Origin of the sequence: Allobosea sp. OAE752 (genome assembly GCF_050433265.1) — a bacterium.
GTDB lineage: Bacteria > Pseudomonadota > Alphaproteobacteria > Rhizobiales > Beijerinckiaceae > Allobosea > Allobosea spartocytisi.
On sequence record NZ_JBNPXO010000012.1, the window covers coordinates 1 to 56,061 of the forward strand.

Annotated in this window: 55 protein-coding genes and 1 pseudogene (1 of these 56 only partly in view); 27 read left to right on the top strand and 29 right to left on the bottom strand. The window is 62.4% G+C overall.

Annotated elements, in window-relative coordinates:
- The 4 genes from GGC47_RS23795 to GGC47_RS23810 all read right to left on the bottom strand — a co-directional run.
- A partial coding sequence (locus tag GGC47_RS23795) for a beta strand repeat-containing protein (RefSeq protein ID WP_429069195.1) occupies positions 1 to 2,666 on the bottom strand: 2,666 nt, incomplete at its 3' end.
- A gap of 92 nt (positions 2,667 to 2,758) precedes the next feature.
- Positions 2,759 to 3,019, bottom strand: a complete 261-nt coding sequence (locus GGC47_RS23800; RefSeq protein WP_429069490.1) for a DUF7696 family protein — start codon at positions 3,017 to 3,019, stop codon at positions 2,759 to 2,761.
- 900 nt (positions 3,020 to 3,919) lie between these two features.
- On the bottom strand, positions 3,920 to 4,207 hold the full coding sequence (locus GGC47_RS23805; protein ID WP_429069198.1) for a hypothetical protein: 288 nt from the start codon (positions 4,205 to 4,207) through the stop codon (positions 3,920 to 3,922).
- Between the two features lie 395 nt (positions 4,208 to 4,602).
- Positions 4,603 to 5,058 (bottom strand): Ros/MucR family transcriptional regulator, encoded by a 456-nt coding sequence (locus GGC47_RS23810; RefSeq protein ID WP_429069200.1) that lies wholly within the window; start codon positions 5,056 to 5,058, stop codon positions 4,603 to 4,605.
- Positions 5,059 to 5,121: 63 nt separating this feature from the next.
- On the opposite strand from GGC47_RS23810, the gene GGC47_RS23815 reads away from it, so the two are divergent.
- The gene (locus tag GGC47_RS23815) at positions 5,122 to 5,556 is read left to right on the top strand and encodes a hypothetical protein (protein ID WP_429069202.1); all 435 of its coding nucleotides are present in this window, start codon (positions 5,122 to 5,124) and stop codon (positions 5,554 to 5,556) included.
- Positions 5,557 to 6,145: 589 nt separating this feature from the next.
- Here GGC47_RS23815 and GGC47_RS23820 read toward each other — a convergent pair.
- On the bottom strand, positions 6,146 to 7,459 hold the full coding sequence (locus GGC47_RS23820; RefSeq protein ID WP_429069205.1) for an Nramp family divalent metal transporter: 1,314 nt from the start codon (positions 7,457 to 7,459) through the stop codon (positions 6,146 to 6,148).
- 286 nt (positions 7,460 to 7,745) lie between these two features.
- Between GGC47_RS23820 and GGC47_RS23825 the strand changes: the two genes are divergently transcribed.
- Positions 7,746 to 8,051, top strand: coding sequence for a DUF1236 domain-containing protein (locus GGC47_RS23825; protein ID WP_429069207.1), 306 nt, complete (start codon positions 7,746 to 7,748; stop codon positions 8,049 to 8,051).
- An 82-nt stretch (positions 8,052 to 8,133) separates the two neighbouring features.
- Here the strand turns inward: GGC47_RS23825 and GGC47_RS23830 are convergent, their stop codons facing one another.
- From GGC47_RS23830 to GGC47_RS23840, 3 genes are all read right to left on the bottom strand, one after another.
- Positions 8,134 to 10,383, bottom strand: coding sequence for an amylo-alpha-1,6-glucosidase (locus GGC47_RS23830; protein WP_429069210.1), 2,250 nt, complete (start codon positions 10,381 to 10,383; stop codon positions 8,134 to 8,136).
- A 63-nt stretch (positions 10,384 to 10,446) separates the two neighbouring features.
- Positions 10,447 to 11,499: a glycosyltransferase family 4 protein gene (locus GGC47_RS23835; RefSeq protein WP_429069213.1), complete on the bottom strand. Its 1,053-nt coding sequence runs from the start codon at positions 11,497 to 11,499 to the stop codon at positions 10,447 to 10,449.
- 75 nt (positions 11,500 to 11,574) lie between these two features.
- Positions 11,575 to 12,789: an MFS transporter gene (locus tag GGC47_RS23840; protein ID WP_429069216.1), complete on the bottom strand. Its 1,215-nt coding sequence runs from the start codon at positions 12,787 to 12,789 to the stop codon at positions 11,575 to 11,577.
- Between the two features lie 337 nt (positions 12,790 to 13,126).
- On the opposite strand from GGC47_RS23840, the gene GGC47_RS23845 reads away from it, so the two are divergent.
- The 4 genes from GGC47_RS23845 to GGC47_RS23860 all read left to right on the top strand — a co-directional run bounded on the left by GGC47_RS23845 (position 13,127) and on the right by GGC47_RS23860 (position 16,184).
- Positions 13,127 to 13,621, top strand: coding sequence for a YciE/YciF ferroxidase family protein (locus GGC47_RS23845; protein WP_038366149.1), 495 nt, complete (start codon positions 13,127 to 13,129; stop codon positions 13,619 to 13,621).
- 91 nt (positions 13,622 to 13,712) lie between these two features.
- Positions 13,713 to 14,255: a hypothetical protein gene (locus GGC47_RS23850; protein ID WP_429069220.1), complete on the top strand. Its 543-nt coding sequence runs from the start codon at positions 13,713 to 13,715 to the stop codon at positions 14,253 to 14,255.
- Positions 14,256 to 14,285: 30 nt separating this feature from the next.
- Positions 14,286 to 14,894 carry a cysteine hydrolase family protein gene (locus tag GGC47_RS23855; protein ID WP_429069222.1) on the top strand — a complete coding sequence of 203 codons (609 nt, stop codon included), beginning with the start codon at positions 14,286 to 14,288 and terminating at the stop codon, positions 14,892 to 14,894.
- A gap of 411 nt (positions 14,895 to 15,305) precedes the next feature.
- Positions 15,306 to 16,184, top strand: a complete 879-nt coding sequence (locus GGC47_RS23860) for an alpha/beta fold hydrolase (protein ID WP_429069225.1) — start codon at positions 15,306 to 15,308, stop codon at positions 16,182 to 16,184.
- Positions 16,185 to 16,435: 251 nt separating this feature from the next.
- Here the strand turns inward: GGC47_RS23860 and GGC47_RS23865 are convergent, their stop codons facing one another.
- The 3 genes from GGC47_RS23865 to GGC47_RS23875 all read right to left on the bottom strand — a co-directional run bounded on the left by GGC47_RS23865 (position 16,436) and on the right by GGC47_RS23875 (position 17,463).
- Positions 16,436 to 16,732 carry a SemiSWEET family sugar transporter gene (locus tag GGC47_RS23865; RefSeq protein WP_038366155.1) on the bottom strand — a complete coding sequence of 99 codons (297 nt, stop codon included), beginning with the start codon at positions 16,730 to 16,732 and terminating at the stop codon, positions 16,436 to 16,438.
- Complete coding sequence (locus GGC47_RS23870; protein ID WP_429069228.1) at positions 16,732 to 16,980, bottom strand: hypothetical protein; 249 nt, start codon at positions 16,978 to 16,980, stop codon at positions 16,732 to 16,734. The genes GGC47_RS23865 and GGC47_RS23870 overlap by 1 nt, the downstream gene beginning before the upstream one ends.
- 297 nt (positions 16,981 to 17,277) lie before the next feature.
- A complete protein-coding gene (locus GGC47_RS23875; protein ID WP_142021083.1) occupies positions 17,278 to 17,463 on the bottom strand; it encodes a hypothetical protein in 186 nt (61 codons plus the stop codon).
- 300 nt (positions 17,464 to 17,763) lie between these two features.
- Between GGC47_RS23875 and GGC47_RS23880 the strand changes: the two genes are divergently transcribed.
- From GGC47_RS23880 to xth, 3 genes are all read left to right on the top strand, one after another.
- Positions 17,764 to 18,288 (top strand): cupin domain-containing protein, encoded by a 525-nt coding sequence (locus GGC47_RS23880; RefSeq protein WP_429069230.1) that lies wholly within the window; start codon positions 17,764 to 17,766, stop codon positions 18,286 to 18,288.
- A gap of 169 nt (positions 18,289 to 18,457) precedes the next feature.
- A complete protein-coding gene (locus GGC47_RS23885; RefSeq protein WP_429069233.1) occupies positions 18,458 to 18,697 on the top strand; it encodes a DUF2171 domain-containing protein in 240 nt (79 codons plus the stop codon).
- Between the two features lie 272 nt (positions 18,698 to 18,969).
- Positions 18,970 to 19,746, top strand: a complete 777-nt coding sequence (gene xth, locus GGC47_RS23890) for an exodeoxyribonuclease III (protein ID WP_429069236.1) — start codon at positions 18,970 to 18,972, stop codon at positions 19,744 to 19,746.
- A 202-nt stretch (positions 19,747 to 19,948) separates the two neighbouring features.
- On the opposite strand, the pseudogene GGC47_RS23895 reads toward xth, so the two are convergent.
- Positions 19,949 to 20,059 (bottom strand): annotated as a pseudogene (locus GGC47_RS23895) (CsbD family protein); the annotation flags it as partial.
- Between the two features lie 37 nt (positions 20,060 to 20,096).
- On the opposite strand from GGC47_RS23895, the gene GGC47_RS23900 reads away from it, so the two are divergent.
- From GGC47_RS23900 to GGC47_RS23910, 3 genes are all read left to right on the top strand, one after another.
- Positions 20,097 to 20,372 carry a LysR substrate-binding domain-containing protein gene (locus GGC47_RS23900; protein WP_429069237.1) on the top strand — a complete coding sequence of 92 codons (276 nt, stop codon included), beginning with the start codon at positions 20,097 to 20,099 and terminating at the stop codon, positions 20,370 to 20,372.
- A 50-nt stretch (positions 20,373 to 20,422) separates the two neighbouring features.
- Positions 20,423 to 20,587 (top strand): type 2 periplasmic-binding domain-containing protein, encoded by a 165-nt coding sequence (locus GGC47_RS23905; RefSeq protein ID WP_162720192.1) that lies wholly within the window; start codon positions 20,423 to 20,425, stop codon positions 20,585 to 20,587.
- A gap of 560 nt (positions 20,588 to 21,147) precedes the next feature.
- Positions 21,148 to 21,480, top strand: a complete 333-nt coding sequence (locus tag GGC47_RS23910; protein ID WP_429069239.1) for a hypothetical protein — start codon at positions 21,148 to 21,150, stop codon at positions 21,478 to 21,480.
- A gap of 541 nt (positions 21,481 to 22,021) precedes the next feature.
- Here GGC47_RS23910 and GGC47_RS23915 read toward each other — a convergent pair.
- The 7 genes from GGC47_RS23915 to GGC47_RS23945 form a co-directional block, all read right to left on the bottom strand.
- Positions 22,022 to 22,363: a hypothetical protein gene (locus GGC47_RS23915; RefSeq protein WP_429069242.1), complete on the bottom strand. Its 342-nt coding sequence runs from the start codon at positions 22,361 to 22,363 to the stop codon at positions 22,022 to 22,024.
- A 300-nt stretch (positions 22,364 to 22,663) separates the two neighbouring features.
- On the bottom strand, positions 22,664 to 22,807 hold the full coding sequence (locus tag GGC47_RS23920; protein WP_429069244.1) for a thioredoxin domain-containing protein: 144 nt from the start codon (positions 22,805 to 22,807) through the stop codon (positions 22,664 to 22,666).
- Between the two features lie 202 nt (positions 22,808 to 23,009).
- The gene (locus GGC47_RS23925; RefSeq protein ID WP_038366169.1) at positions 23,010 to 23,792 is read right to left on the bottom strand and encodes an amino acid ABC transporter ATP-binding protein; all 783 of its coding nucleotides are present in this window, start codon (positions 23,790 to 23,792) and stop codon (positions 23,010 to 23,012) included.
- Positions 23,793 to 23,800: 8 nt separating this feature from the next.
- Positions 23,801 to 24,472 carry an amino acid ABC transporter permease gene (locus tag GGC47_RS23930; RefSeq protein WP_429069247.1) on the bottom strand — a complete coding sequence of 224 codons (672 nt, stop codon included), beginning with the start codon at positions 24,470 to 24,472 and terminating at the stop codon, positions 23,801 to 23,803.
- Between the two features lie 13 nt (positions 24,473 to 24,485).
- Positions 24,486 to 25,151, bottom strand: coding sequence for an amino acid ABC transporter permease (locus GGC47_RS23935; RefSeq protein ID WP_142021522.1), 666 nt, complete (start codon positions 25,149 to 25,151; stop codon positions 24,486 to 24,488).
- A gap of 74 nt (positions 25,152 to 25,225) precedes the next feature.
- Positions 25,226 to 26,155, bottom strand: coding sequence for a transporter substrate-binding domain-containing protein (locus tag GGC47_RS23940; protein WP_081925562.1), 930 nt, complete (start codon positions 26,153 to 26,155; stop codon positions 25,226 to 25,228).
- A 62-nt stretch (positions 26,156 to 26,217) separates the two neighbouring features.
- Positions 26,218 to 27,387, bottom strand: a complete 1,170-nt coding sequence (locus GGC47_RS23945; RefSeq protein WP_429069249.1) for a pyridoxal-phosphate dependent enzyme — start codon at positions 27,385 to 27,387, stop codon at positions 26,218 to 26,220.
- Positions 27,388 to 27,861: 474 nt separating this feature from the next.
- Between GGC47_RS23945 and GGC47_RS23950 the strand changes: the two genes are divergently transcribed.
- From GGC47_RS23950 to GGC47_RS23995, 10 genes are all read left to right on the top strand, one after another.
- The gene (locus GGC47_RS23950) at positions 27,862 to 28,746 is read left to right on the top strand and encodes a LysR family transcriptional regulator (RefSeq protein WP_429069251.1); all 885 of its coding nucleotides are present in this window, start codon (positions 27,862 to 27,864) and stop codon (positions 28,744 to 28,746) included.
- A 157-nt stretch (positions 28,747 to 28,903) separates the two neighbouring features.
- On the top strand, positions 28,904 to 29,710 hold the full coding sequence (locus GGC47_RS23955; protein ID WP_429069254.1) for a carbon-nitrogen hydrolase family protein: 807 nt from the start codon (positions 28,904 to 28,906) through the stop codon (positions 29,708 to 29,710).
- A gap of 16 nt (positions 29,711 to 29,726) precedes the next feature.
- Positions 29,727 to 30,395 carry an RraA family protein gene (locus GGC47_RS23960; RefSeq protein WP_429069257.1) on the top strand — a complete coding sequence of 223 codons (669 nt, stop codon included), beginning with the start codon at positions 29,727 to 29,729 and terminating at the stop codon, positions 30,393 to 30,395.
- A gap of 104 nt (positions 30,396 to 30,499) precedes the next feature.
- The gene (locus tag GGC47_RS23965; RefSeq protein ID WP_429069492.1) at positions 30,500 to 31,525 is read left to right on the top strand and encodes an ABC transporter substrate-binding protein; all 1,026 of its coding nucleotides are present in this window, start codon (positions 30,500 to 30,502) and stop codon (positions 31,523 to 31,525) included.
- Positions 31,526 to 31,545: 20 nt separating this feature from the next.
- Positions 31,546 to 32,610 (top strand): ABC transporter ATP-binding protein, encoded by a 1,065-nt coding sequence (locus tag GGC47_RS23970; protein ID WP_429069260.1) that lies wholly within the window; start codon positions 31,546 to 31,548, stop codon positions 32,608 to 32,610.
- A 14-nt stretch (positions 32,611 to 32,624) separates the two neighbouring features.
- On the top strand, positions 32,625 to 33,485 hold the full coding sequence (locus GGC47_RS23975) for an ABC transporter permease (RefSeq protein ID WP_429069494.1): 861 nt from the start codon (positions 32,625 to 32,627) through the stop codon (positions 33,483 to 33,485).
- A gap of 12 nt (positions 33,486 to 33,497) precedes the next feature.
- Positions 33,498 to 34,292, top strand: a complete 795-nt coding sequence (locus tag GGC47_RS23980; RefSeq protein WP_112764417.1) for an ABC transporter permease — start codon at positions 33,498 to 33,500, stop codon at positions 34,290 to 34,292.
- A gap of 94 nt (positions 34,293 to 34,386) precedes the next feature.
- Positions 34,387 to 36,435 (top strand): hydantoinase/oxoprolinase family protein, encoded by a 2,049-nt coding sequence (locus GGC47_RS23985; protein WP_429069262.1) that lies wholly within the window; start codon positions 34,387 to 34,389, stop codon positions 36,433 to 36,435.
- A 23-nt stretch (positions 36,436 to 36,458) separates the two neighbouring features.
- A complete protein-coding gene (locus GGC47_RS23990) occupies positions 36,459 to 38,159 on the top strand; it encodes a hydantoinase B/oxoprolinase family protein (protein WP_429069264.1) in 1,701 nt (566 codons plus the stop codon).
- The gene (locus tag GGC47_RS23995) at positions 38,156 to 39,181 is read left to right on the top strand and encodes an Ldh family oxidoreductase (RefSeq protein ID WP_429069267.1); all 1,026 of its coding nucleotides are present in this window, start codon (positions 38,156 to 38,158) and stop codon (positions 39,179 to 39,181) included. Before GGC47_RS23990 ends, GGC47_RS23995 begins: the two co-directional genes overlap by 4 nt.
- 90 nt (positions 39,182 to 39,271) lie before the next feature.
- On the opposite strand, the gene GGC47_RS24000 is transcribed toward GGC47_RS23995, so the two are convergent.
- Positions 39,272 to 39,403, bottom strand: a complete 132-nt coding sequence (locus GGC47_RS24000) for a hypothetical protein (protein ID WP_429069269.1) — start codon at positions 39,401 to 39,403, stop codon at positions 39,272 to 39,274.
- A gap of 62 nt (positions 39,404 to 39,465) precedes the next feature.
- Positions 39,466 to 39,687 (bottom strand): hypothetical protein, encoded by a 222-nt coding sequence (locus GGC47_RS24005; RefSeq protein WP_429069272.1) that lies wholly within the window; start codon positions 39,685 to 39,687, stop codon positions 39,466 to 39,468.
- 1,828 nt (positions 39,688 to 41,515) lie between these two features.
- On the opposite strand from GGC47_RS24005, the gene GGC47_RS24010 reads away from it, so the two are divergent.
- Positions 41,516 to 42,709 carry a GGDEF domain-containing protein gene (locus tag GGC47_RS24010; protein WP_429069274.1) on the top strand — a complete coding sequence of 398 codons (1,194 nt, stop codon included), beginning with the start codon at positions 41,516 to 41,518 and terminating at the stop codon, positions 42,707 to 42,709.
- A 642-nt stretch (positions 42,710 to 43,351) separates the two neighbouring features.
- Here the strand turns inward: GGC47_RS24010 and GGC47_RS24015 are convergent.
- Together GGC47_RS24015 and GGC47_RS24020 are read right to left on the bottom strand one after the other, a co-directional pair.
- Positions 43,352 to 43,843, bottom strand: a complete 492-nt coding sequence (locus GGC47_RS24015) for an AtaL-like protein (protein WP_429069276.1) — start codon at positions 43,841 to 43,843, stop codon at positions 43,352 to 43,354.
- Positions 43,844 to 43,878: 35 nt separating this feature from the next.
- Positions 43,879 to 44,742, bottom strand: coding sequence for an SDR family oxidoreductase (locus GGC47_RS24020; RefSeq protein WP_429069279.1), 864 nt, complete (start codon positions 44,740 to 44,742; stop codon positions 43,879 to 43,881).
- 102 nt (positions 44,743 to 44,844) lie between these two features.
- Here GGC47_RS24020 and GGC47_RS24025 point away from each other — a divergent pair, with 102 nt between their 5' ends.
- Positions 44,845 to 45,750, top strand: a complete 906-nt coding sequence (locus GGC47_RS24025; RefSeq protein ID WP_429069282.1) for a LysR family transcriptional regulator — start codon at positions 44,845 to 44,847, stop codon at positions 45,748 to 45,750.
- Positions 45,751 to 46,248: 498 nt separating this feature from the next.
- Here GGC47_RS24025 and GGC47_RS24030 read toward each other — a convergent pair whose 3' ends face one another.
- From GGC47_RS24030 to GGC47_RS24045, 4 genes are all read right to left on the bottom strand, one after another.
- Positions 46,249 to 48,081: a methyl-accepting chemotaxis protein gene (locus tag GGC47_RS24030; protein WP_429069284.1), complete on the bottom strand. Its 1,833-nt coding sequence runs from the start codon at positions 48,079 to 48,081 to the stop codon at positions 46,249 to 46,251.
- Positions 48,082 to 48,339: 258 nt separating this feature from the next.
- Positions 48,340 to 49,470, bottom strand: coding sequence for a hypothetical protein (locus GGC47_RS24035; RefSeq protein ID WP_429069286.1), 1,131 nt, complete (start codon positions 49,468 to 49,470; stop codon positions 48,340 to 48,342).
- Positions 49,436 to 50,296 (bottom strand): ABC transporter permease, encoded by an 861-nt coding sequence (locus GGC47_RS24040; protein WP_429069287.1) that lies wholly within the window; start codon positions 50,294 to 50,296, stop codon positions 49,436 to 49,438. The genes GGC47_RS24035 and GGC47_RS24040 overlap by 35 nt, the downstream gene beginning before the upstream one ends.
- Positions 50,297 to 50,298: 2 nt before the next feature.
- Positions 50,299 to 51,237, bottom strand: a complete 939-nt coding sequence (locus GGC47_RS24045) for an ABC transporter permease (protein WP_429069289.1) — start codon at positions 51,235 to 51,237, stop codon at positions 50,299 to 50,301.
- 101 nt (positions 51,238 to 51,338) lie between these two features.
- Here GGC47_RS24045 and GGC47_RS24050 point away from each other — a divergent pair, with 101 nt between their 5' ends.
- Positions 51,339 to 52,253, top strand: coding sequence for a LysR substrate-binding domain-containing protein (locus tag GGC47_RS24050; protein WP_142021120.1), 915 nt, complete (start codon positions 51,339 to 51,341; stop codon positions 52,251 to 52,253).
- Here the strand turns inward: GGC47_RS24050 and GGC47_RS24055 are convergent.
- Both GGC47_RS24055 and GGC47_RS24060 read right to left on the bottom strand, forming a co-directional pair.
- Positions 52,243 to 53,784 carry an ABC transporter substrate-binding protein gene (locus GGC47_RS24055; RefSeq protein ID WP_429069293.1) on the bottom strand — a complete coding sequence of 514 codons (1,542 nt, stop codon included), beginning with the start codon at positions 53,782 to 53,784 and terminating at the stop codon, positions 52,243 to 52,245. The two genes, GGC47_RS24050 and GGC47_RS24055, sit on opposite strands and share 11 nt — an antisense overlap.
- A 193-nt stretch (positions 53,785 to 53,977) precedes the next feature.
- Positions 53,978 to 54,934 carry an ABC transporter substrate-binding protein gene (locus GGC47_RS24060; RefSeq protein ID WP_429069295.1) on the bottom strand — a complete coding sequence of 319 codons (957 nt, stop codon included), beginning with the start codon at positions 54,932 to 54,934 and terminating at the stop codon, positions 53,978 to 53,980.
- A gap of 179 nt (positions 54,935 to 55,113) precedes the next feature.
- Here GGC47_RS24060 and GGC47_RS24065 point away from each other — a divergent pair, with 179 nt between their 5' ends.
- A complete protein-coding gene (locus GGC47_RS24065) occupies positions 55,114 to 55,788 on the top strand; it encodes an RraA family protein (RefSeq protein ID WP_429069297.1) in 675 nt (224 codons plus the stop codon).
- A gap of 6 nt (positions 55,789 to 55,794) precedes the next feature.
- Positions 55,795 to 56,061 carry the 5' portion of an amidohydrolase family protein gene (locus GGC47_RS24070; RefSeq protein WP_429069298.1) on the top strand. It continues 780 nt past the right edge of the window, so the window shows 267 of its 1,047 coding nt (coding positions 1-267); it begins with the start codon at positions 55,795 to 55,797; its stop codon lies off the right edge, out of view.

Below are 56,061 nucleotides of genomic sequence, written 5' to 3' on the forward strand. Positions count from 1 at the left end.
ACATACCCCGCGTCAGTATGGTTGAAGTTGAGCCGCCCCGTCCCCGGGCCGAATGCCAACGTCGCGGCATCGAGCATGCCCGCGCCGCTGGCGGCCTGGCCCTCCCCACTGCCGAGGTTGAGCACGCCGGTTGCTCCAGCCGAGCTCGCCAGGGTGAGCTGGCCGCCAACGGTCATCCGCGCGCCGTCCGCCAGCGTGACGATACCGCTGCCGCTGGTCGCGCCCACCACCTGATTACCGGTGACGGAAAAAGTAGAGCCGACACCGGAAATCAGAAGATTGGCGGTGCCGCCATTCAATAACGAGCCGATCGTTGAAGTCGCGGCGTTCACCGTGCCGCCATTGAGGATTGATACAGATGCGTTGGCCTGGAGGTTGAAGGCCCCGCTCATCGTCCAGCTCGATCCCGACCCCGAGATCAGGACCGACTTTGTGCCGGCACCGCTAGCGAATGATCCGACGGTCGAGCTAAGGCTCCGGACGGTGCCTCCATTGGCGACGTTCAGAACCGCGGAGATCGCCGGATTGACCGTGCCGACGTTCAGTCCACCAGCAATATCGAGGAGCGATCCAGCGCCGTCGACGTTGATGGTTCCAGCTTGTGACCCCACACCGCCAAGAGTAGCCGCTCCCGCCGTCCTGACCACGCCGCCGTTCAGCACGTTGACAGTAGCGTTGCTTCCGCCGTTGATCCCTACGGTCAGCCCACCAGCCGTCTGCAGGAGCGAGCCAGTGCCGCTAACCGTAGCCATTGCCGACGAATTCAGCCCGCCCACCTGAATGCCGCTCGTGCCCGTGATCTGGCCGCCGTTCAGGAGCTGGAGGGTGCCGGTGCCGCTCACGTTCGTGGCGCCAGTGTAATTGCTCATGCCGGTGAGAGTTTCGGTACCTGCCGAGACAGTCAGACCGCCAGCGCCGGTGATCGAACCCGCGAACGTGTCATTGGCATTCGTCAAGGTCAGCGTCTTGACGCCGAGAGCGACGGTGCCGCCGCCGGCAAGACTGCGGATGCTTGCGCTAGCCGGCGTCACGGCAGAGATGTCGAGCGTGCCGTCTGCGACGACCCTGGCGGAGTTCGCAACCGATGCAGCACCCGACAGGGCGAGTGTACCCTGGGCGATGGTGGTTTCGCCCGTATAGCTCTGATTCCCGGTCAGCACCCATCGGCCGATCCCGGTCTTGAGCAGCGAGGATGCGCCGCCGCTTTCGCCCAATACGGCGTTGAGCGTGTTGGCCGCGGTGCTGCTCCCCGCCAGAGCGAAAGTGCGTGGTCCTGCACCGCCCAGCGCGACCGCCGCCGTGCTGGTGAAGTTCACCGCTCCGGAGCCAGAGGCATCGAGGCCGCCGCCGTTCGTGGTCAGCGTGAATTGCCGGTCCGTATTCGCGCCGGCCCCGGTATACTGCAACCTGCCCCCGTCCAGAACGAGATTGGCGGCGGCGTTGCTGGACGCGCCGATGCCGCTCGCCACGCCACCATTTGCGAGGAGCTGCGTGCTGAGAAGCCCACCTGAAATTCTCGTGACACCGAGATAGGTGTTCGCGCCGGAGAGGACCTGCGTGCCGGTTCCCAACTTGGTGAAGGATGAGATGACATTCCCGATCTGCCCTGAATAGACGCCCGATCCGTTCGAGGCTCCGACCGCGAGCTTCGGTGGGCCACCTGCGAGATATGTCATACCCGCGCTCGATGAACCATTGAGCCCATCAATGGTCTGATCGCCGGTGTTGACGAACCGAAGCACGCCATTTCCAAGGATGTTCAGGGTCGTGGTCTTGGGCAGCACATTGGCTGCATTGGTTTGCAACATGGACCCGGAGCTGATCGTAACATTACCGATGAAATCATTACTGCTGTTATCAAAGGTAATTCTAGAACCCGTGAGGGTGATGTTGCCCGAACCCGTGATCTTTCCAATGAACGACGTCCGATCAGCGTTCCCGCCGATGATGGTGAGGTCGCGGTTCAGGGTGATTGTGCCGGAATAGATCGTTCCGTTGCTGCCCGGGTTGAAGGAGGTCGAACCGATCGAGACGATGCCGCTGCCTGAGCCGCTGACGATGATGTTGTTCTGGATAGTCTGTCCGGTGGAAAAATTGGGGAAGTTCGCCAGCAGCGAGACGTTGGACGCCCCGGTATTGACGTCGCCCAGCGTTACGGTTCCGGTGCCCAGCGCGCTGTTCCCGCCAAACACCAAACTTCCCTGCGAAACGATGGTGCCGCCCGTGTAAGCATTGGAGGCATTGCCAAGGGTAAGCGTCCCTGCTCCCGATTTCACGAGGACGGACGGGCCGGTTAGCAACGAATTGATTGTCGTTGAAACCCCAGCATTCGTAGTGACCACTGGCGCGATCCCGCTCAGCGCTAACGTGCCGCCGGTTATCGTGTAGCCGTTGGTGCTGAAAGTGATGCCACTTGCAGCAACCGTGCCGCTCGCGGTCACGGTACCTGCTGTCCCACCGAAAAGCGCCACAGCACCACTCGCCCATGGCACAGTCGTCGAGCCATTGAACCAATTCGCAGTCGCGTTGTCCCAGGTTCCGGAACCACCGGCGCCGCCTGGGCCGAAACGCAAAGCTTGCGCGTCTGAAGATGTGGATATTGTGGCCGATAGAAGCAGCGCCGGAATGGCCTGGAAAAACCAGCCGCACTGCCCTTCGCGAAGCATATCCCAGTCTCCAATCCAGCCCTCTGTTGCTGGCGTAACACTACACTTCCAGGCGATCAATTGCCGCAATATGGTAGGCTTCACCGCACAGGTTAATTCTTGGGCTGGAGCACCGCGTAGCGGTCGATCTGCGCGCGCAGTTGCGCGGGAGCGGCATCTCCGCGGATGTTTCCAATCGCATTCCATCCTTTACGCCATCGAGCGCCTCGTTGCGTCCCGCTAGCGGCATCTCCCAGGAAGCGCGCCTCGCACGCAAGCCGCCGTTCTTCGAAGTTCGTGTCGGGCTTCCGGCCGTCAAGAACGGAGAAGTACGTCGGGGCGGCTGACTGGGATGTGTGTCGGCATGGTTGAATGGTCGTTAGTCGTCACGTCGAGTTGGCATCTTCTCGGCGGTGTCGCGAAATAGCGGTCATCCTCGAACCGGATCGGCGCGCCGTCCCCGGCTTGATCCCAGCACTGCTCGGTTTAGAGCGCCTCCAACGGCGACAACGGAGAATAATTTTCACCACCTCGGAACCCGACATTCTCGCACCAGTTCAATGCGTGCGGCCGTCGCGGCACCCCTTCGACCGTCGCGGTGCAATCCTTGCCAGGGTGACCACCAGAAGCGAGCCGGCGTCATTCCCTCTCAGCCGGCTCGCTTCTTTCGCCTTCGATCGGAGCGAGCCGCGGATCTACCGATAGCTCGCGATCGGGGCCTTGGCTTCTCACTTGAAGGAGGGCGACATGTGCTTTCGCGCCGGCGTCTTGGTCCTTGCGCTTTGCTGTTCGGCACAGGCGCAAATTTCGCCGACCGGACCACCACAGAATGCACCGCCGGCAGAGACCATACAGCCCGCGCCGGCTCAGTCTGAGGATGAGGCGAGGCAAAAGCTGGCAGACAGCGGCTATCCCGATGTACGCGAGCTCGCACGTACCTCGGACGGTGGATGGACCGCCAAAGCGCTCGTGAATGGCCGCACCTCGACGGTTGATCTGAATCCCAAGGGCGAGGTTAGGAGCCGGGATTAATTTGGCGCCACCAGGACGGCCAGATTGTACGCCGACTTGGTTCGCTTTCGCTCATCCGATGCGGACATGGCTGGCTTCTGCGGGAAAAGCAGGAGGTTGACGCGGTATCGCTGCGCTTCGGGAGTTACTCCCGAGATAGTTGAAGCCACAGGCGTCGTCATTCGCAAGAACTTCGCTTGTGTCAGCGGTTCTAAACACCTCCGGCACTGTGGGTGGCTGGCGGGTCGGTGGTGACTCGTCTGTTAGACTTTCGGTGGCAAGCTTCCGCGATCAAAAACCGGCACGGATTCGGTCGGTCCCTCGGGGCTGTTGCCCACGGGAATATCCTCTGCTGCCTTCCGCACGGCCTCCTCGGCCTCGCTCAGGCCGTCTGGGGTATCGTTCGCATCGCTGCCTTCGTCGTGCACATTGGTACGGTCGCTCGTTCGCCTGCCGGTTTGCATCGAATCAGAAGCGAGCGGGCTTTCCGCTGGCGTGACCAAGCGCCGCTCATCTTCGAGCAATGTTGGATTCTCACGTGGCTTTTGCATGGCATTCTCCTTCATTGGAGGAAGCCATTGGGTTCGGGTTTGTTCCTTGACTGTTATTGCAAGGGTGAGGTGACGCCGCGACCATCTTATCGAATAGGGTAAGCGCCCTCGGGCTAGAGCCACTACATGACCTATTCGGCCTGATCTGATCCATGTCGATCTCGATACCTCAGCCTGGACTGCAGGTTCAGACCCGGTTGGTCATGAGCGGGCTGCTATTGCCATGTCTGGTCATTGCCTCTTCTGCCGAAGCAGCGGCGACGAAAAATTCCTAGCGATCAGTCGACGTCAGCGACGTCGCTTCGATCTGATAGCGTTTCGGGTACCGATACCGGTGGACTTAGCGCGCTTACCAAATCCGGCGCGACCTCGACCGTCGCGCCGGCTGAAATGCCTCAAGCTGACGCCTTGACCCGACCGCGCTTCGGAGTCGCAGGCTCCGGCGCCGTCTTTCGACGCTCATTGCCGAGGCCCATTTTCTTCGCAAGCTGCGAGCGAGCCTCGGCATAGTTCGGCGCGACCATAGGATAGTCGGGCGGAAGGTTCCATTTCGCACGATACTGATCGGGCGACATGTCAAAGGCGGTGCGCAGGTGCCGTTTTAAAGATTTGAAACGCTTGCCGTCCTCCAAGCATATCAAGAAGTCGGGGGTGATCGACTTCTTGATCGACACTGCCGGAGTGGCTTTTTCCTCGAGCACCGGCGCGGGAGCTTGGCCAAGTCCGGTCAGCGCAGCGTGCGTGCTAGCGATCAACGCCGGAAGCTCAGCCGTTGGCACGCTATTGTGCGCGACAAATGCCGAAACGATATGCGCGACCAGGTCGCCGAGCGCTCCGTTGTTTTCTGACAATTTCAATCTCCTCGGCCTCTGACGAGAGCTTACGATTCAACCCTTTTATTACAGAGTTTTTATTTGGCAACAAATCTAGAAGAACTTTCATTAATTCTCAACGTTCAGACGCAGAAATTCGACAACCAATCGCTAAAACGCGCGGTCCAACCCGATCTGCATCCAAATCGAAGATCGCGCGAGCCAGACGGAAAAACTCCGGCGCTGCCGACGATTCATTTGCTGCAGAGGAACGGCTTCCGACGCTCCGCGTTTACCGGCGATACAATTCGGGGAAGATCCGTGCCGGAATATCCACCACCGCCGCCTCGCCAAGCTGCCAAAGGCGCGCTTCTGATTGTCGTGACCATGGCCGCGATCATCGTTACGATCTTCATCGGCTTTAACATCTACCACGCCAAGACGCTGCGCGAGGAAAAGGCCGGCCAAATCGATCAGCGAGACGCCCCCAAAAGTCCGACGGATTTGCAGGCCCCACGAAATCCGCAGCGGCCCTAAAACAGGTCGCGCCTTTACGGCCATCGATCGCGCCGCTGGATTGCCTGTTCAAGCGCCGACGAGACGGCCATTCAGCAAGACATTGAGCGGGATATGCGGCCGAGCGGGCCATCAAAAGATGTCCTCGATCTCTGCCGGCTTTGCCCTCGTCCTGGCACGCATCATGAACTCGAGGTCAAGCGCGGGAAGAATGTCGCAACGCGTTCTGAACTGCCTCCCGGGCGCGCCACTCTCTACAGCCGAGATGGTCGCTTGACGCAGCTTCGTTCGATCCCCGACGCTCGTTTGGTTCAAGCCGATCTTGCGGCGCTGTCGGCGGATGGCGTCTGCGATTTGCTTAGACGTTCAGGCTGCTCCACGGCGCGCCCTCCGTGCCAGACGGCTTCTCACGCTTGGGCTGGCGACCGATACCATGTCGCTCTCTCGAAGATCGTCGGCGATCCCCGGATGGCCCTTCGAATGCAATTGCGGTCGCTGTCCTGCTCGTCAGGCTTTGGAACATATGGCCCTGGCGGCGTGGTTACATTTGAGAGCCAGCGCTGCCTGTGAGCGGGTAGCGATTGGCGGTGCGCGAAGTTGGCCTCGGCGCTCAGATCGCAGTGATCGCCATTCCGATGACCGCCAAGGCCATCGCCGCTGTGGCGATCCACCCGAGCACTTTCAAAGCCCGCCCGATCACGAACTGCTTCATGATCTTCGGATCGGCCGCCAGAAGCATCAGGATCACCATGATTGGCACGGCGACCACGCCGTTGATGATGGCGCTCCAGACCAGCGCCTTGATCGGGTCGACTGACGTGAAGTTCAAGGCGACGCCGATGGCCGTGGCGACCGAGACAGCCAGATAGAAAGCCTTCGCCTCTCGCGGCTTCCGGGACAGGCCGACGGGCCATTTGGCGGCTTCTCCGATCGCATAGGCCGCCGAACCCGCGAGAACCGGCACCGCCAGGATGCCCGTTCCGAGAATGCCGATCGCGAAGATCACTTTCGCGAAGGAGCCAGCGATCGGCTCCAAGGCCTTGGCCGCATCGACCGAACTCTGGATGTCCGTCAGTCCAGCCGAGTTCAAGGTCGAGGCCGTTGTCATCACGATCGCCAGCGCAATCAGGTTGGAGATCGCCATGCCGACCGCCGTGTCGAGCTGAATCCGTTTGCGCGCAGGCTTTGCCTGTTCGGGATGTTCGACGAGCGGCTCCTCCCGAGGCTTTTCCTTGAGATCCTCCGCCTCCTGCGAAGCTTGCCAGAAAAACAGATACGGACTGATGGTGGTCCCGAAAATGGCGACGACGATCGACAGATAGTCCGCGTCGAACGAAAGCCTGGGCAGCACGATGCTCGTCGCGACGGCCAGCCAGTCGACCTTCACGACGAACAGCGCTGCGACATAGGCCAAGAGGACCAGCGACAGCCATTTCAGCACTGCGACGTAGCGCTTGTATTCTAGCAGGACCTGCAAGCCGATGCAGATTGCGCCGAAGATCAGGACATAGATATGGGCGGGGCCTCCGGCCAACAGCTTCAGGGCGTCGCCCATCGCGCCGAGGTCGGCCCCAATATTGATGATGTTGGCCACCAGCAGAGGGATGGTCACAGCATAGGCCACCCATCTCGGGTAGCAACGCGCAATATTCCCGGCGAGGCCGCGTCCCGTCGTCCGGCCGACTCGGGCGCTGATGATCTGGATCGCCACCATCAAGGGGTATGTCAGGACGAGGGACCAGCTTGCGGCATAGCCGAACTGAGCCCCTGCCTGCGAATAGGTGGCAATACCGCTGGGATCGTCGTCGGACGCGCCCGTGACCAGCCCGGGGCCAAGCAGCTTAAGCAGCCGCGGCTTGCTGGGTTCGACAACCGGATCGCGCGCGGATCCGGGCTCGGATCGAGAGGGGGTGTCGACTACCAAGTTCTGCGTTCCCAGCGGCAGCTCCCGCCAGGCGAAGGTTGGCTCCGCAGTTGGACGGAATATGCCCTGGCAACCTGATCAACGATATTGCCAAGCTGGCGGTTCCTCGGAGGGGGCCATGCCGCGGCACGGCGGATTCGCAGATTCGATCGCGACCTTTCCAACGCGCAGCGCGGCGATCCGTGCGGGTGAATTCCCGACCTGGCCAAGCCCGTTACAGCGAGCCGGAACAAGTGAGACGCAGCGAGGTTAGCGGTCCAGCGGGGGACCAAAGGGGAGAACCTCAATGCGCACTCTTATCGCAACATCGCTCGCTGCATGCCTCGTCTGCTCAACGGCAATTGCACAGACGTCAATCACCACCACCATCACGACGGACCAGCAGAACAAAGTGAAGACCTACGTGATGAAGGAAAAGCCGGCTTCGGTGAAAGTGACTGAAACTGTCGCCGTCGGCGCGGCTCTGCCGTCATCGGTGACGTTGCATACGCTCCCGGCAGATGTCGGCGTCCAGTATCGCTACGCCATCGTCAACGACAAGACGGTCCTGGTGGAGCCGACCTCGCGCAAGATCATCCAAGTGATCGAGTGAGCCTGCCAAAGCGCCCGATCTCCTTTGAGGAGATCGGGCGCTTTGAAATCCTATCTGGCGTAATGTCCGGAACTGGCTGCGGCTATCTCGTTTTGATCATCGTGACCCGCGCGTTGCTTTCGTCCCAGCGCTTCAGGACGTTGAGCGTGATATCGCTTTGGTGGCGGTGTACGCGAAGGTCGAACTGGGAATCGCCCAAGGTCAGCTCGTGAATAATCACATCGTCGAGGAAAGACGGTAGGACAGGGTCGACGAGCTTGACCTCGTTTGCCGCCGCGGGAAGCTCTAAGCCGAGGCAGGCGCACAGCATCGCGAAGGGAGCTGCCGCGGCCCAGGCTTGAGGCGAGCAGGCCACGGGATAGGCCGTCGGCCCGCGGCGCGACTTTCGCAAAAAGCCGCAGAACAGCTCCGGCAAGCGCTGCTGTTCCTGATGGCTCGCGACGTTGAAGATGGCTTCGAATAGGCGCGAGGCCTCCAATTTGAAGCCGTAGGCACCCAAGCCGATGGCGATCAAGGCATTGTCGTGCGGCCAGACCGAGCCATTGTGATAGGACATCGGATTGTAGCGCACTTCCCCAGTATTCAGTGTCCGGATGCCCCAGCCGCTGAAGCTGCCTTCGCTCATGAGAGTTCGAGCAATCCGCTCGGCGCGCTCCGGGTACGCGATGCCGCCGAACAGAGCGTGTCCCGCATTCGAAGAACGAACTCGGCAGGGACGCTTGTCGCCATCGAGCGCCAGCGCATAGGAGCCGATCTCCTCGCACCAAAAGGCCCGGTCGAAGCGCTCACGTAACACCAGTGCCTGCTGCGTCAGCTCGTCGGCGCGCAAGTCGAAGCCTTGGGCGCGGGCCATGACGGCCCCCGCCCGTTTGGCGGCATAGGCATAAGCCTGGACCTCGACGAGCGCGATCGGGCCCCGCGCCAACGATCCATCCGCATGGGAAATCGAATCATGGCTGTCCTTCCAGCCCTGGTTGGCGAGCCCGTTTTGGGTCTCGCGAAAGTATTCGATGAAACCGTCTCCGTCGCGATCTCCATATGTGTCGCACCAAAGGAGCGCAGCCTCGATGTTCTCCCAGAGCTGCTGGATCGTCGCGAGATCGCCGGTACGGTCGAAATACTGGCCCGCGAGCATGACGAAAAGTGGCGTGGCGTCGACGGAGCCGTAGTAGAATCCGAACGGCACTTCCCCCAGATTGGCCATCTCGCCGCTTCGCCGTTCATGAAGGATCTTGCCGGGCTGCGCATCCGCAACCGGGTCGCTGCTTACGGCCTGCGCCCGCGCCAGATGCAGCAAGACCCCACGTGCCACCGCCGGATCGGCCCACAAGAGCATCATCGCCGTAATGATCCCGTCCCGTCCGAACATGGTGGAGAACCAGGGAATCCCGGCATAGGGGTAGAGCCCGTCGGCTCCGCGGGTCACGAGTGTATAGAGATCCGAGGTCGACCGGCTCATCAGGTCGGTAAAAAGGGCGTTCGACGACTTGACCTTGGATACGTTAGCCGTCAGCGCACGAAGGCCCCGGCGGGCATTCTGGTAGGCCTTGGCGAATTCCAGCGGCGGCGCCCCGGGCGCGGTACCGATGGGCAGGATATCGCCCCTTGAAGCCTCAACCAAATCGCAAGCGACAGTCAGGAGAAGCGAGGTCCGCTCGCCTGGTTCGAGGCGGAAACGGAACGAGGCCAGGCCATTCCTCAATTCGTATGGGTTGGGCTTGAAGCGCAGGACCGTTCTTCTAACCCTGTCGTCGAGGCCGCGATACGCGAAGCGGACCCCCTCCGACGCGATCTGCGTCTCCGTCTCGCCGCGCCGGGCGCGCTTCATACCGCGAACTTCAAAAAGATCTCGAAAATCCGCGCCGAAGGACAAGGACAGCGTGAACTCATGCGGGACCCGGTCAAAGTTGCGCAACCCGACCCGTTCGTAACAGACCGCGTTCCAAAGGAACTTCGTCCGCTCGATCGCGATGGCGTCCCGGGGAATGGCGGTTGATCCGTCACTCCGGATAATCTCAGGATTGGCGAGATCGACCGTCAAGGCGGTGTTGTCGTCCTGGATTACCGAGCCGAGGAGCAAGGGGCGCTTGTCCTCGAAGAACAGTTCCAGCCGAGAGAGATGCCGGGTGTCGTTGCAGAACAAGCCCTCGGAGGTGTCCGGCGTGATCCCGATGTCGCCGTGGCTATCGAGGACGGCAAAAGTGTCGCCGGATTTCAAGGTCCGCAGCGGACGCTCGACGAGCGAGGGATGCGCATCAAGGGCGTGATCGGACGAAGGCTCAGATCGTCCGGCAATTTCCGGCTGTCTTGAGGCAGCGATCTGCTCATGCATTCCAAGTTACTCCTCGTCGGAGGCCCGGCGGTTCGTTCACCCGATTGGCTCATGGCTCTGCGTCTATTCTGCGGCCTTGGTGTAACCTTGTGGCGAGGACAGAAGACGGTCGAACGCCTCGAGATAATCGCGGGCCATCCGCTCGGCGGTGAAATGCTGCTCGAAATGGGCCCTCACCTTTGAACGATCCATGGCGGCGCTGCGCTCGCAGGCTGAAACGGCCTCGGCAATCGATTCGACGATGATCCCGGACACTCCGTCTCTAACGATCTCCGGCACGGAGCCGTTGCGCCAAGCGATCACGGGAGTTCCCGCCGACATCGCTTCGATCATGACGAGGCCGAACGGCTCCGGCCAGTCGATCGGAAACAGGAGAGCCCGGGCGCCGCCGAGAAAACCGGCCTTCTGCGCCTCGTCGATTTCTCCAATGAACTCGATCAACGGATGATCAAGCAGCGGCTCGATTTGAGACCTAAAATATTCCTCGTCGACCGCATCGACCTTCGCCGCGATCCGCAGACGCATGCCGGCACGCTTGGCGATCTCGATCGCGCGGTCAGGTCGCTTCTCGGGCGTGATCCGTCCGAGAAAGGCAAGGTAGTCCCCTCCCCGCGCCTCGAACGGACACAGGCCCGGCCCCAGGCCGTGGTGGACCGTCGCCAGCCAGTTCGCGGTGGATGGCATGGGTGTTCGCTGTCCGTCCGAAATCGAGATCAGCGGCATCCGCGGGAAGGCCTGATAGACCGGCAGGAAATCGGGCAAGTCCAGGCGACCATGCAGCGTCGTTACGCATTTATGGGTCAGGTCCGAGAACATCGCATGCTGGAGCAGATCGAGATGAAAATGAATGACATCGAATGACTCCTGCCGTTCCCGGACCTTCGCGAGCATGGCGAGGTGGCTGGCCGTATGATCTCGGATGCCTGCCAGCCGCAAGCCCTGCGGTGCGCAGGCGACCAGTTCGGCCGAGGTCTGGGAATCGCCGGAGGCGAACAAGGTGACCCGATGTCCTTGCCGCACGAGTTCCTCGGTAAGCCACGACGCTACCCGTTCCGTGCCGCCATACAATCGCGGAGGAACTGACTCCGCCAGCGGCGCAATTTGCGCGATCCGCATCCCCTTGCTCTCCGGCCCATCCGACCCGCGAACGCGGGCGAGTTTTCAACGCCGGTCCGAGCCGAAAGTTCGGGATCAGAACTCTTCGACGTGGGATTCCGCACGTATACTCGAGACAGTCTCCGGCATGGCCATCAGGATGAGGAGGAGAGCGATCACGCCCACCCCGGCGAGCACGGCAAAGGCGAGGCTGTAACCACCCCAAACGACCAGGCTGCCTGCGAATGCATAGCTCGACGCTCCTCCAATCCCTTGAATGGTACCGAGCATTCCGCGCGCCATGTTGTAGCGACCGCTGCCCAGGACGGCGCCGTACAGAACGAGCGGCAAGAGCACATCGAACAGCCCGGCTCCGATTCCGTCGAGGAGCTGAAAGGCGATCATCCAATAGGGGTCGTCGACCACGGCGAACAGGATGCCGCGCAGCGGCAGGGCCGCGAACGCTAGGATAAGCAACGGCTTGCCGCCGATCCGATTGGCACGCATCACGAGGAAGGCCATCGGGATCGTCGCGAGCTGGGCGACGATGATGGCGGCCGACGTCACGGCGGACTCGAAGCCCTTTGCTTCGAGCGCTAGCTTCTGGCTAGCGAGAGCCAGCATCGGCGCATTGGCGAAATGGAACAGCGCCGTACCGATCGCCAGCACGGTAAAGGGGCGTTCGGCGAACAATTGCCGCCATGGATACGGCCGGCTATTTTCCGGGATGACTTCATCGAGGCCGCGAGCGCGCTGATGATCGAGGGCGCCGGCCGGGATTGAAAGAACGGCGATCATCGAGAGGCCGGCGAACAGCGGAAGCATGTAGAAGACACCACGTTGCCCGAAATGCGTGCCGACCACCGCGGCCAAAGCGGCAATGAACAGGTTGCCAAACCGGTCGAACGCGGCGTTGCGGCCGAGCTGCGCGGCGAGGTCGCGGGCGCCATAAAGCCCGAGCGTGATCGCCGCGGTCGTAGGTACGAAGACGGCCCCCAGAAGCGCCATACTGACATCCGCGACGAACACGACCGCTATCGTCGGATAGGTCGCAATGGCGGTTCCCAGAAGCGCAAGGAGCCAGGCCCCACCAATCATGAGACCGCGCTTGGCGCGCGTGGCGTCGATCAAGGCGCCGATCGGCGCATGAAAAGTAATACCGATAAGACCGCTGGCGGTGAGCAAGGCTCCGATCTTCGCTTGGTCCCAGCCGACCTCCGTGAGCAGGAAGACATTGACGTAGGGCCCCAGCCCGCCGCGCAGATCCGCCAGCAGGAAGTTCAGCCAATCGAGGCTTGCCCGATGCGACATTCGCTCCTCGCTTCGCGAGTGCCCACGCTCAGCAAGGCCGCAGCGAAACGGTGTTCCGCTGGAGCCTTTTCCTAGCGCCACAGCCAGTAATCGTGGTCGACGAGTCACGGTTCCGTGCGGCGGCGATCCGGATCCGGCGCCCCAAATCGCCATCCGCGCATCGCAATCGCCTGGGACTAACAGTGACCCGGGATGTTCGTTCGCTCATAGGGCGAGAGCTCCTCTGGCCAGCAACGCCGGCCTCCATCCTTCGGTCGCAAATATCGCCCCGCTGAAGACTGGAACCCAAGTCGGCCAGTGCGGTTAAGGGGTTTTCACATCCAGCCAGGAGGCTCCAATGGCCGCTGAACCCAAGAAGCTCGACGACCTCTTTCTCGATACGCTCAAGGACATCTATTATGCCGAGAAGCAGATCCTGAAGGCTTTGCCGAAGATGGCGCGCGCAGCCACTTCGCCGGAGGTCAAAAAGGCTTTCGAGACCCATCGAGACGAAACCGAAACCCATGTCGAGCGGCTCGCCGAGGTGTTCGAGCTTCTCGGGAAGGCGCCTCGCGGCAAGACTTGCGACGCTATCCTCGGCATCATCGACGAGGGAAAGAGCATCATCGAAGAGTTCGAGGGCAGTCCCGCGATCGATGCGGGTCTGGTCGCCGCCGCTCAGGCCGTCGAGCACTACGAAATCGCCCGCTACGGCACTCTCAAGACCTGGGCTAATGAGTTGGGCCTGAAGCAGGCCGTAACCCTCCTCGACCAGACGCTGAGCGAGGAAACCAAGACCGATCAGCTTCTGTCTAAGATCGGCATCTCCTCGGCGAACAAGAAGGCAGCCTGATGCCCCTTTGGTGCATCGCAACCGAAGGGCGCCCGCTTCCGGAGCATGCGGACCTTAGCGATCCCGCAATCTCCGGGAGCTTGCGAACGAGATGACGGCGACATTCGAAATCCGCCGCTCCGGCAGCGATTGGATTCTGACGAGCGGCGCGGCGGTGACCCACCTTCGCAAACCGGCGAGAGGGGTGGTCGAAGACGCCGTTACCAAGTGGCAGAGTGCGGAAGGAAACCCCATGCGCATAACGACAGCGGAAGCCTATACCGCAGCGACCGCGCGGATTCAGAGTCTGTCCGACGCCAAGGAGGGCAGTCCGCAGGCAGAGGAACTGGCAGAACTCATTGCAGCGGTGAGGCAGTGGGACGCTCGCAAATCCTCCCTGGGTCAGGGGGATGCGTCAGCGCCTGGAAATACCCAAACTGCGCAACGGCCAGGTCAGCCCGGCGCCGCAGACGAAACTCGGGCAGGTCCAAACCCGAGGTCTCTTCACCCGACGGGAGCGCATCCCCCGTTCGAACGCGGCGATACCGAGAGTTTCGCGGCGGAAAAGCATGTAGCGGACCCAGCAGAATCATCCGGAGATGGTCAGCCCGCCGGTCGACGCAGCGCAATGATCCGTTCGATCCGCAAGACCTGATCGCTGGAGATTTTCTTGAAGGGATGAGCAATGGCGGCCCATGGGCTGGTGCATGGCGAGCTCGGCGTGAACTGCATTCACCTTTGCGTCGACATGCAGCGACTTTTCGGGCCGGGTTACCCTTGGGCCTTCCCTTGGCTCCAGAAGGTTCTGCCGGCGGTCGAGGAATTATGCGGATCTCACCCGGAACAGACTCTCTTTACCCGCTTCATCCCGGCCGAGCGCGAGGGTGACGGGCGCGGCACATGGCAGCGCTATTATCGGAGATGGCCGGAGGTCACCTTGGAAAGGGCCGGCGTTGAAGCCGTCCGCCTCCTGCCCTCTCTTGAGCGGTTCGTTCCGCCCGCCCATGTGCTGGACAAGAGGGTTTACTCACCCTGGAGCGAAGGCCGCCTCGATCACTTCATCGCCGAGCGTGAAATCGATACGGTCATCGTCACCGGCGGCGAGACTGATGTCTGTGTTCTCGCGACCGTGCTTGGAGCCGTCGATCGAGGCCTACGGGTCGTACTGGTCATCGACGCCTTGTGCAGCTCATCTAACGCAACGCACGACGCACTGATGGAACTGTACCTTTCCCGCTTCAGTCAGCAAATCGAGGCCGCTTCCACCAGCGAGGTCCTGGCACAGTGGCGGTAGCGGGTGGCACACCGGCACCCGCGAACTGAGGCTGCTGTATTTCGTCGGTGTGGATCCCGAAGCTCTGGGAGATCCGCCGCGCTCGAAGATCCGCTTTCGGCGTTGCGACCTTCCAGCGAAGCGATCTGGTTTGCCTTGCCGTGATGAGGGAGCGCATCTGCCGGCCTTCGCCTTCGCCTTCGGCGCCGGGATCGGCGACGTCGTGGATGGCTGGGCCTGGGCGCCTAACGTAGTCGCCTTCGCGACGAATGTAAGGACAATGGGTTTTTCTGAAGGGAATGGTCCTCGAGGAGGCTTCCAACGCCGCGGACTGCCATTCGAACGGTGGAAGAACGGGTTCTGTTCCCGAAGGAACTGCGACCGAACAACGCTCTGGAATAATCGTTGTTACCTGACGCGGAGGGTCAGCGAATGTTCGAAGGATTCAAGCTCGCGGCAATCGAGCTGACGAGAGGAGCGATCCGGTTTCGCGTTGGCGGAAGCGGCCCACCGCTTCTGCTTCTCCACGGTCATCCCCGCACGCATACGACTTGGCACAGAGTCGCCACGCTCCTGCGGGAACGCCATACGGTGATCTGCCCAGACCTCCCCGGGTTCGGCGGCTCATATAAGCCTGCCGACCGGTCCGACCATGTAAACTCATCCAAGAGGGCGAAGGCACAAGCTCTGGTCGAGCTGATGAACCAGCTTGGGCACGACTCCTTTGGTGTCGCGGGACACGACAGAGGTTCGTATGTCGCGTTTCGGATGGCGATGGACCATCCCACACGGGTTCGTAGACTGGCGGTTTTGGACGGTGTTCCGATCCTGGAGGCCCTGGAGCGCTGCCGTTTGGAGTTCGCCCGGCGCTGGTGGCACTGGTTTTTTTATGCCCAGCCGGAGAAACCGGAACGCGCGATCGGGACCGACCCCCTAGCCTGGTATGGCGGCTCGCCGGCAGAAATGGGCGAGGAAAATTTTGCAGACTTCCTCGAAGCCATTTCTGATCCGATCACGGTCCACACGATGATTGAGGATTATCGGGCAGGTTTGACTATCGACGCAGACCATGATCGCGACGACCGTGCCAACGCCCGCAAGCTCGATTGCCCGGTCCTGGCGCTCTGGTCGGAGAGAGATGACCTGGTGCATCTCTATGGCGATGTGGTCGCGGTATGGCGCAGATGGGCCAATGACGTTCGCGGAGCCTCCATTCCCAGCGGGCATCATATGGCGGAGGAGGCCCCCGTCGAACTGGCCCGGGCGCTCGATGGTTTTTTTTACGACGCTGGAACTCGAGATTCTATTTGAAGAAGCACCTGGCAATCTCCACGAAACCACGGAAGCCTCTGGACCGCATGAGGTATATGGACCCGCTTGAGCCTTCGATGGAATTCGCGCCACCAAGGTCCATTATTCACGACGGGGAATGAGCGTTCATCATCCCGCACCCTATCAACGAGTTCCTTGGCTGGCATGTCGCCCGCGAGCAGGGTCCGGTCGGTATCGAGTGGGTGATGTCCGAGGCAGCTCATGGCGGAGATAGCGTAGCATGCCTGACCTTAGGAGGATGGATCGATTCGATCCGCCACGGCATCCTTCTTTCCCCGTGGTAGAAGCGTCATCACCAAGATGAAAGCGGAAAGAACAAAACAGATGCTATTCGTGACAATGAGAGGCCACTCACCCAGACCAAGTCCATATACGGTCCAGAGAGCGAAGCCCGTGACGGTGAAACTGTAGGTCACCGGAGAGATCGCCTGCGTATCGCGTGTTCTGACGATCCGCCAGGCCTGAGGCACGAAACTGATCGTCGAGCACACCGCCGCGAATGTGCCAGCAACCGCGATCCACTTCATCACAGTCGCCTATCGAGACAGGCGACGAGCATTTGCCCGCACCTTGCGCTGATACCCACGAACAATGCCTTCGGTGCCGTATCTGATGCGGCCTTCAAAACGGCCTGCTGGCTTGCCGCGGCTTTGTCGTTGACCATCCGAGCAGCCTCTCGTTTCGCGGCTGGACCACCCCTTGCGAGTTCGATCCCGCGCAGCCACACGACCTGCTGCGCCTCGAATGCAAGCATCGACATCTGCGGCTTAAACATCCGCAGCCTGTTTTCCGATAGGCTTGCGTGACGTTCTGCCATTTCGGCGGGGCCGAGACGTCGCGCCGCGCGCCGCACTCTTTGTGCCAGGCTTCGGTGAGATATCCCTTGCGCGCAAAGCCCGGGCTTCCAGATTAAGCCGATACAAGCCATAGCCCACCGCCCCGGCAAGCATGACCGGCGTGGGCAACCTGGTCGCCAGCAGCGTCAAGGGAACAGCAAATCTCTCGGGGATTTCGCCTCGCTCGACGTTCCGAGCAATCCAGGCTCCAGCCAGACTGGAAAACGCGGCCCGGATCATTTCGTTTCCTCCGCCGCACCCGGCGTGATCGGAACCTGCTCGGCAACAGGGTCACTCGCCGGAAAAGTATCCTTGAGCGCCCTATCCAGCTTCTGATCGGGTGTCAGTTCTCGCTCTTCCCTACGTTGCGTCTTTTGTTCCCGGCGAAGGCTCTCGACTGCGGGGTTGTGCTCGTTCTCCACGGATGTCTCCTTGACTCTTTGACTGAGTGGAGACTGAACGCTGTGGTCCCGCGCTCGTTCCAGTAAGAGCTCGGCAACAAGCGCCGACATTCGCACGGGGAGACATTTCGCCGTTAGGGCCATATTGGCGCGATACCCTTCTGGCTCTTTCCAAAGCCAACCGTCCAAAACGCGTTTCCTCACGGTCGACAGACGGTGGGGCGTGATCCTGGTATCCGCGGCTTTCCCCGATTCGGGCTCGCGACGCGGGAACGTCCAATGGTGCGCCGGAGTTCAGGAAGCTTCTCTGGAGAGGCTACCATGACCCGGGTGACAGTAACCGCCTTGCATTTCGAGCCGCGGGGCTTCGTTCCCAACAATCCCAGGTTGCCAGCCTTGATCTATGAAAGGGCGTTCGATCCTGCGGCGACCATTGATCTCACCACGTTCATGGAGAAGATTTTCCAAGAAAACGGATGGCCGCCTCAGTGGCGAGATGGGATTTACGAGTTCGACCACTACCACGCCCAGGGCCATGAGGTTCTTGGCATAGCAGCCGGGTCGGCCGAGCTCGTGCTCGGGGGAGAGGGCGGCCGCGAGATCAGGGTGGAAGCTGGCGACGTCTTGCTGCTGCCCGCAGGGACTGGGCATCGGCGCCTCAGGCAGTCCGATGATTTCCTCGTTGTCGGTGCGTATCCGCCCGGCCAGGCTGGAGACATCGTTCGCGAGGAACCATCGCCTGCAATGAAACAGAGGATCGCCCTATTGAGCTTTCCGCCCAAGGATCCAGTTTTGGGTGATGAGGGACCGATGCTCCGCTTCTGGGCGAACGCCAGCGTTCCTTGAGGCTCGCAAATATCGGACTTGTGCCTGCGGCTGGCGCCTGCAAGGCGCGCGAAATCGATGCGCGGTGCCGTGGCCTTCTGGCCATGTGAATCATGGCGACATCAGCCAATTGGAACCTCGGTGCCAGATTGCCCGTTGCCGACCGTGGCATTCGGAAGGAGAGCTAGCGATGATGTTCGTGGAGCAAATCAAGGAAGGCCAGCGCGTGATCGGATCCGATGGAGAGCATATCGGGACCGTCGACGCTCTGAGTGGCCAGCTCATCAAGCTCAAGAAGAATGATCCAGAGTCGGGCGGAGCCCATCATTACCTTGACCTCGCGCTCGTCGTTGACCTCCAGGACGATACGATCAAGCTGATCATCCCAGCGGCTGAGGCTAAGGAGAGATGGTCGGAGGCGACCGAGTAAATGGACTGACGCCAGCGACCATCGTCGCTGGCCCCACCCAGGCGAGCTTCGCGGCTCAGTCCGAGCGCCTCTGGAGGCAGAGTGATCCTATCGGTGATCGCGCGCCCGCTACGGCGAAATCGAGGGCTCCCGGTTTGGTTGGAAACGATCGAGGTGACTACTGGCGATCAGCAGGCCAGGTTCGCCGTTGTCGGCTTCTCGCTTTGGCGGCGCGTTGGCCCTGCTCGAGGACTTTTGACGGTTGGCGGTATCGCGTTTGAGGAGAGCCGTCATTGAAGATCGCGACTTACAATGTGAACGGCATAAATGGCCGGTTGTCCGTTCTTCTCCGGTGGCTCAAGCAAGACTGCCCCGACGTTGTGTGTCTACAAGAGCTGAAATGTTCAGCTGATCGTTTTCCGGAGCTCGAATTGCAGCAAGCCGGCTACGCGGCGGTTTGGCACGGTCAAAAGAGTTGGAATGGTGTCGCTATCCTCGCACGGGGCCGACCGCCGGTCCTCACCCGCCGGGGATTGCCGGGAGATCCTGATGACAGCCACAGCCGATACATCGAGGCGGCGGTCAATGGGGTACTGATCGGATGTCTCTATCTCCCCAACGGGAATCCGGTCCCGGGACCCAAGTTCGAATACAAGCTTCGCTGGTTTGACCGGTTGCTGAGCTATGCAGACGAACTGCTCTCGCACGACGTGCCGGTCGCACTCCTCGGCGATTTTAATGTCATGCCGACGGAGCTCGACGTTTATGCACCCGAGCGATGGCGAGATGATGCTCTCTTTCGTCCAGAGGTTAGGAAGGCCTATGCCGACCTGATTCATCAGGGTTGGACGGACACCGTTAGACACCTTCATCCGAGAGAGCGAATTTATACATTCTGGAAGTACTGGCGAAACTCATTCGAACGCGACGCGGGACTTCGCCTCGACCATATTCTGCTCAGCCCCACCCTTGCACTCCGATTGAAATCCGCGGGAGTTCGACGCGCTCCGCGAGGCTGGGACCACACCAGCGACCACGCGCCGGTTATGATCGAGCTTCTGCCGCCCTAGCCTGACTATGGCCAGCGTTCCCAACGCTTAACCGGTTCTAGCTTTCAAGACGATGGCCGGGCGCTTGAAGCATGCTCGCTGGCGGGCGCGCGAAGCTACTCTTGTCGGTGAAGGGTCAACGCATGAAAGCCCGGCCCGCGGAGGGGCCGGGCTTTCATGCGGCGAGCACACGCTGGGCAGCGACGGGCTCAGCCGTCGGTGATCACCAGGTCTGACGATTGTACCAGGTGTCGACGTCAGTCTTCACCTTGTCCTTCTCGATGCCGTAGCGCTCCTGGATCTTGCCTTCGAGCTGGTCGCGCTTGCCGGCGATGACGATCGAATATCCGCAGGCGCGCGTCGAACTGATCATGCGCGACGCACCGACGGAGCTTTCCGCGGGAACGGCCGATATCGGCCTGATCTTCTCCCCACGCGTCACCGACGACATCACGCTGACGCCCCTGGCCGGCGGCGAGATCATCGCGCTGGTGCGAGAGGACGATGCTATGGCGAAGCGGCGCGTCGTCAGCCTGCATGATCTGAAAGCACGGCGCATGATCTGCTTCGATCGCGAGAAGTCGCCGCTCGGCTGGCTGATTGCGCAGTGCTCGAGAGTGAGAGGCTCGAATATGCCCCGTTCATGACCGTTCCCTACAGCATTTCAGCCGCGCATCTTCTGGCGGAGCCCGGGAACATGACGCTGATCGACAGCCTGCTGACGCAAGCGCAGCGTTTCGACGGGCTGGCTCAGCTCTCCTTGGAACCGCAGATCCCCACCACGATCTGTCTCATGACCATGCGCAGCCGGCCGCTGTCGCGATTGGCAGCACGCTTTGTCGAGATCCTCCGCAAGCAGTGATCGTGACCGCAGCGCATTGCCCGAGCCAAACGTCAACGAACAGAACTTCTGAGGCGATAACTCGATGCACTGTGACTCAGTCGTGCCGCCCTTCTGAAAACGGGCTCTGACCGACGATTTTTAGCTCAACAGATTGATACCTCCGTGGAATTTTTGAGAACCGAGCCGCGCTTCCCAGCTTCGGAGAGCAGTTCTCCTTTGCAGCTCGACCGATCCGGATCGGTGACAGGACTAGTGCGTCGACGCGCGCCTGCCGCATGGCATAGTTATCTGAATTGCGGATTGCGCTTCCAGACGCATGACCCATATTGGGCGAGCGGTTTGTTGACCCCTCCAGTCTCCCTCCCGCTGGAGCCCGGTCCCACCGTTCCCCTCGAAGCTTTCGGCGCAGCGCCACGGCTTCTCCTTGGCCGGCTCCCTTTGGGACGCCGGCCTTTTTTTTGAACGATGCATGGGACATCTAGAGAAAGTGCCCTCCGCGTTTCGCGCATCGCAGCAGCGTGAACTTTGGCGCGACCAATTCGTTAGTCGATCGTCCGTCAGTGGGTAGGAGGCGTGGAATGACTACGGCATCGATCTTGCGACGCTGGGCATCTAAAATCCGCACCGGGGATCGCGCAGGCTATGTCGACTACGTCCGCTCGACTGGCGGAGACGACTACAGCGGTACGCCGGGCAATCTGGGATTCCAAATGCTTCTACGAGATCTCCCTGATGGCACGACAGAGATCGAGACGCTCAGCTGGTGGGATTCGATCGACGCGATAGTGGCCTTCGCCGGCGCAGATCATAACCGCGCCCGCTATTATCCCGAGGACGATCGCTTTCTGCTGGTCAAGCCGGAGTTTGTAACGCACTTCGAGGTCGTCCTCGACGCCCGCCATGGATGGTAGGCTCGCATACCCCGGTATTTTCGCCGGCAGGCGCTGGCGTCATCAACGTGTCGCCGAACGGATGGATGCTCACCGGGCCTATCAAAGAGGCAAAGCGCGAGCGCGGCAATCTAAACGCCGCTCGCGCACTCGTCGGTTCTGCCAAGGTTGCACTTGGCGAGCGTGGACCGGTCTGGTGGGAGGACGGCTCCCCAGACTTCAATCGCTATCACGTGAGGAAACACGCCCTATGCGGGTGGGCTTTGCAATTGAAGACGCCGGAAAGGCATGCGTACCGTGAAACCATCGGAACCTGACAAACAGGAGGGCGACGTGCAGCAATCTGCCGTCGCCATGACCACGCGGATTGGACGGAAAGGCGCTTTCAATGTCGATCTACCGCTCGACGTGACAATGCTAAACGAGCGCCTCTACGAGATTGGGCTATGGCTCATTGATCGTCATATCCCGCATCAGGCTCGCATTCTTTGGGAGCCCGACCACAGGCGGATCCGCATAAGCTTTACCGATGCGGATGATGCCGGGGCTTTCCGCACGCGCTTCAGCGCTCCTCTCCATTGCCGGCAGCAAGATCTGCCATCTCTTCCACCGGACTGGTAAGCGGCCTCGCGATGGAGACGGTCTGATCAATCCGGAGTCCCCGGGTTGATACTGCTCCGCTGAGCAGGCAAGTATTGACCTTAGGCCAGATTTCGTTGCTAAATTCCACGCCTTTCAGTTCGTTCTGTGGCTCAGTTTGCATGAAGAGTTCCTGGATCTTTTCGCCCCATACCCGAGCCGTCTGGCTGAGAACGCTTGTCGTCATCATATTGGGCGCGGCGATGATCTCGCCAGCCCTATTTTTGCGCTGAAAGCGGAATGGCCGGCACACATCGCGGCTCAAGCGTCGGTTCTCGCGATATCTGCACGTTGGGATAGCCGGCCTGGTTCGCGAACATTCCGGGGCTCGCGACGCGATAGTCGTCGAGCATATCGCCGGCACATACCATTGAAGGCGTTGGCGCTCCATGCGGTTGGTAATCCGCCCACACGATCGGCGGGCGGTACATCAAGATGAGATGTGCCGCGATCGCATCGAGCAGAGCATCGTCGGAAAGGCTCGGATCGCTGAGGCCGAGTTTGCGAGAAGCGTCCCCTCCTGGCGCAGGATTTCCCGGACGGTTCGCCCGGCCCGGTCAAGAAACTATTCCAGCAGCTTCAGCAGCGCCTGCGTAGGCGGCGTCTCCGGGCACTCGACGACGTGCGGCTCGACGCTCGCATCGCGGATAAGGTCCGGCGCGTTACGGGAAATCCCGCAGGCCGGGTTGTAATCGGTGACGACGTCCATCACGCCACCTTCGGACGGCCGCCGCGCTCGCACCTTCGAGCCCGCCAGTTCCCGGCACCTGCTGTGCCAACGGCCTCCGGTCCAGGCTGGCCAGGCCGTGATGAAATGTGCGCCGGTTGTTCCCAATAAACCGTACGGTCCATGACGCCTTTTTTTGACAGCACCAGAAAATCTTTCATCCGGCCATCGACTATTAGTGATGTCAGCGGCCGAATAACCCGTGAAAGCGCCCGAGGAAGCTGCGCAGGCGCTCGTTTTCCGGATGATCGAACACATCTTCAGGCCGCCCTTCCTGCGCGACGCGGCCTTGGTCAAGAAAGACCACGTGATGTGAGACCTCGCGCACGAACAGCATTTCGTGACTGACCAGCAACATGGTCATGCCTGCCTCCGCCAGTGCCTGCATGACACCGAGTACTTCGGCGACGAGTTCGGGGTCCAGCGCCGAGGTCACTTCGTCGAAGAGCAGAAGGCGGGGCTGCATCGCGACCGCCCGCGCAATAGCGACGCGCTGCTGCTGCCCTCCCGAGAGCTGATAGGGATAGTGGTCCTTGCGCTCGCCTAGGCCGACGCGGCCGAGCCAGTGGCTGGCGATGTCCGTCGCCTCCGCTTTTGGCTTGCCCTGCACCTTGACGAGGCCCAGCATCACGTTCTCGGCCGCCGTCAGATGGGGGAACAGGTTGAACTGCTGGAAGACCATCCCCATTCGGGCTCTTTGGGCGGAGATCTTCGTTTCGCTCAGGCGCTTGCGTGTCTCTCCGGCCAGCTTGTAGCCGATCGGATCGCCATCGAGCAGGATTTCGCCGCCATCGTGCTCTTCCAGCAGGTTGATGCATCGCAGGAAGGTCGTCTTGCCGGACCCAGAAGCCCCTATCAGCGAGACGACCTGGCCCTGCCGCATGGTGAGATCAATGCCTTTCAGCACCTCGACCTTGCCGAAGTGCTTGCGGACATTGGTGGCTTGAAGAAGAGGCGGTTCGCTCATGGCGGCCTTCAATAGCGTAGATAGGAGAAGCGGCGCTCAAGCATCCCGCCCAGCTGAGCGAGCGCGAAATTGATGACGAGATAGAGCGCCAGCGTGAGTAGATAGAAATCGACGATCATATAGTTGCGCGCCATCTGTTGCTGGGCGGCGAGAAGCAGCTCGATCACGCCGATGATAGAGAGGAGCGTTGTGCCCTTGACGATCTCCAGTGCGGTGTTCACCCAAGGCGGCAGTATCCTGCGAAAGGCCTGGGGCAGGATGACGTACGCGAGTCGCTGGCGGAATGTGAGGCCGATCGCCTTGGCCGCCTCCATCTGCCCAGCCGGCACCGATTGCACGGCACCGCGGAAGTTCTCGGCAACATGGGCGGTGGCGAAAGCGCCGAGCGCAACGACTCCTGCCCAGAATGCCGGCACATTGATGCCGAACAGCGCCAGGCCGTAATAGGTGAATAGGATCAGCACCAGCAGCGGGATGCCGCGCATCACGTCGACGTAAAGACGTGCCAGGCCGCTGAGCCACCACCAGCCATAGGACAGCGCGACCCCTACGGCGATGCCGCAGACCGTGGCCATCACGATGCTCAACATCGAGCTGGCGAGCGTCACGCCAAGGCCGACCAGCAGCGCCTCGCGCGCCGCCCAAGCCTCGAACCAGAAGGTGCCGGGGGTGAAGGTCATGCCCGCCGGCTCCTCAGCGAATGGCTGCGTAACGGCGCTCGACCAGGCGCAGCAAGGTGGCGATGACATAGGCCGTGACAAGATAGAGCCCGCTCGCCGTCAACCAAACCTCCATGACGCGAAAGGTGTTGGCATTGATCTGGCGGGCGGTGAAGGTCAGCTCCGGCACGGCGATGGCGGCGGCGAGCGAGGTGTCCTTGAACAGCGAAATCAGATTATTGCTGACGGCCGGCAGCGTGATCCTGAACATCACCGGCAGGACGACGTAGAGCTGACGCTGCAGCGGCCTTAGCCCGATGGCCTTCGCCGCCTCGACATATTGCTTCGGGATCGAGGCCAGGCCGGAGCGGAAGACCTCGCACATATAAGCCCCGGCATAGAGCGACAGCGACAGAACGAAGCTCTGGCTCTTGTCAAGCACGGTGATGTCGAATTCGGGCAGGCCGAAATAGAGGAAGAAGATAAGCAGCAGCAACGGGGTGCAGCGGATAAACTCGACATAGGCCCAAACAGGGTAGGACAGCCACTTGCGGGGCGACAGCCGGGCATAGGCCGCCAACAACCCGATGATAGATCCGATCGCCAGCGAGACGACGGCCAGCCCAAGCCCTAGAAGCAGCGCGTCGGTAAACTTGTCCCAGTTCCGCGTAATCACGGACCAGTCGAAATGATAATCGATCATGCCTGCGATCCGGGGACGACGTGGCGAAGCCGGTCAGGCCTCGCCGCCGGGAGACAGTGGATCCGGATGGATCAGGCGAATTCCTGCGGAAATCCCACTTTGGGAAGCGACAGTTCGATGCCAAACCACTTCTTGTACGAGGCGGCGAAGGTGTCGAAGTCGACGCCCATCATCGCCTCCTTGTAAACGGTGTTGACCCAATTCAGCCAAATCGGATCGCCAGGTTTCACGGCCGATGCATAGGAATTCGGCATCCAGCCGAACCCTGAATCGACGAAGCGGTCGGGCGCCTGCTGCATCAGCCAGCGGATAGCGGACTGATCCTGCATCGAGGCGTCGATGCGGCGGGCATTCAGCGCTTGCATGGCCGCATCGGGGCTGTCGAAGGCATCGACCTTGGCCTCGGGCAAGGCCTTGTGGATCCACTCCTCCAGAAAGACGTTTTGCATGCCGCCGATGGTCACCGCCTTGCCAGCCGCCTTGAGCTCGGCATAGCTTTTGTACTTGCCGCCCTTGGCGAGCATCAGCAGGCCGTTGCCCTCGCGGTAATAAGGAATGGTGAACTCGACCTGCTGGGCTCGACCGGGGGTCACGGTCATCCATTGCACGACGATGTCAACCTTGTCGGTGACGAGGCTTGGAATGCGGGCATCCGAACCCTGGATGACGAATTCGACCTTATCCGGATCGTCGAAAAGGCTCTTGGCGAGTAGCCGGGCGAGGTCGATATCCATGCCGGCGAGCTTGCCGCTCGCGTCCTGGAAATGCCAGGGCGGGTTGGTGCTGCCGGTTCCGACGATCAGCTTGCCGCGCTCCTTGATGGTGTACAGCTTGCTCTTGGCGACTGTCTGCGCTGCCACAGGCGTCGGCGCGAGCGCCGCGACACTGCTCGCCGCGAGACCGCCCAGAGCTGCACCAGCGAGGCCGAGTCCGAACAGGCTGCGCCGTTCGACCGTAAGATCGCCGTCTACTGCCGGTGCCTGGTCATCATGAGCGCCCATTGCCCTCTCCTCTGCCGTATCGTCAGCGACCGGCTCGGTCGCTGACGATACGGCAGCAAAATTCAGGCCAGGCCTCGAAGGACGCCCAGCCCGAGAGAGAGGCTCGTCTCCTCGCCCTGCTCGATCGCTGCTTCGCAGAGACGAGCCACCGCCGCTGTGTCTTCTGGATCAAAGACGCGATGCAGCCTGACGGGCATCTCTTGAAAGGCGCGTCCATCCTTGAAACCATGTCCCGTGATCAGGCAGACGATGCGCGATCCCGGGGCAAGGTGCCCCCCGCCCAGAAGCTGCGGAAGGGCGGCGACCGAGCTTGCGCCCGTCGGCTCGGCATAGACCCCCTCCAGCCTCGCCAGCCGAAACATGGCCTCACGCAGCTGCGCATCGCTGACCGCCAGCACCAGTCCCCCGCTTTCCTTCACGAGGCGCAGCGTATAGCTGCCGTCGCGCTCATAGCCGATCAGCGGATCGCTGATACCGGAGGCGATGGTCTCGGGCGTGCTCCACGCCGTGACGTGCTCTGCACCCGCCGCGAAAGCGCGAGCAATTGGTGCGCATCCTTCCGCCTGCACGGCAACGAGGTGCGTCGCGGCACCCGCTTCCTTGAGGCCCTGCCAAACACCTTTGACGAGGGGGCCGCTGCCTGTCGGAATCAAGACATGGCTCGGCGGGACGCCGTCGAGCTGGGCAAAGAGTTCGCGTCCGACAGCAGTGAGCCCAGCGACGGCATAAGGATTGATGAAGGTCGTGGTCAGGTTGACGAAGCCATGCCGCTCCGCCAGCGCGCGGGCAAGGTCATAGGAGCGGCTGTAATTCCCTTCAACGAGGAGCAGAACCGCGCCATGCGCCGCAATCTGCGTCACCTTGTTTGGCGGCGTATGCGCCGGGACGACCACGATCGCCGGCATGCCGGCTCGGGCGGCGTAGACCGCCGTCGCCGCTCCGGCATTTCCCGATGACGCGCAGACGACGCCGCGCACGCCCGTGGCGATGGCACGGCCGAGCGCGGCTGCGATCAACCGATCCTTGAAGGAGCCGCTTGGGTTACGGGTCTCGTCCTTCAGCCAGAGTTCGCCCTTGAAACCCGGCAGTGCTCTTTCCAGTCGCTCGGCGCGAATGAGCGGCGTCTGCCCCTCGCCGAAGGAAAAAGCTGGAACGCCGTCATTCCCGACCTGCTCCAGAATGCCGCCGCAGGCCTGGCATTCATATGCCCATCGCGGTGCGAGCTCAGCCATGCAATCGACACAGCGGAGCTTCATGGCGGTTCCTCCTCCAGGATATAGTCCAGACAACCGAAGCGAGAATGAAGAGCCAAGCCGAAACTGTCATCGCAGATTCCGCAATGGCGACACCTCAAAAAGGCGATTGCAACAAGTGAGCTCGTGCCCGGAACAAACCGGCGCGTTGCGCCATCCAGAAGCGGAAGTTGAATCCGTGCCAGGAAGCGGACGTTGGGCGCTGGCAACGGCAATGTCGGTTGGCGCCTCGATACCATCATTGCCGCGCTGATTAGCATCGTGCCGACCCGTGACCCAGACGACGCCTGCTGGGCCGTTTGCGTAATGTGATGAGGCTCTGAGCGCTCTCTTCGATCGGCCGTCAAGCGCGGAAGATGCTCTCGACGGATGGTACACACTTCACGGCCCTCCCCAAACAGCGCTAAGTCAGGCTCCCTCGCGCCTGGGCGCGCGTAGCTGACGTGGCATGGCGTGAACCTCAAATTCCTCGAAACCTTCGTCTGGGTCGCACGGCTGCGGAACTTCTCGGTCGCCGCCGAGAAGCTCTGCACCACGCAAGCTGCGGTCTCCAACCGCATCGCGACGCTGGAGCGGGAGCTCGGCGTGCGTCTGTTCGAGCGCGACCTGCGCAATGTCGGGCTGACGCCGCATGGCCAGCGAGCCTTGCCGCAGGCGGAGGCGATCATGCGCATGGTCGCAGAACTCGAACGCTCGATCGCCGATGCTGGCCAGGTCCGCGGGACGGTGCTGATCGGCACGGTCGATTCCGTCGTCTATGCTTGGCTGCCGCGCCTGATCGAGCGGGTCAAGGAGACCTATCCGAACGTCGCGATCGACCTCAACGTCGACACCAGCCTGAATCTCTCTCGCCAGATCCAGGAAGGGCAGATCGATCTCGGCCTGATCATGGGGCCGGTGGTCGCGCCGCATATCCGCAACATCGAGCTGTGCGTCTTTGACTGTCTCTGGATCGGCTCGCCCAAACTGCCGCTGAAGCCCGGCCGGCTCGCCATCGGCGACCTCACCGCCTATCCGATCTTCGCCTATTCGAAGGGCTCGCAGCCACACCATTCGGTGCTGCGTGCGATCGAGCTTTCTGGGATCGACACCGAAACGGTGCGGGTGTTCAATTCGAACTCGCTTGCCACCATCACCCGGCTGGTCAGGGACGGCGTCGGCGTCGCGGTGCTGCCGCAGGCGGTGGTGCAGGAGTTCCTCGATACCGGCGAGCTGCATGTGCTCGATGTCGAGGCAAGGCTGCCGCCACTGCATTTCCATGCCGTCTTCAACGACAATCCGGGAAACACGCTGCCGGCCCTGATCGCCGATATGGCGGCGGAAATCGCGGCGTCCTGAGCCGACTGCCGACTCTATGACGATCTGCCTCGACAACAGGCACGCCCTGGTCACGGTGCTGTCATAAGTAATTCTTGTCGGGGCGAACAAGAATTTCGCGTTTGCGGGCCCATCGGGGGTTTGCTCTCCTGCCGCACCGACAGCGGGGAGAATGCCGATGAAGGTCTCACTCATCCAGATGAACTCGCAGGACGACAAGTCCGCGAACCTGAAGACGGCCCGGGCCATGGTCGAGAAGGTCGTCGCGGAAGACCAGCCCGATCTCATCGTCCTGCCCGAATACTACGCCTTTCTCGATGGCAACGTGGCGGCGATGCGCGCGAGCGCCGAGACCTTCCCGAACGGCGAGAGCTATCGCCTGATGTCAGGCCTAGCCGAGAAGCATGGCGTGACCATCCATGCGGGCAGCGTCGCTGAACGCGACGGCGACGACTATTTCAACGCGACGATCGTCTTCGGGCCCGACGGCAAGCAGATTGCGCATTACCGCAAGATCCATCTGTTCGACGTCGATGCGCCCGGCGGCGTCAGCTATCGCGAGTCCAACATGGTTTCGCGCGGGCGGGAGGTCGTGACCTACAGGGTTGGCGAGACGACCGTGGGCTGCGCCATCTGCTACGACATCCGCTTCCCCGAACTCTTCCGCAAGCTGCGCGACGCCGGCGCGGACGTCATCGTCCTGCCCGCGGCCTTCACACTGATGACGGGCAAGGACCACTGGGAATTGCTGGCACGGGCACGGGCCTGCGAAACGCAGACCTGGTTTCTCGCCACCGGCCAGACCGGCACGCACGCCCAGGGCAAGAACGCCTGCTACGGCCATTCGATGGTGATCAATCCCTGGGGCCTTGTCACCGCGCAGGCCTCTGACGGCGTCGGCACGACCACCGGCCGGCTCGATTTCGACTACACGGCGAAGGTCCGTGCGGCGGTGCCGGTCGCCAACCATCACGTCATCGCCTGAGCGGAAAGAGCCATCCATGTTCACCGTCAATCCCATGCCGGCGCAGATCTCCGGCGATCTTATCTCCCTGCTTCAGCAATGCGAGGTCGCGACCATCGGCCATGTGCTGCATTCGGGCTTCGTCGATCGCGAGATCAGGGCGGTGCTGCCGACCAAGCGCATCGCCGGCACGGCCGTCACGATCCGAATTCCCCACGCGGATTCGACGGCGCTGCACTATCTGACGAAGCTGGTGCGCCCCGGCGACATTGTGGTGATCGACCGCTGCGGCGACACCAAGCATGCCTGTTGGGGCGGCGTCGTTACCCATGCGATGAAGAACGCCGGCGTCGCCGCGGGCGTGATCGACGGCCCGGCCACGGACTTCTCCGAGATCGTCAAGACCGACATGCCGATGTGGTGCCGCGGCCCCTCGCCGATCACCACCAAGATCCTCGGCACGGAAGGGGCGATCAACGTGCCCGTCAGTGTCGGAGGCCAGACGATCGAACCCGGTGACGCGGTGCTCTGCGACGAAAGCGGCGTGGTGGTGCTGAAGACCGCAACCGCCGACGCTTACGCCCGCAAGGCGATCGAGATGCAGCAAAACGAACTCGTGCTCCTGGAGAGCCTGCGCAAGGGCGAGAAGCTGCCCGATATTTCCGGCGCGACCGCTCTGGTCGAGGGCAAGCTCGCCAAGTCCTGAGGCGTCTGAGACACGGAATCAATCGATCAGGCCTGACGACGGGTGGAGCACCGCCCGCGCAACAACAGAGGGGATCGGACATGCAGACATCGACGAAGCTCACCATGGCCATCGCGCTGGCAGCCGGCTTCTATGCGCAGGGCACGCTCGCGCAGCAACAGACCGTCACGGTCATGGCCTATTCTGGCCTGTTCCAGGAGCGTTACACCAAGGCCGTGATCGAGCCCTTCATGAAGGCCAATCCCGGCATCAAGGTCGACTATTTCCCGCTGCCGAACTCGGCCCAGATGCTCGGTAATTTGCGCGCCCAGAAAGCGGCGCCGCAGGCCGACGTTGTGATCATGGACGTCTCGGTCTCCAAGGCTGCGACCGACGAGAAGCTGCTGATCAAGATCGACGACAAGGTCTCGAAGAACGTCTCCGATCTCTATCCGAACGCCCGCATCGCCGATGTCGACGGCGTCGCCGTGACCTTCGACAATCTCGTCATGCTCTATAATTCGGACGTCGTGAAGGAGACGCCCAAGAGCTGGATGGACCTCGCCAAGCCCGATCTCAAGGGCAAGGTCGCGATCCCCGGCATGCCCGATATCCAGGGTCTGTCGCTCGTCCTGATCATGGACAAGGCGCGCGGCGGCACCGACTATCTCAAGAGCGTCGACCAAGGCATCGCAGCGCTCGGGGAGATCGCCCCCAACGTCCAGACCTGGGAGCCCAAGCCGGAAGTCTATCCCGTGATCATCTCCGGTCAGGCCGCCGCCGGCGCCGGCTGGAACGCCCGCGCGCAGGTCAATGCCGACGCATCCGGCGGCAAGCTCAAGGTGATCCTCCCGCAGGAAGGCAGCGTCTTCCAGATCAACACGATCAACTATGTCGCCGGCGGCCCCGGCAAGGATGCCGGCGCCAAGTTCATCGACTACGCGTTGTCGCCGGAGGCCCAGAAGTCCTTCACCGAAAGCATGTTCTACGCGCCGACCAACGCCAAGGCCCAGATCTCGGACGCCGCGATCGCGCGCACCGCGGTCAAGTCCATGGACAAGGTTATCCCGATCGACTGGATCGCTCTCGCCAAGGTTCGCGAGCCGATCATGGAGCAGTGGCGCCGCAAGGTGATCCCGCTGAGCCGCTGAGCCGAGAAGGATAGACCGTCATGACCGACACCAGCACGGCACCGGGCCAGGGCTTTCTCTCCATCCGGGGGCTGACCAAGCGCTATGCCGGCTTCACGGCGGTCGACAATCTGGACCTTGAGGTCCCCAAGGGCGAGCTCGTTGCCTTCCTCGGCCCCTCGGGTTGCGGCAAGACGACCTCACTCAGGATGATCGCCGGCCTCGTGCCGGCGACATCGGGACGCATCGTCGTCGGCGGGCAGGACCTCACCGAGGTTGCGACGCACCGCCGCGACATGGGCCTGGTCTTCCAGAGCTATGCGCTGTTTCCGCATATGAGCGTGGCGAAGAACGTCGCCTTCGGCCTTGAGATGCGCAAGGTGCCGAAGGACGAGATCGCGAAACGCGTGAAGGAAGCGATCGCCTTGGTGCATTTGACCGGCAAGGAAGAGCACCGGCCGGCCCAGCTCTCGGGCGGTCAGCAGCAGCGCGTGGCGCTCGCGCGTGCACTCGTCATCCGGCCATCGATCCTGCTCTTCGACGAGCCGCTCTCCAATCTCGACGCGAAGCTGCGCGACGAGATGCGAAACGAGATCCGCGACATCCAGCGGCGGCTCGGAATCACCGCGATCTTCGTGACGCATGACCAGAGCGAGGCGTTGACGATGTGCGACAAAGTCGTGGTCATGAACCAGGGCCGGCTCGAACAGCTCGGCACGCCGGTCGATCTCTACGAGCGCCCGAAGACTGCCTTCGTGGCGAGCTTCGTCGGCCGTACCAACCGCCTGAAGGCCGTAGCGACGGACGGCTTCGCCGATTTCGGCGGCCAACGCATCGCGGCGCCCGTCGACCTGTCGGGCCCAGTCGAGGTGATGGTCCGGCCGCATCGCATCGCCCTGGCACCGGCCGGCGGCGGAGGCGTCGCGGGCACCATCATGCGGGCGATCTTCGCGGGCGATATCCTGCAATACGACATCGACGTCGCCGGGCAGACCGTCTCGGTCGAACTCGCGACGCGCGGCGGCGAGGCCGTGCTCGCGCCGGGGACGCCAGTCGCCCTGTCGTGGCGGCCGCAGGATGTCTTCGTCTACGGGGCGGCGGCGTGAGCGCGGCGATCACCATGCCAGCCGCCGTGGCCAAGCCGCGCCGGAACGGGCTTGTGCTGGTCATCGCGCTGATCGCGCCGATCGCGCTGGTCAACGCCTTCGGTTTCCTCGCGCCGGTGCTCAATCTCGCACGCATGTCGTTCTACGAGGTCGAGCCTACCGGTACGATGCGCGAGGCCTTCTCGCTCGCGACCTGGGCCAAGGTCATCGCCGACACCTTCTACGCCGAGCTGATCGTCAACAGCATCACAGTCAGCCTCGGCATCACTCTGCTGACGCTGATCTGCTCCTATCCGATCGCGCTCTATCTGCACCGCTCCAGCGGCACCTGGAGGACGATCCTGCTCGTGCTGGTGATCTCGCCGCTGCTGACCTCGGCGGTGGTGAGGACCTATGGCTGGATCGCGATCCTCTCCGAGAACGGGCTGGTCAACAATCTGGTCAGTGGCCTCGGTCTCGAGCGCCTGCGATTGATGTTCAACAAGACCGGCGTGGTCATCGGTCTCACGGAAATCCTGATGCCCTATATGATCCTGGCGCTTCTCGCCGGCTTCGGGCGGCTTGACCCGCGTGTCGAGGAGGCCGCATCGACCCTAGGCGCGCCGCCCTTCACGATCTTCCGCCGGATCATCCTACCGCTGACGCTGCCCGGCATCGCGCTCGGCTGCCTGCTCTGCTTCGTACTCGCGGTCTCCTCCTTCATCACGCCGAAACTGCTCGGCGGCGGGCGCGTCTTTCTGCTGGCGACCGAGATCTACGACCAGGCGATCGTGACGCTGAACTGGCCGCTGGCCGCCTCGCTGTCGATCCTGGTGCTCGTCATCTTCGGGGCCGCGCTCGTGCTCTACACCCGCGCGCTCCGCGCGATCCTGTGAGGGAGGCTGGTCATGGATGAACGTCCCGTCTCCCCGGCACTGAAGCTGCTGGCGTTCCTGATGTTCGCCTTCCTGTTGGCGCCGCTGATCGTCGTTGTGCCGATCTCCTTCTCCGGCGACAGCTATATGATGTTCCCGCCTTCGAGCTGGAGCGTTAAGTGGTATCCGGCGATCTTCCTGGACGGGAAGATGACTGCCGCCTTCTGGACCAGCCTGCTTCTCGCCTGCGTGGTCACAGTGCTCTGTCTCGTCATCGCATTGCCTGCGGCCTTCGCGCTAGTGCGGTTGAGGCCGCGCGGGGCAGAGGCGCTCTCCAGCCTCTTCACCGCGCCGCTCTTGCTGCCGACGATCGTGCTCGGTCTCGCCATTCTGATCGTCTTCGCCCGCTACGGGCTGCTCGCGACCTTCCCCGGCCTCGTCGCAGCCCATCTCGTGGTGACGCTGCCCTATGCGCTGCGCGTGCTCGCCACGGCGCTGTCGACGCTGCCGATCGCTGTCGAGGAAGCCGCTTCGACGCTCGGCGCCTCGCCTTTCACGGTCTTCCGCCGGATCACCCTGCCGATGATGAAGTCGGGACTGATCGGCACGACGGCGCTGTGCTTCCTCGTCTCGTTTGACGAGGTCGTGCTCTCCTTGTTCATGACCGGCCCGCGCATCCAGACGCTGCCGGTCGCGATGTATCACCATGTCGAGCAGCAGGCGGACCCGCTGGTGGCGGCGCTCTCCGTGCTCCTCGTCGTGCTCACCCTTCTCGTCGTGCTCGTGGTCGACCGGACCTCGGGCCTGGCCAAGACCTTCGTCAAATGAGCCGGCCGAACACGCACTAGCTCGAACCGAACACCGCCTTTCGACCACCCGACCCGCTCGCCGGCCGCGAGCGGGAACACTGGAGCCTTGCCTGATGGATCAGGATATTCGCATCGCCGTCGATATCGGCGGCACCTTCACCGATATCGAGATTCTCGATGCGACCTCCGGCGCGATGCACCAGATCAAGACGCCGAGTACGCCGGCCGATCCCTCGATCGGCCTGCTGACCGGTATCAGGCAGGCCTCCGAGCGCTTCGGCTTTCCGATGGAGGCGGTGCAGTATCTGCTGCACGGCACGACCATCGCGACAAACGCCGTGCTCGAACGCAAGCTACCGCTCGGCGCTGTCGTCACGACGGCCGGCTTCGAGGACGTGATGCAGATTGGGCGCCATGGCCGCACCGATGTCTATGCGATCACGCTCGCTCAGCCCGAGCCGCTGGTGGCGCGGCGCTTCTGCTTTGGCGTGAGCGAGCGCGTCAATGCCGCGGGCGAGATCACCGTGCCGCTCGACGAGGCTGGCGTACGCCGCGTCGCCACCGAACTCGCCAAGGCCGGCGTAAAATCGGTCGCAGTCTGCTTGCTGCATGCCTATGCCAACCCCGCCCATGAGCGGCGCGTTGGCGCGATCCTCGCCGAGCTGCTGCCAGGCGTCGCGATCACGCTCGCCTCCGACATCTCCCCCGAGATCCGCGAATATGAGCGGATGTCGACGACCGCGCTGAACGCCATGCTGGTGCCGATCGTGCAACGCTATACCGACCGGCTCGCCGGCCGCATGAAGGAGGAGCTGCCGGAAGCGCAGGTCTATCTCGTGCAGTCGAATGGCGGCGTCTCCGGCCTCGCCAAGGCCGGCCGCGAACCGGCGCGACTGTTGTTGTCCGGCCCCAGCGGCGGCGCCGCCGCGGCCAAGCGGCTTTCGGCCGAGCTCGACGAGCCCAATCTCGTCGCGGTCGACATGGGGGGCACCTCCTTCGACGTCTCGGTCGTGCATGACGGCGCGATCTCGATGGTCAACGAGGGCGAGGTCGACGGTCTGCCCGTGCGCTTGCCGATGATCGAGATGCGGACGATCGGCGCCGGCGGCGGCTCGATCGCCTGGGTCGACGAGAGTGGGCGGCTTCGCATCGGTCCGCATTCGGCAGGCGCCGATCCAGGCCCCGCCTGCTACGGCAAAGGCGGAATGAAGCTCACTGTCACCGACGCCAATCTGCTGCTCGGCCGCCTCGACGGGGCGAGCTTCATGGGCGGTGCAATGCCGCTCGACCGGCAGGCCGCGCAGAAGGCTGCACAGGAGATCGCGAGCCGCCTCAACCTCTCGGTCGACCAGGTCGCGGCCGGCGTCATCGACGTCGCAAATTCGGCACTGGCGACAGCGACGCGTCTTTCGCTCTTCGAGAAGGGCATGGACCCCGAGGACTTCGCGCTGCTTTCCTTCGGCGGCGCCGGCGGCGTCCATGCCTGCGAGGTCGCGGAGGAACTGGGCATCCGTCGCGTGATCTTCCCGGCCCATGCCTCGACGCTCTCAGCCTGGGGCATCCTCTGGTCCGACATCGCCCATGATCTCAGCGCCACGCAGATCGGTCTCTTCGCCGATCTCGCACCCGGCCTGGGCGAGAAGGCCAAGCGCCTCGTCGCGGAAGCGCGGCAATTGCTGACCGAGGACGGCGTCATGGAAGCCGCGCAGAGCTTCGAATGGGCGGTGGACCTGCGCTATTCCGGCCAGGCCTTCGATCTGCGCGTCGCGCTCGACGATGCCGATTTCGCACCTGCGGGCGTCGCCAAGGCGACCGCAGGCTTCCATGCCCTGCATCGCCAGCGTTTCTCCTATGATGAGCCGGAGGTGCCGGTCGAGATCGTAGCGCTCCGGCTGAAGGCCGTCGGCCGCCTCGCCAAGCCGGTGCCCGCGCAAGGCATCGAGACGAAGGTCGACGACACCGCGCCCACCCGACGGGTCCATGGCCGCCATGGTGCAGTCGCGACGCCGGTGCGCGAGCGCGACGCAATTGGCCGCACCGCGCCGGTCGCTGGTCCCGCCATCGTCGAGGAGCCCTACACCTCGATCTATCTCCCCGCCGGCTGGACGATCCTGACCCATACGTCGGGCGCCCTGATCGCCGACCGCGCCGACAGCCATTGAGGTCCCAGATCATGACGAAACCCATGTCCAACCCTCAGCCGGGCATCGACCCGATCCGCCTCGAGGTCATCCGCAATGCGCTGGTCGCGGCATCCGAGGAGATGAGCATCACGATCTGGCGCACCAGCCGCTCGACCGTGGTGCGCGAGATTCTCGATTTCTCGACCGCCGTCTTCGACGCGGAAGGCAACAACATCGCCCAGTCGGCGCGCATCCCCGTCCATCTCAACTCGATGTCGGACTGCCTGCGCACGATCCTCGACCGCTTCATCCCGCTCGACCAATGGCAGGATGGCGACGTGATCGTCACCAACGATCCCTATTCCGGGGGCCAGCACCTGCCGGATATCCAGACCTTCCGGCCCGTCTTCGTCGATGGAAGGCGCGTCGGCATCGTCGGCACCCTCTGCCACCATGTCGATGTCGGCGGCGCCGCCGCCGGCAGCTACTACGCCGCCGCGACCGAGGTGTTCCAAGAGGGCATCCGAATCCCGCCGCTTCGGCTCGTCGAAAAGGGCGTGCTCAACACTGGCGTCTTCGAGATGCTGCTGCACAATGTCCGCCAGCCCGACGAGACGCGCGGCGACCTCAACGCGCAGATCGCGGCGCTCGGCATCGGCGAGCGCGCCGTCGCCCGCATGGCCCGCAAATACGGCGCGGATTCGCTGGCTGCCGCAATGGCGGCGATCCTCGACGGCTCCGAGGCGATGATGCGCGCCGGGCTGAAGGCGCTGCCCGATGGCGAGGCCTGCTTCGTCGAGCTGGTCGACGATGACGGCCAATCCGACGAGCCGATCCGACTCGCCGTGAAAATCGTCAAGACCGGTGACAGCATCGCGCTCGATTTCGCCGGCTCCAGCCCCCAGGTCAGCGGCCCGGTCAACAACACTCGCGCCATGACCTGCTCCGCCGTCTATTACGCTCTGCTCGCCGCGCTGGGCGGCGACATTCCCGCGAATTCCGGCTGCTACCGGCCCGTCACCGTGACATTGCCCGAGGGAAGCGTCGTCGATGCCGTGTTCCCGGCCCCCGTCGCGGGGCGCATGGTGATCAATCACCGCATCGCGATCGCCGTCTTTGGGGCGCTGGCCGAGATCGCGCCCCAGCGCATTCCAGCGGCCTACTACGCGATCTCCTATGTCTATGCGCTGCAGACGGTCGGCCGGAAGGGCAAAGGGCAGGTCTATTTCGACATCGAGGTCGGCGGCTGGGGTGGCCATGCCGGCGGCGACGGTGCAAGCGCGCTCTCCTGCGGGCTGCACAACAACACCAATGCGCCGATCGAGATGGTCGAGGCGAAGTACCCGGTCACCTTCACGAAATACGGGCTGATCCCGGATTCGGGCGGCGCCGGGCAATTCCGCGGCGGGCTCGGGCTCGTCAGGGAATGGCGGCTGGAATCCGATGCCGGCAAGCTCGGCGCCCATTTCGAGCGCTTCCGCTTCCCGCCGCATGGCGTCCATGGCGGCCAGCCTGGCTCGCTCAGCAGCATGACGATCACACGGCCCGATGGATCGCGGACCCCGTTGCGCTCGAAGATCTCCGGCATTCCGCTGAAGCGCGGCGACGTCGTCACGATCGAGACCTCGGGCGGCGGCGGATTCGGCGATCCGCTGAAGCGCGATCCGCAGCGCATCGCCAAGGACCTCGCCGACGGCATGATCAGCCCCGAAAAAGCCGTCTCGCTCTACGGCTACTCCGAACAGATGGGAGCCGTCGCATGAGCGATGATCAGCCAATGGACGCCGTCCATCTCAGCCTCTCCGACGTCGAAGCGCTGACCCGGCGGGTGTTGACCGCCTGCGGCGTCGATGCGCGCAATGAACCCGCGATCACCGCTTCGGTGGTCGCGGCCGAGGCGGAGGGCATCCACAGCCATGGCCTCGCCCGGCTGCCGACCTATTGCGAACATGCCAAGGTCGGCAAGATCGACGGCAAGGCTCGTCCAGTCCTGGATAGCCCCCGGCCCGGCCTGGTCCGCGTCGACGCGAAGGGGGGGTTCGCCCATCCGGCCATCGATTTCGGCCTGCCCGCCCTGTGCGAGGCGGCAAAGGCGCAGGGCATCGCCGCGCTCGCGGTGACCAATTCCTATAATTGCGGCGTCGTCGGCTACCATGTCGAGCGATTGGGACGCGAAGGATTGCTCGCTCTCGCCTTCGTCAATGCGCCGGCCTCGATTGCGCCGATGGGCGGGACGAAACCGGTCTTCGGCACGAACCCGATCGCGCTTGCGGTGCCGCGCGCCGGGGCGGACCCGCTGGTCCTCGACCAGTCGTCCAGCGTCGTCGCCAAGAGCGAGATCGTCGTACATCAGCAGCGCGGCGAGCCGATTCCGCCCGGCTGGGCGCTCGACCGTGACGGCAATCCCACGACCGATCCGCAGGCGGCGCTGGCGGGTGGCACGATGGTGCCGGCCGGCGGTTACAAGGGCGCGGGGCTCGCGCTCATCGTCGAAATATTCGCAGCCTGGCTGACCGGCGCCAATCTTTCGATCGACGCCTCCTCCTTCGCCGACAATCTCGGTGGTTCGCCGCGCACTGGCCAGTTCTTTGTCGCGATCGATACCGGCGCGATCGCTGGTCCCGGCTCAGGCGAGCGGCTCGAACGCCTGTTCCGCGCCATCACCGAACAGGAGGGCGCGCGCCTGCCGGGCGGGCGGCGCAGCCGAGCCCGGCTCCGCACCGCCTCCGAGGGGATCACTATCCCCAAGGCCTTGCACGAGAAGCTGCTGCGCTACGCGGCCTGATCGATGGACGCTGTCACAACCTCATTCCACACCGCGCGGGTCCGCCGGTCGATCCGGCGGGCTAGCATCTCGACAGGCCGACAGCCTCCCTCAACACGGAGGCTCGCTGACGTAGGCGTCGATCTCTTCCAGCGCGGCATCGCGCTCCCGCAGCACTACGGCGAGTTCGGCGATGATCATGCCGCATTCGGCCGCATCGGTGCAGTTCCGCAGTTCGCCCATGTGCTGCTCGAAAAGGCCCGACCCCGCCGAAGCGAAACCGGGCGATGTTTGATAGGGCTCGCTCAGGCCGAGGTATTCTGACGGAGGTGAAGCAAGACATTTTGCTTGAGGTCTTCTTGGTCGAGCGCCATCGGCGCAAATCCGGCGACGAGATAGGCAATCCTCCGCCGCTGCTCATCATGCTCCCGCTCGGGGATAGCCGGCTTCACCTCGCTCCACACAGCTTCCAACGCAGCACAAGCCCGGGCCAGATCAGCCGGATCCGTCAACGATGAAAAAGGCATGGCTCCTTTCCCCCGAAAAGTGGACCTGCGATGAAAAATCTAAGTCCGGCGTCGCCGCTGGCAAGAGGGCGCCAGACAATGATTCCGCCGGCTGAAGCTGAAGGGGCAGCCTTGATGGCTGCAACGGTCCCTTGCGGCCGTGCGACCCTAAAATTCTTTTGGAGAAAGGCGCCGAGCCACCCATGCCAGTGGGAGGGAAAAGCGGCGACTCGGCGCCACGCCTCATCAAGGCGCCCAGAAGACTGCCCAAAAATGGCGAATAAGAAGCGAATGTGGAATGAACTCTATCGTTCGCCAAGAAACCGGGCGGCTCTTTGATTTTCCGAAATTGTGGTTCGAATCCATGAGCGGGAACCACCCAAGGTGCGGAACATTCGGACGGCAGATTACCCGGAAATGCAGCGCCGTCGCCCGCCTGTCGAGTTCTGGGTCTGGCTGGCAATCGCCGGCGTCATTCTCATTTTCGTGGCTGCTTCGATAACCCTCCCGCCTCAGATCGTGCAGCCTCCCAATTGACGATCAGGTAACCTCTGGGGCCCTGGCATTGCCGAAGCGAGATCGAGCAGAACACGAACGAAGCCCCGCAGCGACCGCTTTGCCTACCGCATGGCTGAGCCTTCGCCGGATTTCATCTAATCCCACCTTTTGGACACGAGCCATGCAAGCACCGCTACGGCTATCATGCCGGCGGCAATCAAAAACGGGTTTCCATGTGGCCCATCTACCGCGGGGCCCTGCCGCCGCGTTAACCCTGGACTGCCGGGTTCGTGGCAACACCTCCCACGAAGTTAATGTGCCGATCCGAATAAGCGGTGGCGAGGGCAACGAGCTCTTCCCCACCGGAGAGCACGAGACTGAAGCTGTTGCTGAAGCTTCCCGGATCGACTGAACGGATATCTCCGATAAGAGTGCCCTGACACACCGAGCCGGACTCGTTCTGGGCGAAGCAATAACCAATAGAGAGCTCCGTGCCGTCGCGCAGGATTACCCTGCCATGGCCAGATTTCATGATGGTCGCGGTTTTGATTGCCGGCCGAACCGCACTCGGGCGGTGTTCTGGCGCGCAAAGGCAGCGCTGAGACATAGGGCGCTTCTATTAAGCCCATAGCAAGGCTTCTTGCGCGACGGAAGCATGGTACCTGGCTGAGGGGAGAGCCAAATGAAACGGCCCCGCTGGCTTCGGCCGGCGGGGCCGTTGATCGATAGAGCGGGCGTCAGGCGTCGACATGCTCTGATATTGCCTTCAGCTCGTCCTTGGTCCAGCTCGTGACCGCGTGCGCGATCCCGCATCTTCACCTAGCCTTCGAACGCGCCCGCCCCCCGTCGAGAAGCCTCCCCGCCAACGGCCAAGATCGGTCGGACGACCAGTTCCAGCAAACCAACTCGCCTTCGAACACCCTGCCGCCGTCCTACCCTCCGGTCGCGATCGCAATGACCGGTGTGGATGGAAGCTGACGTCGTTCACTGGCAAGCGCAGCGCGTTGTCCGAGGGCAGAAGGCGTCGCTCGCCGCGGCGGTAGAATGCAGCGCCTGCAAGCGCGCCTATCCAATCGAACAACGCTATCAATTCTTCAGGGCAACAAACTTCAGCCCTCGTTAAGGGTACGCTTCAGGATGACAAAGTGGTTGTTTTCGTCCGGCTCTCTGGATCCAGGCGAACGACCGGGAGCAACCCGTTCTTGGATATGAGAGCGAAGGAGGCTGAGCTGCCCGAAACAGAATATCGCGTCGTGAACAAAGACCGTTTCCGACCCATTGCACGCTCTCAGGCGGCAAGCATCCTGCTGATTGGACCACCTGCCCTTGATCCCAATCCATAGCAACACGTATGTCGGTGATCATGCGTATTCCGTCCAATCCCCTCGCGCTGATCGGGCCGGCAACACTCCTCGTCTTTGCAGCGAGCTTCGCCGTGGTCTGGGTGAGGGACCGGCGGCACCAGCACCTGCTGTTTCTCGGCGCAGCCTGCCTGCTCTTCTGTGCCGGGACCTTATCCCAGCTTCTCGCCGTACCGGATGGCGATGGCGTCAATGCGGTGACCTCGGCCCTGATCTACACCGTAAGCGTCTTGCTTCTCAGCGATGGACTTCTCAGGCGCTCGGGTGCGCGGCTGTCATGGGTTGCGTATCTGATCGTCCCGGCTCTGATCGTCAGTGGCATCGCCTATTTCTACTACATCGATCGCCGCCTCATTGTCCGGATCTATCTGTTGAACTTCAGTTATGGGCTGATCCTTCTTACGACGGCCTGGCGCCTGCGCCAGCTTCGGACCGGACGACTCTCAGAGCAGATCCTCTTCTGGGTGCTGATGGTCTTCTCGTTGCACTTCTTTCCTCGCACCGTGCTGACCGTTGGAGCAACCGCACCGGCTGCCGGCGCTTTCGGCTCGTCTCCTTTTTGGTTGGCCTTGCAGTTCTCGCTGGCAGTCTCGGGGGTCGCGCTGGCGCTCGCTGTGCTTGCCGTCACCGTCGGTGATACGATCGAGACGCTGCGCCATGAGCGATCGACCGATCACCTGACCGGCCTGTCGAACAGGCTGGGGTTCGAAGAGGCTGCCGATCGGGTGTTGCGCGACGCTCGTGCCTGGCCGGTCTGCCTTGTGGTTGCTGATATCGACCGTTTCAAGAGCATCAACGACATGTTCGGGCATCCCGCCGGCGATGCCGTCCTTAGAGCGTTCGCGAAGCTGCTCAAGGAGACATCCCGGAAAATCGACCTTTGCGGACGTCTCGGCGGCGAAGAGTTCGCCGTGCTGTTGCCCAACTGCGATATGGCCGGCAGCTACGCCTTCGCCGATCGGCTCCGATCCCTTGTGCGGCAAACCCGTTTTGCGGCTCTCCCGCAGGCAAGATATGTGACGGCGAGTTTCGGACTGGTCGGTGCCAACCGAGGCGAAAGCTTGAGCAGTCTCGTCGCCCGCGCCGACAAGGCGCTCTACCAAGCCAAGCGCTCGGGCAGAAACCGCGTCGCAATCAACTCTGAGAGCCTCGCTATGCCAGCGCCGGCAAGTACATCACCCTGAATGTGAGAGGCTGAGCAGCGCACAACCAGACGTTGGCTCAACGCTGGCAAGAGGACATTAGCTAATGCGCCGATAGGCTCGCGAGGGTGCCAGTTGGGGATCTTGCTTTCGTGGGCAACTCCGCATCGGAACTCCCGGATATAGAGGCTGCGCCGGATTGGGCCTGGCGGGCCCTAGTGGCTCCCAAGGTAGCCATTGGGGTTCGACTCGCCAAATTGCTGCACCACATCGTTAGGCCGCCTCCCACGAGGATGAGGATGCAAACCTCGCTAGCTTGCCCTGTGTAGCGCAAGCATTGCATTGGCAAAGTCGCCCGGCGCTTCCTGCGGGATATTGTGCCGACGCCGGTGAGCACATGATGGGTAAAGGAGCCGCCGAAATACCGGGAATGAAAATCCTGGTCGTGAGTGAGTGATGCCGGGCTTGTTTGTATAGCCTTGCCGTCCTCGGAGGCCTGGTGCCTATAGCAGGCCCATCTTCGCGCATTGGGCGTAATATTCGGGCGCGAGGTCGCGGAGCATGCCGTCGGGCTTGGCCCGGCTGCGCCTCGTCGGCGCCATGCGAGGCGACGCGGCAATTGCAGATTGCCAACCTTTATTGTGGACCAGACATCGGTCATGTGCCCTCTTGCTGTTCGCAGGATCATGAGGGAGGCCAGGATCTGAGCTTGCCTTCGGCGAGCATCTCCCGGGTGCGCTCGAGCGTGGACAGGAGGGCGGCCTTGTAGCCTTTGTCGCTGTCGAATTGGGCCTGTTCGACGTGTTCCTCGGGACCGTTCGGCGCCTTGCCGCGCAGTCCGAGGTAACAGTAGAATTTCAGCTGTAGCTCGCCTGCTTCATCCTCGAACAGCTCGTTGATGATCGCGCCTTCTCGCGGCCCGGTCGCCTGGAAGAAGGTCACCTTGCTCTGCGGTTCGAGGGTGATGATCTCGCGCAGGTCGGCACCGGCAATCGTGGCGTCGCGGACGAAATGCGTCGCGCGCTCCTCGGTGACGTCGCAGCGGGTGCACAAGCCGGACGGGAGGAACAGGCGCGCATCGCGCGCCTTCAGCTCCAGGCCCTTCCAGGCCTGCTCGCGGGTCAGCCTGGCTGCACCTTCCGGATTTACCGGGACGGTGGCTGTTGAAGAGATCATATCGATTGTCCTTGTTCGTATGGGGATGGAAGGGGTCAGCCGGCGATCTGCGCGACGTAGTCGCGGTAGGATCGCAGCGGCCGGCCCAGCAGGGTGGTGAGGCGGTCGACGTCACCGCTGTCGGGGAGCATGCCGTCGGTCAGGAAGCGCTCGGCCATCAGGCGCATGTCGAAGGCCATCCAGCTCGGCATGAACCGGCGCAAGCTCTGCTCGAAGGCGGCGGTATCGTAGCCGGGGAAGGCGATCGTGCGGCCGAGGACATCCGACCAGATGGCTGCGGCGCTTGCGCCGATCAGCGTATCGGGACCGACCAGGTTGATGCGGGTGAGCGGGAGCGGCGTGGCCGACTGCTCGCGGCGGATCAGTTCGATCGCGGCGATCTCGCCGACGTCGCGGGCGTCGACCATAGCGAGGCCCTTGTCGCCGATCGGCATCGGGTAGATGCCATAGCCGGTGACCACGTCCTTGATCGTGATCTCATTGTCCATAAAATAGGCCGGGCGCAGGATGGTGGCGTTCAGGCCCTGCTGCTCGATCATCCGCTCGACGCCGAATTTGCCCGCGAAATGAGGCACGTTCACGTAGACGTCGCTGTGGATCACTGAGAGGTAGACGATCCGCTCGATCCCCGCCTCACGGGCGACGTTGAGCGCGATCAGCGCCTGAGTGAATTCGTCGGCGACGACCCCGTTCAGCAGGAACAGCGTCGAGACGCCGGACATGGCGCCGCGCAGCGAGTCGACATCGAGCAAATCGCCGTGGACGACATTGACGCCGGCTGGGAAGCTGGCTTTGGCGGGATCGCGAACGAGAGCACGGACATCGGCGCCGCGGCTGCTGAGCTGTTCGACGACGTTGCGGCCGACATTGCCGGTCGCCCCGGTTACGAGAATGGTCATGGGTCGCTCCTGGGTTGAGCCGTTTGGCTGCCCTGAATTTAGCGATCCACATCCGTACCAATAGACGTTACATAGAAACACGTCGTCTCGCTGGTGGAACACTTGGACCTTCTTGCCCTCGCCGATTTCAACTTGGTCGCTCGCCACGGAGGGTTCGGAAAAGCCTCGCGCGCCGCAGGCCGCCCGAAGGCGACGCTGTCGCGCCGTGTTGCGGAATTGGAGGCCAGCCTCGACCTGAGACTGTTTGAGCGTGGGGCTCGCGTCCTGAAGCTGACCGAGGAAGGACGGGCGCTGTTCGAGCGGACGGGCCAACTGCTCACCGAACTCGGCGAGACGGCTGCGGCGATCGCATCCGGCGGCCAAAGTCCGAAGGGTAGATTACGGATCAGTGCGCCGTTGCTCTTCTCCCAGATAGCGATGGGGAAGCTCGCTGCCGGTTTTGCGTTGAAATACCCGGAGGTGCGGCTTGAAGTCACGACCGAGGATCGCTCCGTCGACATGGTCGAGGAGGCCTATGACCTCGTCATCCGGGTCAATCCCGAGCCCGATGAAAGCCTCGTCGGACGGGTCTTCCTCCGAGACCGGCTGGTGGTGGTAGCGAGCCCTAAACTGCGGAGGCCTATGGATGGATCGGCCGTTCCGGTCGTCGTGCGTGGCCCTGCCCGCCAAGGCGAAGTCTGGAACATCGAGACCCCAAAGGGTAAGTCGGAGGTCGCAGTCAATCCAGTCCTGAGCTTGTCATCGCTGATCATGGTGCGGGATGCCGTGCGAATGGGGGTGGGCGCTGGGCGTCTCCCGATATCGCTCGTCAGTCACGATCTCGCCGTCGGCAAGCTGATCCATTGGGGCGATGTGGGAGGACCGGAGATTACGCTGTGGACGCTCTATCCGACCCGCCGCCTGCTGAGCGCGCGCGTGTCGGCCTTCCTCGACCATCTCAGACAGGCATTCCCGAAGGGCACGCCTGATGAGCTGGCCGCTTATGTCGGAAGATTCGAGGTCTTGTAGGGGAGCCATCGCGTCTGGCTCAGTCGTGACGCCGGCTTCCCAGGTCAACAGAGCCCAGGAGTGCTGCTGCCGGCACGCGGGAGCATCTGCGCTGAATGACGGCTGAAAAACTGGCCGGCTCCATCGCGCCAAAAGCAGACTCTCGAGGCGGGTTCTCGCGATTATTGGGCAGGCGCGACTGCGCGATCACCAACTGGCACTTGGTCAACTCGGCGCGGGTCCGCTGGAAGATTTGATGTGCGACGCCCTGCTCGACGATTTGCGGGCTTGGATGCCCTTCACTGCCGAGACGCGCTGCGCACTTGGAAATGTGCGAATGAATGGCAAGCTGGGTGCTTTACGGCATCGTATGGAAGCAATGTCACTTTACCGCTGAAGGCTTCCCGCCCAAGCCAAAGATAGGTAGTCTTCGTTGTAAGTCCTCAGATCTGCGCCAGAAACCACCCCAAACCAGACCTTTCAGTTTGGGACAAATTTCCTCTGAAGGCAAAGCGAGCCCTAAAACTCTTCCCACCCCTGATTGGCACCATTGACTATTCTACGAGTGTTCGGCGGCGTGGCCATGCGCCGCGAAGATTGTTGCGAAAAGCGTCCCATCTCAGCGGCGGTATCGCGGAGCTGTGCGATGTCTTTGTCGATGCCGCTTGACCTCGATCCAGTCCCGGATACGCGGAACCCTTCAACCAGGCGCTTGAGCGCGTCCGTCGAGGTTTGAAGCTCGGCTGCGATCCCTGCACTCTGGTCGGCCATGGCCGAGTTGCGCTGGGTCATTTCGTCCATATGCGCGACGACCTTCGCCACCTCTTCGATACCATTGGCCTGCTCGCGGGAAGCGCTCTTAATCTCGTCCAGGGCTGCGGAAACGCTCGCCGACGAACCGACGATCTCGGACAGCGCCGAACCAGCCTGCTGCACGAGCTTGACGCCATTGGCCACTTGTTCGCCGGAGTTGGTGATCAGCGTCTTGATATCGTTTGCGGCCTCGCTCGATCTTTGAGCCAGTGTGCGGACCTCTGATGCGACGACGGCGAAGCCCTTGCCGGCATCGCCGGCGCGTGCCGCCTCCACCGCCGCATTCAAAGCCAGCAGATTGGTCTGGAACGCAATGTCGTCAATGACGCGAATGATGTTGCCAATGTCGACAGAGGCCTTCTCGATACCTCCCATGGCAACGACGGCATCACCCACAATCGAGCCTCCGCGATTGGCCACTTCATTGGCGGCCATTCCGAGTTCGGTAGCCTCGCAGGCGCGTTCGAAGCTCTGTTTCACGGATGCCGCCAGTTCCTCGGTCGTTGCCGCGGTTTCCTCCAATGAGGCCGCCTGCTCCTCGGTTCGCTGAGCCAGGTCCTTGCTGTCTGCCCCGATACGGTGCGTACCTACATTGATGCGTTCCGAGATGCCTGTGACGGTCTCGACAACGTTCGAAAAGGAATCCAGCAGTTCATTGATGCCGCTGCAAAGTTCGACGATCTCTCCGGACTTGCCATTGAGCGGAACGCGCGGGGTCAAATCCTTTGATTGGGTGGCGGTGATGACGGAGCGAGTGTCCGCGACGGCGGATTCAAGGGCGGCTGCATTCAGTTTCGAGGCAGTGATGTCAGTGGCATATTTCACGACCTTGTAAGGTCGGCCAAGGGCATCGAGGATCGGGTTGTAGCTCGCCTGAATCCAGACTTCTCGACCGTTCTTGCCGATCCGGAGATACTGACCTTCGTCGTATTCCCCTCTTCCCAGCTTTTCCCAGAACCGGGCATACCCTTCAGAATCTCGCGCCGAACGTTCCACGAAAATCGAGTGGTGCTGGCCCTTGATCTCCGGGAGGGTATAACCCAGCGCGCGCAAGAAGTTGTCATTAGCGTCGAGGATTTTGCCTGACAGGTCGAACTCGATGACCGCCTGCGACTTCCTGATCGCAGCGAGCTGACCCTCCGCATTCGAAACCGCCTCCCTGATGGCGGAGATATCGGTGGCGTATTTTATGACCTTGAAGGGATGCTTTCCGTTAGTTCCGCAGATCGGGGTATAGGTCGCCTGCAGCCAAACCCGTTCGCCATTCTTTGCCACCCGCGCAAACTGCGCCTGAAATGCCTGTCCGGACTTCAGATCTTGCCAGAAATTTCGATAGTGCTCCGACGAACGCTCCTCCGGCGGAACGAAGATCGAATGGTGCTGGCCGACGATTTCTTGGCGAGCATATCCGACCGTCTGAAGGAAAAGATCGTTGGCCTCGAGGATCTTGCCGTCGAGGTCGAACTCGATGACGGCCTGCCAACGGCGGATTGATGCGGCTTCGGCAGCTGCTTGCTTGTTGATACGGTTGAAGAGCATGACACCCCACCTCTATGATTAATTTTTTCTCCCTCGTTCTGATTGATAATTAATTACCTAAGGTCAGCGGCCGGCGGGGGCACTACGCTCGCCTTGCGCCACTTCCTGACATTAACAATGCCAGGAAGTGGACATTGGACCCTCCGTCGCTTCGCCGATCCAGGGAACTCTGATCAATCGCTTCGTCGTGGTTCTAAGCTACGTGCCAGCAGACAGAAGCTCGATCTATCGCCAGAGTGGCGGCACTTGATCTCGCTCTCAGCTCCAGAATGCACTTTGCCACAGGCTCAGCTTCTCGCCGACGCCGTTCTGAAGAGCGTTCTCGTAAACGCGATAGCCGCACATCACGTCATAGATCGCCATGCCGCGGGCAAAGTACACGATCATATCCTCGTCGTCGCGGCGTCCGCTGGTTTCGCCGGCGATGACCTTGCCGAGATCGATGATTTCCTCCTCCCTAGCCAGGCCTCGGTCGACCATGACGCTCGGCGTCATCGTCTTGCGTTCCATGCTGATCGCCGAGTTCATGACATAGCCGTCGGCGCGCGCGAGCGTCTCGAAGGTCGCGTCCCATATCGAGAGATCGACCAGCAGGCTGCCCTTCTTCATCCAGTCCGGGGCGATATACGCATCGTCGATCGTCTGAACATTGGTCGCGGGAATGACCACGTCGGCATCTGCACATGCCGCACGGGCGGAATCGACGGCGCGGACATCGATGTTCAGCTTGCGCGAAAACTCCGCGGCGAAGGCCTCGGCGCGCTCGGTATTCAGATCATAGACGTAGGCGACCTCGAGCTCCGGCATCACCTCGGCGGTGCAGGCGATCGCAGCCTGGTTGATCGGGCCCACGCCGATCAGTCCGATGCTGCGCGAGCCCGGCCGGCGCAGATGCTTGACGCCGATGGCACCAAGCGCGCCTGTGCGCATGCAGCTGATCACCATCGCGTCCATCAAGGCGAGCGGATAGCCTGTCTCGGGATCGAGGATCGTCACCAGGCCCGAGGCGCGCGGCCCTTTGCCGTTGATCGGGTTGTCCGGGTTGCTTGGGATGTTCTTCAGCGCAACCTTCATTACGCCGTTGTCGTCGAGATATCCTGCATGGATGTTCGCGCGCTTCTTGCTGGGGTAGCCCACGAAGTTCTTGAGCTTCTCGGCCGGGACGCCCCAGAACAGGGTCGCGGTGGGTGCCTCGATCGCCTTGCCCTGATAGGCCAGCAGCGTAGTGCGCTCGGTATCGGCAACCGTCGCGGGAACGTCGGCGGCACCGCAGCGCACCGCTTCCTCCTGGCTGAGATAGATGAAGTTAGCTTCGCTCATGAGAAGGCTCCGTGGGGTCATCTGCTGTCGGCTGTCAGTCGCGTAGCCGCAGCTTGGGATCGGTCGCATCGCGCAGGCCGTCTCCGAGGAGGTTCAGCGCGAGCACGGTCAGGAAGACGAAGACGCTCGGGAAGACGGCCAGCCACCAGGCGTCGAGGATGTTCTCGAACCCTTCTCTGATCATGCCGCCCCAGGTCGCCGTTGGCGGCTTGACGCCGAGGCCGATGAAACTCAGCGACGCTTCGGTGCGGATCGCCGTCGCCATCCAGAGCGAACCCATCACCAGGATGTCGGAGATCAAGTTCGGAAGGATGTGAACGCGCATGATCCGTCCATGGCTACAGCCCACAGAGCGGGCCGCCTGGACGAAGTCCTGCTCCTTGAGCACCAGCGTCGGGGCCCGTGCCAGCCTCACGAAAGGGGCGATCTCGGTCACCGCTATTGCGATGATGAGGTTCTCCAGACTGGCGCCCAGGACGGCGGCGACGAGCATGCCGAGCAGCAGGCTCGGAAAAGACAACATGAGATCGACGACCGCCATGACGAATGCGTCGAAGCGCCCGCCGATATAGCCGGACAGCACTCCGAGAATGGTGCCGACGGTCATCGCGATCACGATCGAGAGCAGGCCGACGATCAGCGAGATCCGGGCCCCGTAGATGATCCGGGAAAGCACATCGCGGCCATAGGAGTCCGTGCCTAACCAAAATTCCGACGAAGGCGGCAGGAACTGGTTGACGATGTCCTGCGTGAGCGGGTCGTGCGGAGCAATGACCGGAGCCAGGACCGCGACGACTATGATCACTGCCAGGAGGGTTAGTCCAACCCAGGCGAAGGCGCCGCCACGTGACACGAAGCGGCCGGTCTCGGAGAAACGGAGAATGATCGCGCTCATCGTCAGGCTGTCCGGATGCGCGGATCGACCGCGGCATAGGCGAGATCGGTCAGAGTGTTTGCGAGCACGACGAAGGAGGCGAAGATGATCATGAGCCCCTGCAACATCGTATAATCACGGGTGTTGAGAGCGCCGAGGATCAGGCGGCCGAGACCGGGCCGGTTGAAGACGATCTCGGTCAGAACCGCATTCCCGATCAGCGTGCCGAAATACAGCCCTACGACCGTGATGATCGGCAGCAGCGAGTTCGACAGGACGTGCCGCAAGGCCAGGGTCGTTGGCGCCACGCCTTTGGCCCGAGCCGTGCGCACGTAATCCTCGCCCAATGTCGAGAGCATGGACGCCCGGGTGACTCGCGCCACATAGGCACTCATGATGACACCGAGATTGAGCGCCGGCAGGGCTACCGCCAGCAGACGGTCCCAGGGCCCGGCATTTTGGATAGTGCCGATGACGGGAAACCAGCGCAGCTGAATCGCGAAGGCTAGGAGCAGCAGGATGCCCGACACAAAGGCCGGCAATGACAGTCCCACGAGCGAGAACAACCGCCCGACATAGTCGGGCCAGGCGTTGCGGTTGATCGCGGCGTAGACGCCGAGCGGCAGCCCTATCGCTAGTCCGACGAGGATCGAAGCGACCGCAAGTTCGATCGTGTTCGGAAGAACCCGCAGCGCCTCATCGAGAACCGGCCGCTTGGTGACCAGCGACGTTCCCAGGTCGCCCTGAAGCAGGCCGGTCAGGAAGCCGAGATACTGCTGTGAAAGTGGCTCATTGAGGCCGAGCTGCTGCCGGAGCGCTTCCAGAGCACCGGCGCTGGCTTGATCACCGAGGATCACCGCTGCGGCATCGCCGGGGACGATCCGGATGATCACGAAGATCGTCGTGAACATCGCTAGAAGCGTCGGCAAGCCGAGCGATATGCGTTTCAATGCGTATTTCATGAGGATTTCCGGGCGCGGAGAGCGGCCTGTTCGTGGCAACTATCCACAGGCCATGCTAAAACGTCGATTGATAAATTCAGCCAAGGGTATTCCAAACCCTCATGCCCCGCTCGATCAACTTGCGCCAGGTGGAAGCCTTTCGCGCCGTCATGGAAAACGGCACGGTCAGTGCGGCCGCGGCCGCTCTGAACGTCACCCAGCCGGCCGTCAGCAAGCTGGTATCCAATCTCGAACTCGACACGGGGCTGCGGCTCTTCGATCGGCTGAAGGGGAAGCTGACTCCGACCGCTCAGGGCGCGCATCTCTATGAAGAGGTCGATCGGGTCTTTTCCGGGCTGCACCAGATCGAGCGCGCCATCGAGACGGTCCGCCGCGAGCAAAAAGGCCGGCTGCTGGTTGGCGTCCTGCCGGCGCTGTCGGGCCATTTCATCCAACACGTCACGATGCGTTTTTTGGAGAGCGAGGCGCATGTCTTCGTGTCGCTGATCGTGCGTGGTTCACCAGGCCTGGCGGATTGGCTGGTGACACGGCAGGTTGACGTCGGAATTCTAAATGCGCGGGTCGAGCACCCCGATCTCGAGACCGAGCCGTTCCTGAACCATCCTCTGGTCTGCATCATGCCGGTCGGGCATCCGCTGGCTCGCAAGGCGGTGATCCGCCCCGAAGATCTCCATGAACAACCCTTTGTCGGCTTCGACGAGGGGGTCGAGATCCGGCGGAGGGTCGATGAGGTGATGGCGAGCCACGGCTGCGAGCCGCGACTCGTTCTCAAGGCGACCACAGCTCCAACGCTGTGCGAATTCGTCGCGCATGGCCTGGGGCTATCGCTTGTCCATCCGCTGATGGCAGGCCCCGTCAAAGGGCGCGTCGCGATCCGGCGCTTCGAGCCGGCTATCGACAACCATTTCCTTCTCGCCAAAGCAACCAAGGCCCGCAATGCGGGCCTTGTCGATCTTTTCATTCAGCACGCCCGGGAATGCGGCGATCAACTGATGCGTGAGGCGCTCATCGCGTAACGCTCGTCTTCTCCGTGATCTGCGGCGCAATGTTGATCGCACCCTTCAGTTCGTAGCCGTAATCGACCTTCTTGCTCCGCGCCCAGACCTGCTGAAGCTCGAACAGCGGCACCGCACAGACATCCTTGTGGATCTTGTCCTGCGCGATTTTCCAGTCCGCCATCTGCTTGGCCGGATCAGCTTCCTTTCGGGCCTGCTCGATCTCGGCGTCCGCCACGTCGCAATGCGAGAAGTTGGTGATCGCGGTCGGTTTCCCCACCGTGGCGGCGGAATGGTAGAACTCAGTGAGATAGGTATCGGCGACCGGAAACCGCGCTGCGCCGTAAAACACCAGAGCGCTCGCATTCTGTCGGATCTGCTGCTGATAGGTCGGGTGATCGACGACTTTCATATCCAGCTTGATGCCAGCTTTGCCGAGCTGGTTCTGGATCACTTCCATGATCGGCAATTGCGAGGAAATGTTTGAGACGACGACGCTGAGCGTGATGCCGTTCGGATGCCCGGCCTCGGCGAGCAGGGCTTTCGCCTTGGCGATGTCGGGCTTGACGGTCCAGGAGCAGTCCTCGCCGCGATAGCCAGGCGGGACCACCGAGCAGCCTTTCTTGGCGACGTCAGGACCGACGAAGCGAACGATCTGATCAAGGTCGATTGCGAGCGCAATGGCCTGACGCACACGCAGATCATCCAAGGGCTTGATGCTCTTGTTGATGTGCAAGGTGCGGAACTCGCCCTGACCGAAGATGTCCACGATCGCCTCGGGGCGCGCCTTGACCTGGGTTACCCAGCGCTGATCCCGCCGGCCATAGATCAGGTCGAGCTGCCCGGATTGAAAAGCCAGGTCGCGGCTGCTGTCGGAAAGGACGAAGCGCCACAGGATGTCATCGATCTTGGGCGCGCCCCGGAAATAGCCCTTGTTGGCGACAAGTTTGACGTGCTGCTGCAACACATGTTCGGCTATGGCGTAGGGGCCGGTCCCGATGGGCTTGGCAGCGAATTCACGCCCCAGCTGTTCGACCGCCTTCTTGCTGACGATCATGCCGCCGTGAAAGTTGGAGAGCAGGCCGAGCAAGCCGGCGTCGGGATATTTCAGGTCGATCCTGACGGTCAGGTCATCGAGCTTCACCACGTCCGCGATGCCCGCGAAATTCGCGGCGAATGACGATGTGCTCGGGTCAGCCGCACGCTTCAGCGAAAAGACGACGTCGTCGGCAGTGAGCTCACCGAACTCGCCGTGAAACTTGACGCCTTTGCGCAAGTGAAAGGTCCATGACTTTCTGTCGGACGAGGTTTCCCATCGCGTCGCGAGATCGGGCTCGATCTTCGCAGGATCGGCACTGCCCGGCGGGAACCGAACCAAGCCGTCGAACACGTTCGCAATCAGCATCGAGTCGAAACCGTTGGCGCGATGAGGATCAATGTTGGTGATATCGGAGGTGCCAACGGCGACCTGGAGCGTCTCGGCCCTGAGCGGCGACAGCAAAGCTGTCGCGGCCGCGAGGCTTGCTAAGAATGCCCACGTGGTTGTCTTCATCTGCGCTCTCCCTGACGGGCTTATCAAGGCCGGCCCGGCGAGATGAGGTCAATTGACATATTTCGGCTCACCTATAACCAAACGGCATAGGCGGCGTTGTCATGAGTTCGTCGGCGCCCGGTCTCAGTTAGCCACCGGTTATCCCGAGCCTTAGTCACGGCCTTGGCCGGTCCAGCCGGTCCGTGACTTGCGTTTAGGTGCCTTCGCCCGCCGCGACCGGGGGGAAGAACGTGTCCTGCCATTTGGCTGGCGGCGCTTTCAGTAGGCCGGCCTTGGCCATGAAGGTTCCGAAGCTCATCACGCCCTTGGGCTGGACGCCCCATTCCTCCGAGACGCTCTTCAGCATCTTTTCGGTCTCGTCGAGGTCCAGCGATGACTTCTCAGATTCGAGGAACATCTCGGCCGCCTCGCGCGGGTTTGCCTTGATGTAGGTTCCGGCCTCATCGATGGCGGCGACAATCGCCTTGGCAGCCTGCGGATTTGCCTCGACGAAGAAGCGCTTGCTGGCAAGCAGGCCGCTCGTCACGCGCTCGCCGAGATAGTCCGAGAAGAAGAACAGTCGCCGGACATTCGCGCTCTTCTCGACGATGTCGCTATAGGGGTGAGGCGCCGCATAGCCGCTGATCGTCCCGCCGGTGATCAAGGCCGACGTCGCATCAGGATGCGGCAGCTGGATCATGTTGGTATCGAGACGGCGTGACTGGCCCTCGCCGAAGGCCTTGGCCGCCGCCATGCGGACCAGGAGGCCCTGCTGGCCCGTGGTCGAGGTCACCGCGATCTTGTCCGTCGGCTTGAAGTCGGCAAGCGTCTTGATCTCGGGCTTGTTGGTGTAGAGCCCGTTATCGCCCGCTACCAGGGCAGCCAGTCCTCGGATCTCGATGGAGCCTCGTGTCTTCTCGGCTGCGATCAGCATTCCGGGCAGGCCATAGGCGCCGATATCGATCGAGCTGCTGATCAGCGCGTCGTTGATCGCCGGAGCGCCACTGATTTTCTGGATCTTGACGGTGAGATTAGGCAGCCCCGCCGCCGCCCCCTGCTTTGCGAAGAGGCCGAGCTTCTCCGCGACCGTCACCGGCAAATAGGCATATCCGTACTGGATCGCCATCGTCACTGTCGCGGTTTCAGCCGCGCGGGGACGCACCATCGTCATGGCGGTTACCGTTGCGGCAGCTGAGCCGGCCAATAGGGCCCGGCGCGAAAAAAGAGCTTGCATGTTTCCTCCGAAAGTTATTTTTGAAACGTCGTTTCAAAAACGCTATTCCGCATCGCGGCGCCCTGTCAATCGGCGACGATCACCGGACACCGCCGAGCGGATCAGGGAGCCAAGGGATGGTCGGATTTCGTGTTCTCAAGCGGCGCCGCCAGGTGTCTGCAGACGTCGTCGAGCGCTTCCGCGCGTTGCCGGTCGCCAATGTCAGCGACGCGATGTCCCGCATGACGGCGGGTGGAGCGAGGCTGCGGCCGCTGCATGGCGGCGGCGTCCTCGCCGGCCCGGCGGTTACGGTGAAGTCGCGTCCGGGCGACAATCTGATGATCCACAAGGCGCTCGATGTCGCATCGCCGGGCGACGTTGTCGTGGTCGACGCCGGCGGGGACCTCACCAATGCGCTCATCGGCGAACTGATGATCTCCCACGCGCAGAAGCGTGGCCTCGCCGGCATCGTCATCTATGGCGCGATCCGCGACAGCGCCTGGATCCGCGAGCATAATTTCCCGGTCTTCGCCGCCGGCGTCAGCCATCGCGGGCCCTATAAGAACGGCCCCGGCGAGATCAATGTCCCGATTGCGATCGAAGGCATGGTGATCGCGCCCGGCGATCTCGTGATCGGCGACGATGACGGCCTGCTCTGCGTGCCTTATGACGAGGTCGAGGCGGTCTATGCCGCTGCCGACGCCAAGCACAAGGCCGAGACCAAGCAGATGACCGCGATCCATGAAGGGCGCAACGATCGCAGCTGGGTCGATGCCGCGCTCGCCAAGCTGGGCTGCGAGATCGAGGCCTGATCGGCCATGGCCGCGCCGACTCATGTCCCGGTGCGGCCGGACTGGCTGGCGCTGCGCGATGAGGCGGCGCTCGACTCGGGCATGCCGATCCTCGATGCGCACCATCATCTCTGGGATCGGCCGCAGGGCCAGCGCTATTTGTTCGACGAGTTGCTCGCCGATATGGCAAGCGGCCACGATATCCGGGCCACGGTCTTCGTCCAGAGCCGCTCGATGTACCGCCCGGACCTGCCGGAGGCGTTCAAGCCCGTCGGCGAGGTTGAGTTCGCCAAT

Excerpts from the sequence above, each read along its gene's own strand:
- GGC47_RS23805 (WP_429069198.1), bottom strand. The coding sequence starts at position 4,207 with ATGCAAAAGCCACGTGAGAATCCAACATTGCTCGAAGATGAGCGGCGC.
- GGC47_RS23825 (WP_429069207.1), top strand. The coding sequence starts at position 7,746 with ATGCGCACTCTTATCGCAACATCGCTCGCTGCATGCCTCGTCTGCTCA.
- GGC47_RS23830 (WP_429069210.1), bottom strand. The coding sequence starts at position 10,383 with ATGCATGAGCAGATCGCTGCCTCAAGACAGCCGGAAATTGCCGGACGA.
- GGC47_RS23835 (WP_429069213.1), bottom strand. The coding sequence starts at position 11,499 with ATGCGGATCGCGCAAATTGCGCCGCTGGCGGAGTCAGTTCCTCCGCGA.
- GGC47_RS23840 (WP_429069216.1), bottom strand. The coding sequence starts at position 12,789 with ATGTCGCATCGGGCAAGCCTCGATTGGCTGAACTTCCTGCTGGCGGAT.
- GGC47_RS23845 (WP_038366149.1), top strand. The coding sequence starts at position 13,127 with ATGGCCGCTGAACCCAAGAAGCTCGACGACCTCTTTCTCGATACGCTC.
- GGC47_RS23850 (WP_429069220.1), top strand. The coding sequence starts at position 13,713 with ATGACGGCGACATTCGAAATCCGCCGCTCCGGCAGCGATTGGATTCTG.
- GGC47_RS23855 (WP_429069222.1), top strand. The coding sequence starts at position 14,286 with ATGGCGGCCCATGGGCTGGTGCATGGCGAGCTCGGCGTGAACTGCATT.
- GGC47_RS23860 (WP_429069225.1), top strand. The coding sequence starts at position 15,306 with ATGTTCGAAGGATTCAAGCTCGCGGCAATCGAGCTGACGAGAGGAGCG.
- GGC47_RS23865 (WP_038366155.1), bottom strand. The coding sequence starts at position 16,732 with ATGAAGTGGATCGCGGTTGCTGGCACATTCGCGGCGGTGTGCTCGACG.
- GGC47_RS23870 (WP_429069228.1), bottom strand. The coding sequence starts at position 16,980 with ATGTTTAAGCCGCAGATGTCGATGCTTGCATTCGAGGCGCAGCAGGTC.
- GGC47_RS23880 (WP_429069230.1), top strand. The coding sequence starts at position 17,764 with ATGACCCGGGTGACAGTAACCGCCTTGCATTTCGAGCCGCGGGGCTTC.
- GGC47_RS23885 (WP_429069233.1), top strand. The coding sequence starts at position 18,458 with ATGATGTTCGTGGAGCAAATCAAGGAAGGCCAGCGCGTGATCGGATCC.
- GGC47_RS23900 (WP_429069237.1), top strand. The coding sequence starts at position 20,097 with ATGCGCGACGCACCGACGGAGCTTTCCGCGGGAACGGCCGATATCGGC.
- GGC47_RS23905 (WP_162720192.1), top strand. The coding sequence starts at position 20,423 with ATGACGCTGATCGACAGCCTGCTGACGCAAGCGCAGCGTTTCGACGGG.
- GGC47_RS23910 (WP_429069239.1), top strand. The coding sequence starts at position 21,148 with ATGACTACGGCATCGATCTTGCGACGCTGGGCATCTAAAATCCGCACC.
- GGC47_RS23920 (WP_429069244.1), bottom strand. The coding sequence starts at position 22,807 with ATGGACGTCGTCACCGATTACAACCCGGCCTGCGGGATTTCCCGTAAC.
- GGC47_RS23925 (WP_038366169.1), bottom strand. The coding sequence starts at position 23,792 with ATGAGCGAACCGCCTCTTCTTCAAGCCACCAATGTCCGCAAGCACTTC.
- GGC47_RS23930 (WP_429069247.1), bottom strand. The coding sequence starts at position 24,472 with ATGACCTTCACCCCCGGCACCTTCTGGTTCGAGGCTTGGGCGGCGCGC.
- GGC47_RS23940 (WP_081925562.1), bottom strand. The coding sequence starts at position 26,155 with ATGGGCGCTCATGATGACCAGGCACCGGCAGTAGACGGCGATCTTACG.
- GGC47_RS23945 (WP_429069249.1), bottom strand. The coding sequence starts at position 27,387 with ATGGCTGAGCTCGCACCGCGATGGGCATATGAATGCCAGGCCTGCGGC.
- GGC47_RS23955 (WP_429069254.1), top strand. The coding sequence starts at position 28,904 with ATGAAGGTCTCACTCATCCAGATGAACTCGCAGGACGACAAGTCCGCG.
- GGC47_RS23960 (WP_429069257.1), top strand. The coding sequence starts at position 29,727 with ATGTTCACCGTCAATCCCATGCCGGCGCAGATCTCCGGCGATCTTATC.
- GGC47_RS23965 (WP_429069492.1), top strand. The coding sequence starts at position 30,500 with ATGGCCATCGCGCTGGCAGCCGGCTTCTATGCGCAGGGCACGCTCGCG.
- GGC47_RS23970 (WP_429069260.1), top strand. The coding sequence starts at position 31,546 with ATGACCGACACCAGCACGGCACCGGGCCAGGGCTTTCTCTCCATCCGG.
- GGC47_RS23975 (WP_429069494.1), top strand. The coding sequence starts at position 32,625 with ATGCCAGCCGCCGTGGCCAAGCCGCGCCGGAACGGGCTTGTGCTGGTC.
- GGC47_RS23980 (WP_112764417.1), top strand. The coding sequence starts at position 33,498 with ATGGATGAACGTCCCGTCTCCCCGGCACTGAAGCTGCTGGCGTTCCTG.
- GGC47_RS23985 (WP_429069262.1), top strand. The coding sequence starts at position 34,387 with ATGGATCAGGATATTCGCATCGCCGTCGATATCGGCGGCACCTTCACC.
- GGC47_RS23990 (WP_429069264.1), top strand. The coding sequence starts at position 36,459 with ATGTCCAACCCTCAGCCGGGCATCGACCCGATCCGCCTCGAGGTCATC.
- GGC47_RS23995 (WP_429069267.1), top strand. The coding sequence starts at position 38,156 with ATGAGCGATGATCAGCCAATGGACGCCGTCCATCTCAGCCTCTCCGAC.
- GGC47_RS24000 (WP_429069269.1), bottom strand. The coding sequence starts at position 39,403 with ATGGGCGAACTGCGGAACTGCACCGATGCGGCCGAATGCGGCATGATC.
- GGC47_RS24005 (WP_429069272.1), bottom strand. The coding sequence starts at position 39,687 with ATGCCTTTTTCATCGTTGACGGATCCGGCTGATCTGGCCCGGGCTTGT.
- GGC47_RS24010 (WP_429069274.1), top strand. The coding sequence starts at position 41,516 with ATGTCGGTGATCATGCGTATTCCGTCCAATCCCCTCGCGCTGATCGGG.
- GGC47_RS24015 (WP_429069276.1), bottom strand. The coding sequence starts at position 43,843 with ATGATCTCTTCAACAGCCACCGTCCCGGTAAATCCGGAAGGTGCAGCC.
- GGC47_RS24020 (WP_429069279.1), bottom strand. The coding sequence starts at position 44,742 with ATGACCATTCTCGTAACCGGGGCGACCGGCAATGTCGGCCGCAACGTC.
- GGC47_RS24030 (WP_429069284.1), bottom strand. The coding sequence starts at position 48,081 with ATGCTCTTCAACCGTATCAACAAGCAAGCAGCTGCCGAAGCCGCATCA.
- GGC47_RS24035 (WP_429069286.1), bottom strand. The coding sequence starts at position 49,470 with ATGCGACCGATCCCAAGCTGCGGCTACGCGACTGACAGCCGACAGCAG.
- GGC47_RS24040 (WP_429069287.1), bottom strand. The coding sequence starts at position 50,296 with ATGAGCGCGATCATTCTCCGTTTCTCCGAGACCGGCCGCTTCGTGTCA.
- GGC47_RS24045 (WP_429069289.1), bottom strand. The coding sequence starts at position 51,237 with ATGAAATACGCATTGAAACGCATATCGCTCGGCTTGCCGACGCTTCTA.
- GGC47_RS24050 (WP_142021120.1), top strand. The coding sequence starts at position 51,339 with ATGCCCCGCTCGATCAACTTGCGCCAGGTGGAAGCCTTTCGCGCCGTC.
- GGC47_RS24055 (WP_429069293.1), bottom strand. The coding sequence starts at position 53,784 with ATGAAGACAACCACGTGGGCATTCTTAGCAAGCCTCGCGGCCGCGACA.
- GGC47_RS24060 (WP_429069295.1), bottom strand. The coding sequence starts at position 54,934 with ATGACGATGGTGCGTCCCCGCGCGGCTGAAACCGCGACAGTGACGATG.
- GGC47_RS24065 (WP_429069297.1), top strand. The coding sequence starts at position 55,114 with ATGGTCGGATTTCGTGTTCTCAAGCGGCGCCGCCAGGTGTCTGCAGAC.